Origin of the sequence: Mycobacterium sp. E3305 (assembly GCF_001666785.1) — a bacterium.
Lineage (GTDB): Bacteria > Actinomycetota > Actinomycetes > Mycobacteriales > Mycobacteriaceae > Mycobacterium.
The window spans coordinates 1-43,260 of record NZ_LZJA01000129.1; the positions used below are offsets into that span (position 1 = coordinate 1).

Genomic DNA, 43,260 nt, shown 5'->3' on the forward strand with positions numbered 1-43,260 from the left:
TCGGCAGCAGCGGGCCGGGCAACAGCGCCTTGCCCGCCGCCTCCAGGACGCACGCGGCGTCGATCAGGCGCCCGCCCTGCCCACCGAGGCTTTCAGGCAGATGCACCGCGTGAAATCCGTTGCCGACGAAGGCCTCCCACCACTGGGGCGGGCGCCCCGCGGCGAGGTCGTCAAAGTTGTCGCGGGTGGCGGAGACGGGCGCGTGCCGGCCGGCGAACTGACCGACGGCGTCGCTGAGTTCCTGTTGCTCCGGGCTCAATCCCAGGGTCACGATGGCGGCCGGGAGCTGGCTGACGTTGGCCGCACGGACTGTTACCCTTCAATTCGGATGGCCTTACAAGACGAACCGTCTCGTCTTGTGGCAGACTACCGGGGGTAGTCACGCGATGTAAAGCGGGCAAAGGCGGCAGTGAGGATCACCATATGCCAAGCGATCTCACCCAGGTGAGCACGCCGAGGCGCCGCAGCGAGAAGTCGCGCACGGCGATCGTCACCGCCACCCGCGAATTGCTTTTGGAGCGCGGCTTCGACGGCCTGACCATCGAGGCGGTCGCCGCCCGCGCTGCAGTGGGCAAGCAGACCATCTACCGGTGGTGGCCCAGCCGCCCCGCCCTGGTCGCCGACGTCATGCTCGAGGACGCCGACCAGCTGCTCGCATCGGTCAACCACACCGACGATTTGGCCGCCGACCTGGTGGGGTGGGTGCGCAGGCTCGCCACCACCCTCACGACGGCTCGCGGCTCGGCGATGCTGCGGATCTTGACCGCCGCGGGCATGGAACACGAGGACACCGCGGTCAAACTGCGTGCCGGATTCAGCGAGCCCCTACACGAGAGCGTCCGGGCTCGCATCCTCGCCGCCGGCGTCGACGAAAGCACCGCGGAGTCGGCCGCGGACGCGATCGTCGGTGGCGTGGTCTACCCGATCCTCTCTGACCCGCAAGGATATTCACGACGCCGAGCCGAGCGCACGACCCGCATCATCGTCGGCGCCCTGACCGGTGGTGGCTGACCAGGACCGCAGCGGGCGCAACAACGCGTTCTTCTTGTAGTAGTGGTCGGCCATTCGCCGCATGATGTTGTCGAGCACCGTGACTGCATCGTCGAGGAATGGGCCCTTGTTGAGCATCACGCATTCGGCACGTTCGCTCATCGCGGCATCGCTGATCTCCGCGCGTGAGGGCAGACCGGTCTTGGCGAGTTGCTCGAGGACTTGCGTCGCCCAGATCACCGGCAGGTGTGCGGCTTCGCACAGCCACAGGATTTCCTCCTGCAACTCGGCCATCCGCTCGTAGCCGCACTCGACCGCGAGGTCGCCGCGGGCGATCATCACCCCGACCCGCGGCCGGCGCATCGCGGTGAGCAACAGCTGCGGCAGGTGCTCGAAAGCACGCCGGGTCTCGATCTTGAGCACGATGCCCAATCGGTCGGCTCCGAGTCGGTCAAGCTCAGCCAACAGCCGGTCGACGTCGGCCGGGTTACGGACGAACGACAAGTCCACCAGGTCGGCCAGTTCGATCACGGCGGCGAGATCGCTGACATCACGGTCGGTGATCGCCGAGATCGGCAAGTCGGTGTCGGGCATGTTGATGCCCTTGCCCGCCTTCAGTCGGGCCTCCCCTTGCTCCGGGCGGTCGATGCGCACGGTGAGCACGTCGCGAGCGACGGACACGACGCGGCCGCCGATCTTGCCGTCGTCGAAGTAAACGGCGTCCCCCGCCCGGGCATGGTCGAAAGCCTCGGGCAGCGTGCAAACGATGCGCGCGGCGGGTTGACCACCGCCAACCGGCGCCGGTGAACAGTCGCGGGTCAGTTGCAGAAGGCTTCCGGCGCGCACCACCAAGCTCTGCTCCGCTGCGGCGAGCGGACCCACCCGCGCCGATTCGTCTTCGGTGGTCAGCACCGTCCCCGTCACCAGGTAGGTGGTCTGCTGCGTCGTCACGACGAAGCCACGTCCCGTGGGCTCGGTGCCGTCGTTGAGCACGAGGCGCCGTTGGGACCCTCGCGCGTCCCGGAGCACCAGCATGTCGCCCGGACGGCGGCCGGCGAGCCACCGCACCGGCACCGTGAACACGGTCATGCCCGGTTCCGGCGGGTTGGCGGGTTCTTCGATCGAGGTCATCCACGCCCGCGCCGGTGCGACGACCCGGCCGAGCTGATCTCGTCGTGGTCGAAGCTTGACCACCCGGGGTCCCGGCTCGAGCGGCCCGGTGCGCAGCTTCGGCCCGGCCAGATCCATCGCGACCAGACACGTGGTGCCGGCCTCCGCGGCCGCGTCCCGGACGTGGCCGACCATGGCTCGCCATGCATCTGCATCGTCGTGGGCGCAGTTGATCCGCGCGATGTTCATGCCGCGCCGCACCAATTCGCGTACCAGGTCAGGGTCGGTTGCGGCCTGCGTCGGCAGCGTGACCATGATGCGCGTCATCCGATGCGCCGGCCGGGGCCCCAGCAGCTCGACGCTGTGTTGGCGCAGGATCTTCGGCCCCAGCTCGATGGGGACCGCGGACGGCGCCGGCGGCTGCCAACCCCCGTCCGCCATGGCCACGATGGCCGCGCGGACCGCGGCGAGCGTGGCCTGGACGTGGGCTTCGCTGCGACCCAGCGACGACAGGCCGAACTCCGCGAGGCCGGACTGAAGTTCGCGCAGGTCGAATTGGCGGATCGCCCAGTAGTGCAACAGGTTTCGTGCGCTCGCGCGGTGCTCCGGCGCAATGGCCGGCAGCCACCGCGCCCAGGAGATCTCCGCCTCCCGCAGGCTTGCCAGCAGGCCGTCGATCTGCGCCAGCAGGGCCGCCAGCCGCCGACGGACCTCGGGTTCGCCGGCGTCGGGCGGGGCCGGGTGCGCAGCATCGACCATGCGCTCAGCAGACAAGACAACTCCCAGCTCGGCGGCCCACGGCCACATAGTGTTAACGTTCGCGTAACGCGTAGGGCGCGAATCATCAAGGTACACAGCGAATTTACTCGCCGGCTGCGGGTCAACACAGGGGAATAGGTCCCTTGATGGGGCCGCGGTGGGGGTAAGCGGCCGTGAGGTGTTGGCTATCCGACCGTGATCGCCGCCAGGCCACGTCCCACCCGGTCGGGCAGGGATCCGCCATGGCTGAGCCAATCGTCGAGGGCGATGCGCACGGCCGCCATCGCCAGCGCGCCGATCAGGCGGGGCCTGGGGTCCTGCGGGGCCAATCGCGGCAGTCGCGGCGCGATCAGATCGGCGATCGCCAGCTCGTACCGCACGTAGATGTGCAGCGTCCAGGCGTCCAATGTGTCGGAAGACCTTGTCAGGACGGCCAATTCGCGAATCTGGTCCTCGATGTCGGCGAACCCGCCCGCGAGCTCGGAGAAGGCGCCGACGACCGCATCGGTGGCGCTCAGGCGCGCAGGCTGGGCCGCCAGGGCGTCGGTGATCCGGTTGAGCCAATGGACGGTCATGCCCTCGGCGACGGCGTCTTCCTTGGAGTTGAAATAGCGAAAGAAGGTCGCGCGCCCGATGTCGGCCTCGTCGGCGATCCGGTCCACCGTGGTGCCGGCCAAGCCGCGATCGGCTACCAGCTGAGCCGCGGCGCCGGCGATCCGCTGGCGCATCGCCGTTCGCTTGCGTTCGGCCAACGATGCCGTGGCAGCCATTCCCCCACCTTTTCCGCAAATCACGTCCAAGTCGTAAGACATAGTCTTAGCATGAGACGATGTCTCAAGACACCGATTCGTCCGATCAGCCCGGTTCGAAGGCGCGGGCCGCGTGGCAGTTCGTCCAGCAGATGGTCGCCGACGTCACCAAGATCGTCACCGAGGACGCCGAGTCCGAGCGGGAGCTGCTAGAAGGGCTGCGGATGATCGCCCGCGTCTCGTCGCTGTGTGCACAGATGTCGGTCGAGTCCGATGCCGACCGGCCCACCTTCTTCGATATGTGTTCGGCGAACCGGATGGTCGGCGGCCCCAATCCGGACGGCAACTACTACCTGGCGATGATCCGTGGCGACCGGAGCTACCGGATCACCGGCTCCCGGGGCACCAGCGCCTACCTCGGGTTGCAGATCCTGGCCGGGACGGGGCTCACGCCGCGGCGCATGGCCGGGTATGTCAGCGACGTCGACTTGGCCTTGGCCTCAGGCGAATTCGCGGTCGTGCTGTCCGCGGATCAACCCTCCGAACTCGCCGGCGCCCAGTGGGTGCGCATCCCCGACGACGCCTCATCCGTGGTGGTCCGCGAGTACATCGGCGACCGTGCGCACGAGGAACTCGCCACCCTGCGCATCGAGGCGCTGGACCCCGCCCCGCTGGTCCCGCTGACCGACGCCGAGCTCGCAGATCAGTTCACCGCGATGGCCTGGTCACTGATGAAGTTGACGACGCTGCACCGCACCATCAAGCCGGAACTGCTCGACATGCCCAACACCTTGCTGACCGCCGAGGCCGCCAACCTGGGCGCCGCGGACACCACCCCGGACAACCTGTACATGATCGGGACCTTCCGGCTGGAGCCCGACGAGGCCCTGGTCCTCGACATCGCCCCACCCGACACCCGGTACTGGAACGTCACCCTGGAAAGCATCTGGCACGAGTGCCTCGAGCCGCGGGCCCGGCACAGCTCGGTCACCAACCGTGGCGCGGCCCCCGAAGGCGACGGCCGGGTGCGGATCGCCATCTCCGCGAACGACTTCGGGTTGGGCCACTGGCTCGACACCGGTGGCCGGCATCGGGGGTTCGTCGTCCTGCGCTGGCTGGACAACCCCAGCCCGCCCGACGTGAAGGTGTCGGTGCGCCGATGCGAGGAGGCCGTATGACACTGCAGGATCGATTCGCCCCCGAGCGGCTGATTGCCGCCGCCTGCGAGGAGGTCGGCAGCGACGACTTCGGCGCCGAGGGCTGGCGGCCCGGGCTGCACCGCCTCACCGACGGGCTGATCAACGACGCGCGACTGTCGGACATCGGGGTGGAGATCGCGCACCTCGACATCATGCGGGCCCTGAAGAACCGCCTCGGTGTGATCGCCTGGCGCAAAGAGCATCCCGAGATCGCCGCCAAACCGGTCACGGCGCCGATCTTCATCGTCGGCCAGCCACGCACCGGGACCACGATCCTCTATGACCTGCTCGCCCAGGATCCCGCGCTGCGCGCCCCGCTGACATGGGAGGTCGACGAACCCTGCCCCGTTCCACAACCGGAGACCTATCACGACGATCCGCGGATCGCGCAGGCGCAGGCCAGCATCGAAATGTCCGAGCAGATCATGCCGGGGTTCCTGGCCTTTCATCCGATGGGCGCGCTCGTCGGGCAGGAGTGTGTGCGCATCACGGCCGGCGAGTTCGTCAGCATGATCTTTTCGGTGCAGTACCGCCTGCCGGGTTACTACCGTTGGCTGCTCTACGAGGCGGACCACGCGGGCGCATACCGATATCACCGAATCTTCCTGCAGCACTTGCAATCCGGCGTAGCCGGTCAGTGGTTGCTGAAGTCGCCCGCGCACCTGTGGCAGCTGGACACGCTGCTGGCCGAATACCCCGACGCGCTGATCGTGCAGACGCATCGTGACCCGCTCAACGTCATCTCGTCGATCGCGGCCCTCACCCACCACCTGCGCCGGATGTGCAGCGGCGAATCGAGCATCGCCGAGTGTGCGGCGCAGTCCTACGAGGAGATCGTCGTCGGCCTGGAGCGCGAGATGGCCCTGCGGGACAGCGGCGCCGTGCCGGCCGACCGCGTGATCGACGTGCAATACACCGACTTCATCACCGACCCATGGACCACGATCAAGGACATCTACCAACGGCTCGACCGCGAGCTGCGCCCCGACGCCGAGCAGCAGATGCGCGAGTTTCTCGCCGCCCACCCCGGCGATGGGGGCCGCGGCCGCTACACCTGGTCGGACACCGGCCTGCAGGCGGGCGAGGTGCGCGAGCGGGTGCGCGCCTATCAGGACCGCTACGCGGTGCCGACCGAAAACCTGCGGTGAGCCGGGTCGCAGCGAACACCGTTGCGACGCTTGAGGTCTCCAACCGGGTAGGATCGCCGCAAAGCGACGGGAGCGGCCATGGACGAGGACTGCCTGAAGCTCACCACCTACTTGGCCGAGCGCCGGCGGACCGACGCGGGCTTTGTCTCCGACGTGCTGCTCGACCTGTACGGCCGGCACCGCATCGCCTGTGGCGTGGTGCTGCGCGGCGCCGGTGGTTTCGGTACCGGTCGCTACCTGAGGACCGACGAGTCGCTGACCTTGTCCGAGGATCCGCCCGTCGCGATCGTGGCGGTCGACACCAGGGCGAAGATCGAGGCCCTGCTCGACCCGGTGCTCGCCATCAAGCAGCGCGGCCTGGTCACCCTCGAGCGGGCGCGGCTGCTGCGCGGCGGCGGGTCCTTCCCGGGGCCGCTGGAACTCCCCGAGGAATTGCGCGAAGCCGTCAAGCTGACCGTGTACGTCGGCCGCAAGGAACGCGTCAACGGCACCCCGGCCTACGTCGCCGTCTGCGACCTCCTGCATCGGCGCCGGATCGCCGGCGCCTCGGTGCTGTTGGGGGTCGACGGCGTCAGCCACGGGCAGCGGCATCGCGCCCGCTTCTTCGGTCGCAACGCCAACGTCCCGATGATGATCGTGGCCGTCGGATCCGGTGAGCGCATCGCGGGCGTGCTGCCGGAGCTCGCCGGGCTGCTTCGTGAGCCGATGTTCACGCTGGAGCGGGTCCGCGTGTGCAAACGCGACGGTGAACTGCTGGAGCGGCCGCACGCGCTGCCCGGGGTCGACGAACGCGGTTTGTCGCTCTTCCAGAAACTGACCGTCTACACATCCGAGTCGGCCTTGGTCGACGGGGTGCCCATTCACCGCGCGATCGTGCAGCAGCTGTGTCAGCGCGACGCGCCCGACGGCGCGACGGTGCTGCGTGGCGTCTGGGGATATCACGGAGACCATCGGCCGCACGGCGACAAGTTTCTCTCGCTGCGTCGGCGCGTCCCCGTGGTGACCATCCTCGTTGACACCCCGGCCCACATCGCCGAATCCTTCGACGTGGTCGACGAATTGACCCGCGACGACGGGCTGGTGACGAGCGAGATGGTGCCCGCCGTGGTGTCAGACGAACACGACGCCGGCGACGGGCCGCCGCGCATGGCCCGCCACCGCTACTAGCGATCGCGAGCGCCGCGGACCGAGCGGACGCGGGTCGCACCGCGATTAGGTCAGCCGGCGACCGAGGCCTCGTAGATGGACTGGATCGCCTTGTCCAGCGTGGCGTTGAACTGCTCGTCGGACTGGTCGACCGCGAGCCCCTCGGTGAGGGCGCGGCTGAAGCTGGCGATCAACCCGGTGTTCTTCGCCAGCAGCTCGTTGGCTTCCTCGCGGGAGTAGCCACCGGAAAGGGCGACCACCCGCATCACCTTCGGGTGCTCGATCAGGGGGCGGTAGAAGTTGACCTCGGTGGGCAGACTCAGCTTGAGCATCACGCGCTGACCCTCGGGCACGTTCTCGAGTTGCTTGGTGATCTCGTCGCGCAGGATGCCTTCGGCCTCCGCCTTGTCCGAGATCGAGATGGTGACCTCCGGTTCGATGATGGGCACCAGACCGTGCGAGAGCACCTGGTGGGCCAGTTCGAATTGTTGGGCCACCACGGCGGCGATGCCCCCCGCGTTGGCGCCCCCGATCACCGACCGTTCCTTGGTGCCGAAGACGCCCTTGCCCACGGCGCGCTCGAGCAACTCGTCCAGCCCCGGGATCGGCTTCATCAGCTGCACGTCATCCGACGCCTCGGCCAGGCCCTTGTCGATCTTCAGGATGGGCACCACGCCCTTGGTCTCCCACAGGTAGGTGGTCGACGGCTTGCCCTCGATCTCGCGGTCCATGGTCTGCTCGAACAGGATCGCGGCCAGCACGCGGTCGCCGTTGAATACGGGCGACGTGATGATCCGCGACCGCATCTGGTGGATGAGGTCGAACATCTCCTCCTCGGAGGAGTACGCGTCGTCCTCGATGCCGTAGAGGCGCAGCGCCTTGGGCGTCGAGCCGCCGCTCTGGTCGAGCGCCGCGATGAATCCCTTCCCCGACGCCATCCGGTCCGCTTGCTTCTCGTTTGGCATGGAAGTTCCCCACTCCTTCGTGGTCCCCGTACGGTCACGGCCCCTGCGGTGCTCGCGCCCTGCAAATAATCGTGCCGATCATATTCGGCCGATCAAAGTCCCAGAAGGCAGGCCGTCACAGGTCGGCTTGTTCTGGCTGCGCGGCGGCGGGTCTGACGCGCCACAGCGCCATGCGATCGAGGAGTCGGTCGCGCAGAACGAGCGTGTGGAAGAGGACCGCGCACATGTGGGCGGTAAACGCTGCGAACAGCAGGAACGCGAACGCGCCATGGCATTCGCGGAGCACCGCGAAGACATCGATGCTGTGCGGCGCGATGCCGGGCAGCCGCAGCGGCCCCACCAGGGTGACGGGGAATCGTGCCGCCGACAGCATCGCCCACCCGGTCAGTGGCTGCACCAGCAGCAGGGCGTAGAGCAGGCGCTCCGACCACGTCGCGATGCGCCGTTCCGCGCCGCTCATCGTGGCCAGGAAGGGTGGGGGCCGGTGCCTGAGCCGATTCGCCAGCCGGACCACCGCGAAGATCAGGATCAGCACTCCCAGGGGCCGATGGATGGCCAGCAGCAGCGGGTAGTAGCTCAGCGCCGCGACCATGGTGACGCCGATCAGCAGTTGCGCGATGACCATCGGCGCCATCAGCCAGTGCAACAGGCGGGACGGCAGCGCGAACCGGGCCGCGGCGGTGCCGGCCGTCACCGCAGCACCCGGGAGACGTCGACTTCGCTGGGCGTCTTGGGCTCCTCGGCGCGACGGGTGAAAGAGCGGGCGTAGACGGCCGACCTTGCGGCCAGCAGTGGGTCGTCGGAGGCGGCGATGCCATCCGGCAGGACCAGGGGGTCGAAGTTGATGTCGCGGGCGTTGCCCGGCGCTTCGGTCTGCACGCCCGTGACGGTGATGGTGCCGGCCTCGATGCTGCGGCGGGCCGACGGCCAGGGCTTCGAGGCGTCGTGCGTGGGATCGCCCGGCTCGCCGATCGTGAGCACGAGCCGCCAACTCAGCGGGCGCTGCGCGAGCGCGCGGATGAGGTCGTCGAACAGGTAGTCCTTGCCGGCCGCCGCCGGGACGGCCGCCGTTTCCTGGGGAACGGCGGACCAGCGCACGGAGACGGTCGCACCGGCGCCGTTGGTGAATCGAAACGCGTTCAACCCGTGATACGTGCTGTCGGCGAACCCAGCACTCGGCGGCGCGCCCTTGATGACCTTCATGGCAGCGACGGTCTCCGGATGGCGGTCGAGGAAGGCGGCCATCTTCGCGGGGTCGGGCTTGCCCGTCTCGGGCACAGGCTTGGACGCGAGCAGCCGGTCGTAGAACCCCTGGGGAGTGCTGTCCGGGAAGACGGGGATGTCGATCATCGCGGTGCGCCATTGCTCGCCGTCGGGACCCTGGAAGAGCAGGCCCAACCCCCGGACCGTGGTCGGCATGTCAGGCTGATCCGGCAGACCGCCCGACAGGGAAAACCGGCCGATCACCGGCACACTCCCCGGCCGGAAAATCCCGGCCCGGCAGACCACCGCCCCCGCCCCCGTGCTGGCAAACGTTCCGAACGCGCTGAGCCCCTTCGCGTGGTTGCGCCGAAAACCCTCGTGACGCCCGTAGACATGCTCGAAGCGGTCGGTGAACCGGGGCGGCGTCAGCGCGCCGGGCCGCAGCCAGCCGCCCGCGTAGGCGAACCCACCGACGTCGACCGCGGCGATGCCGGCCACCGCTCCCATGCCCAGCAATGCGCTCCGCCGGGTCAGGGCTTCGGCGAGGGACCGGGTGCGCTCGACATCGCCGGGCGGGTCGTCCTGCGGGCCTTCGTGATCACCGGGCTCCACGGCCACCGCCCTTCCGCGTTTCTGCAGGCCACACGGCCCAGGCTGGACACGAATCCGGTGCAGGCAATTCACGCATGGGCCGAACGCGCGCGCAACTTTTGCGATGACCGTCGCACACACTCACAGGACGGCGCGGGGGTGTCATTCGTTCACTCGTTTTGGGGGTGGTTCGCGAAGTGACATACCATCTACTGAGAACTTGCGGCTGCATCTGTGGCTAGCAGCGCAGATCGATGGAGTGTGTCTCCTCCGACGGGCAAGCGCTTTCCGTGGGGTTGAACCAGCAGCCCCCGGGCTGGCAGTGGCTGTTTTGAGAGCTAACGGGTCCCGCGCGGGACCGAATGTGAGTGAATAGACCATGGGCGAACTAACCGGTGATCCAATAGACCCGACCGCTTTTTCAGTGGGAAAACAACAGGTAGAACAGGCGGTCGTCCTCACCGTCTCGGGCGAGGTGGACATGCTCAGCTCACCGCATCTGGCCGAGGCGATCCAGACCGCGATGGCGACCAAACCCGCCGCGCTGATCGTTGACCTGTCGAAAGTGGACTTCCTGGCGTCCGCCGGGATGACAGTGTTGGTCACGGCGCAGGCCGAGACCGAGCCGCCCACGCAATTCGCGGTCGTCGCCAACGGCTCGGCGACCAGCAGGCCGATCAAATTGATGGGAATCGACAGCGTGCTCTCGCTCTACAGCTCGCTCGACGACGCGCTGAGCGGCATCGCTGGTGGGTGAACCTCGAGATGGGGGCACAACTGGAGACGATGGGGCGCTCTGATCAGTCGCATGACGTGTCACAGACCGACGACCGGTCCCGCTTCGCGCGGAATCGCGTGGCTGCCGACCCGCGCAGCGCGGCTCGGACCCGAGCCGAGTTCGGCCTCTGGCTCGAGACGCATTTCACCCTCAGTTCCGACCGGTTCAGCGACGTCCTGCTGGCGGTGAACGAAGCCATCGCCAACGCCGCAGAATTCGCCTATTGCAGCGCCTCGCAGCCCGGGACGCTCGACGTGAGCGCGGCCTATGACCGCCGGTCCGACACCCTGGCCGTGTCCGTCGGCGATCGCGGGCGATGGCGCCACAAAATTCCGGCTCCCCAGCAGCAGCTCCGGGGACGCGGCATCCCATTGATGGAGGTCCTCGCGGACCAAGTGACCATCGACCGCACACCCCACGGCACCCGCGTCACGATGACGTGGACCGACCTCACGGGACGGCCCGACGCTTCGTAACTACGTCGCTTGCGCCAGGACTTGCTGAATGCGGTCCTCGCGCGGCAGGACCGGACCGTCGTCGAGGGATTCGTCGATACCGAGCTCGGCGAGGCCGGCTCTGGTCAGCAACGAGGTGCCGTACGCGGCGAGAACCAGCTTCTGATCCTCGCTGTGCCCCTCCTCGACGAGCATCGCCCCGATGAGGCAGATGACGGCCATCTTGTAGGCGTTGAAGGCGCGGTACCACTCGCGGTTCTGCAGCTTGATGCCGCTGGTCCGCTCGTAGTGGGCGAGCAGGGCGTCGATCGGGAGCGCGGCGGGATGGCTGTTGATGCCGACGGGCTGCGCCCACAGGATCTCCAGCCAGCCGATGTCGGTCAGCGGATCGCCGACCGTGCTCATCTCCCAGTCGAATACAGCGCTCACCTCGCCGCCGGTGAAGCCGAAGTTGCCCGGTTTGGCATCCCCGTGCACCAGCGTGACCGTCGGGCAGGGCGCCGGCCGGCTCTCCCGCAGCCCCCGGTGAAGCCGTTCGAGGGCGGGCAGGCAACCACGCTTGACCCGGTCCATCTCCGCGGCCCAGTGGTCGAGTTCTCGCTCGAGGTGCGTCCCGCCGTCGTCGAGCGAATCGAGCCCGGTCCGGGCGAGGTCGACGGCATGGATGGCGGCGAGTTGCTCGACCAGGCTCCGGCACATCCGCACCACGGTCTCGTCCGCGACGCCGGCGGGCGCCTGCATCTCGTACACGTCGCCGGCGACGCGTTCCATTACAAAGAAGGGCCGGCCCAACACCTCGCCGGTCTCTTCCAGCCACAGCGCCCGCGGCACGCGGACCCCGGTGTCCTGGAGTGCGGACAGGATGCGGAATTGGCGCGGGAGGTCGTAAGGCTCCAGCAGCGCGGGCGGCCTGGGCCGCAGCCGCAGCACCAGGTCTTGGCGTGCCCGCCGATCGCCGTGGCCGGTGACCACGGTCAGCATCAGCATCTCGGCCGAATGGCCGAAGCTCACCCGGTCCAGGCCCTCGACGCGGACATCGTCGGAGTCGGGCAGTCGGGTGCGGAGCCAGCCCTTCAACCGCGCCCCGAAGTCGGCGGCCATGGTCACTGGCGAGCCCCTTGGGCCGGCAGGCGCTCGACCGGCGTCCTGTCCTGGGTGAACGCCGACATGTCCATCGCCGTCCAATTCGGATACCGCCGGTAACCGGCACCGCCGAGCAGTAATTCGAATACGCCCCAACCGGTGTGGCCGTCCCGCTCGAAGCGCATAAGCTGGTCAAGGGCCATCGACTTACCCTCCGTCTCGACAAGCTGTTCGGAATTGCCACTGTCCCAATGGAAATGGATGAAGTAAGCCCCGGCGCCGAGGTCCTCGTACTGGCAGTGCGCCATCGGCAGCCCGTAGTAGGCGTTGACGTCTTGATGCGGCGCGTCGGCGATGACTCGATGGGTCTCGCCGTCCTCGTCGGTGAAGACCAGCACCGCGCGGGCGGGCCGCTTGCGTGCGCCGTCGAACTCGACGTCGTGTTCGATCTTGACGAACCGCTTTGACAGTGTTCCATCCGCATAGGTGATGCCACCGTCGACGTATTGCACTGTCCCGTCGGCTGTTTCGATGACCCACGCCTCGATCGCGTGGTCGTCGAAGCCCGCGTCGAGCCACAGCCAGAAGTCGATCCTGTCGGACACCCGCACGCCGAAGGTGCGGTCGCGACCGCCGTGAAACCCGTCGACGCTGATCCGTTCGCCGCCGATCCGCACCCAGCCGCTCCACCGGCCCGGTTCCTTCATGTGATACATGTCGGCGAGCACCCGGCCGTCGTCGCCCATCACCTTCATGGGCAGCAACTCCCACATCGGCGCGCTGGGTTCGTAGTAAAGCTCCCACTCGATCCCCGAACCATTGGGTTCCACGTCAAGCCGCCACTTTTTCAGGGGCTCAACGCAAGTCCAGCGCATCGGGCCGGCACTGAGCTCAGTTCGATCGCCGCCCGCGATGGGCTTACCCGCCAACAGATCCCAGTGCCTGCCGTCGGCGAGACTCACCTTGACATAGCCCAGCCCACTGCCGGTGTTCGGATTGTTGCCGTAACCGCTGGCCAACAACATGGTGCCGTCTGGCGACGCCGCGAAGAAGTAACAGCGATCCGACCACGTCGGGTCGCTGTCGTGTACCGCGTCGAACGTCGTCGGAAGCTGGTGCGTGAACGACTCGTCGGCGGCGGAATACACCATGGCTGTCCTCTCGAGCGATTTGGTTGATTCGCAACGGAATTCGTTGTGCTGCGCGGCGCATCCCGTAACATCTGCGCCATGGAGCCGAGCCGCCGGTGGGGCGACGACCGCGCGATCCTCGATGACGAGGAGGCCCGCAGGCGCATCCTGGACGCCGCCGGCCGCTGCATCGTGCAACGCGGCAACACCCAGTTCCGGATGGGTGAGGTGGCCGACGAGGCCGGAGTGTCGCGGTCCACGGTGTACCGGTACTTCCCGGGACGTGACGATGTCCTGCTGGGCCTGATCCTGAAGCGGGTCGACCACGCGCTCGGCGCGTTGGTGCGCTCGCTGGCCGCCCCCGACGATCCCGTGCGGTCGGTGCCGGAGATGGTGCTGGCCCGCGTCGAGTCGGTAGACGGCGATCCCCTGAACGAGGCGCTGTTCGCCGCCGAGAGCACCGCGGTGGCGACGGCCCTCGAGAAGGGGTCGGAGCCCATCGTGGAGACCCTGTTGCGGCATTACCAACCGCTGCTGGATCGGTGGAAGTCCGCCGGCCGCCTGCACGCCGACCTCGATCCGCGGTCGGTGGTGCAGTGGCTGCACGCCACCACGCTGTTTCTGCTGGCGCCCTCGTGGCGGTACCGCACGACCGCCGACAAACGCCGGTTCGTCGAGCAGTTCGTGGTGCGAGCCCTGGTACCACAGATCAGACAATAACTAAGTATTGTCTGATGTCGAGACGTTCAAGTATTTTTGTCTGACCCCGTGCCGCGATGTCCCACGGCTCGCGGCGCGGGTGACACATCCCCCACTGAGGAACGACCGCGATGAACAACCCCGTGACGCAGGCGCTATCGGTTGCCGGCCTGGCCGCGCACCTCGGCCGTGGCATGGGCCGGGTGGCCACCGACGCGGTGGTGGGTGGTCGGGTCGGGCTCCCCCGCCGGGCGCAGGACATCGACGCGGCGGTGCTGTCGAGGATCATGGGCACCGCCGTCAGATCGGTCCGGCTTCTGGGCAGCGACGCGGGCACGTCGGCGCGGGCACGGCTGGTGTTGACGGGGAAGAACGTCCCCGACTCGGTGTTCGTCAAGCTCGCGGCGACGACCGCGGCGACCCGGTTGATGGGCGAGCTGGGCCGACTCGGGCACACGGAGGTGAGGTTCTACCGTCAGCTCGCCCCGCAGGTCGTCGGCGCCCCGTATTCCTACGGGTCCGCGTTCGATTCGTGGACCGGACGCTACCTGGTGGTGCTGGAAGACCTCCCGGTCGAGTCGTGCGAGTTCCCCGACACCTTGCATCCCCTTTCGCCCGACCAGGCCAGCCTGATCGTCGAGCTGCTCGCCGACCTGCACGCCACCTTCTGGGAGCGACTGCCCCGGGACGGGCGCGGTCCATTGGGCTGGCTCTACACGCCGTCCGGCGACGTCACTTCCCTGCTGACCGGCTCGCTGATGCACGCCTCGATCAAGCGCCTCGCCGACCGCACCGAGATCCCCGTCGAGAACGGCCGTTTCATCGCCGACAATTACCGCGCGGTCGCCGCTCTCATCGACACTCCCCCGCACACCGTCATGCACGGCGACGCCCACCCCGGCAACATGTACTTCCACGGCGGCAAGGCCGGGCTGCTGGACTGGCAGGCGGTGCGGCGCGGGCACCCGTCGCGCGAGCTCGCCTACACGCTGATCACCAGCCTCGACCCCGAGGACCGCCGAGCGACCCAGCGCGAGCTGCTCGACGACTACCGCCGTGCCCTCGCGGCGGCCGGTGGCCCGACCCTGGACCGCGATGACCTGTGGCTGCGGTTCCGCCAGGCAGCGCTGTACGCCTACGTGGCCCCCCTGATCACCGCGGGAATGGGCGGCATGCAGGTCGAAGACGTCGCCATGGAAGGGCTGCGGCGCGGTGTCGTGGCCCTCGACGATCTGGAGACGGTCTCGGCGCTGAAGAGTTCGCTCTGACAGAAAGATCGCCCGAACCTATTGCGATGCCCGCCGCAAGAGTTACGCTACTAGCCGTAGCGTAATGCTGCCAGTCTCGTTCGCGCCTGTTGCCCGTTCCGGCAAGGAGAGTCACATGTTCGACCTGAAGATCGTTGGTGGCACCGTCGTCGACGGCACCGGCGCGGAGCGCTATCACGCCGACATCGGCATCAAGGACGGCAAAATCGTCGACGTCGTCCGCCGCGGCGCCGACGACCCGGCGCTGGGCGGGGAAGCCGCCGAAACCATCGACGCCACGGGGCATGTGGTGGCCCCCGGCTTCGTCGACATCCACACCCACTACGACGGCCAGGTGAGCTGGGATGGCCTGCTCGAGCCGTCCAGCGGTCACGGCGTCACCACCATCGTGACCGGCAACTGCGGCGTGGGCTTCGCCCCGGTGCGGCCCGGCACCGAGCAGTGGCTGATCGAGTTGATGGAGGGCGTCGAGGACATCCCCGGCACCGCGCTGACCGAGGGCATCACCTGGGGCTGGGAGACCTATCCCGAATACCTCGACGCGATCGGCAAGCAGAAGTTCTCCATTGACGTGGGCAGCCAAGTCGCGCACGGCGCCATCCGCGCCTACGCGATGGGCGAGCGCGGGGCCCGCAACGAACCAGCGACGCCCGACGACATCGAGGCGATGGGCCGGCTGGTCCGGGAGGCGATCGAGGCCGGCGCTCTGGGGTTTTCGACGTCGCGCACGATGGGGCACCGCGCCATGGACGGTGAACCGGTGCCCGGCACGTTCGCCGCCGAGGATGAGCTGTTCGGGCTCGGGCGGGCCATGGCCGCCGGTGGTCAGGCCGTCTTCGAGCTGGCGCCGCAAGGCTCCGCGGGCGAGGACATCGTCGCGCCCAAGAAAGAACTGGACTGGATGCGCCGGTTGAGCGCTGAGATCGACAGGCCGGTGTCCTTCGCGCTGATCCAGGTCGACGCCGATCCCAACCTGTGGCGCGAGATGCTCGACCTGTCCGCCGACGCGCACGCCGAGGGCGCCCGCCTCTACCCGCAGGTCGCGGCCCGACCGTTCGGGATGATGATCGGGTTCCAGGGTCATCACGGCTTCAGCCACCGGCCCACCTACCGCCGGCTGGCGGCCGAATGCAGCCGCGAAGAACTCGCGCAGCGCCTGGCCGACCCGGCGGTGAAGGCCGCCATCCTGGCCGATGAGGACCTGCCCGCCGACCCGACGCTGTTGTTCGACGGGATGTTCGCCCTGGTGCAGCATTCGCTCAAGCGGCTGTACGCGCTGGGCGATCCGCCCGATTACGAGCCCACCCCCGAACGCACCGTCGCCGCCATCGCTGCGGCCCGCGGCGAGGACCCGTTGTCCACGCTCTACGACCTCATGCTCGAGCGGAACGCGACCGCCATGCTGATGCTGCCACTGTTCAACTACGCCGACGGCAATTGCGACGCGATCCGGGAAATGCTGCTGCACCCGGCCGGTGTGCTCGGGCTTTCCGATGGCGGCGCCCACTGCGGGATGATCTGCGACGCTTCGTATCCCACGTTCCTGCTGACCCATTGGGCCCGCGACCGGCGCCGGGGCGACAAGCTGTCGCTGGAGTACGTGATCCGTAAGCAATCGCGCGACACGGCCCACCTGTTCGGCCTCACCGACCGCGGCACCATCGAGAAGGGCAAGAAGGCCGACATCAACGTCATCGACATGGACGCCCTGACGCTGCACCCCGCGGCGATGGCCTTCGACCTGCCGGCCGGCGGCAACCGGATCCTGCAGGGAGCCAGCGGTTACGCCGCCACGATCGTCAGCGGGACCGTGACGCGGCGCCACGACGTCGACACCGGGGCGCGCCCCGGCCGTTTGGTGCGGGGAGCGCGTTAGGGCCCGCGCATGAACGCGCCCGCCGGCAACCAGACCCGCACCTGCCCCCCTTCTGGAGAGGACGCGATCGGCACCCCGCCGGAGAGCCCCACCCTGGTGCCGGCGCAGCGGTACTACTCGCCGGAGTTCGCCGCGCTCGAGGTCGCGCGAATGTGGCCGAAGGTCTGGCAGCTCGCGTGCATGGTGGACCACGTCGCCGAGCCCGGCGACTACTTCGAGTACCGGTGCGGACCGTACGGGGTGCTGATCATTCGCGACGGCGACGGCGTGCTGCGCGCCTTTCAGAACGCGTGCCGCCACCGCGGCAACTCGGTGTGTGTGGGCTCGGGCTCCGGGCTGCGGGAGCTCAAGTGCGGCTATCACGGGTGGACCTGGGACCTGGCCGGCACGCTCAAGCGGGTGCCCAACCGCAAGGGCTTCGGGTCACTCAAGATGTCGGACTTCCCGCTGGTGCCGGTCCGGGTGGACAGCTGGGCCGGACTGGTCTTCGTCAACCTCGACCTCGGTGCGATGCCGCTCCTCGAGTATCTGGAGGCGGTGCCCGACGACATCGCCTGGTGCCGGCTCAGCGACTTCCGTTGCTACGCGACCCTGACCGTCGAGGTCGACGCCAACTGGAAGACGATCGCCGACGGCTACAGCGAGACCTACCACATTCAGACGCTGCACCCCGAGTTGCTGCGCTGCGTCGACGACATTCATGCGCCCCAACAGATCTGGGGCCACACCGGCAAATCCGACCAACCCTACGGCGTGCAGAGCCCCCGCTTCGAGGGCCGGCTCAGCGACGAAGAGGTCTGGGACGCTTATGTGTACACGCAGGGCGCGCTGATGGGCGCCGCCGAGCTCACGCCCTTTCCCGCCGGCGAACGCCGGCCCGGGCAGACGGTCCAGGACCTGATCGCCGAGCACACCCGGGCGTTTGCCGCCAGCCGCGGGGTAGACCTCGATTGGGCCGACACGGACCGGATCACCCGGCTGCACCAGTACAACGTCTTCCCCAACATGACGCTGCTGACCAACGCAGACCACCTCACCGTAATGTGCTCGCGACCCGGCCCCGATCCGGATCATGGTGAGCTGGTGATGTTCTTGATGACCCGAATGCCGCCCGGCTCACCGCGCGCCAAGCCGACCGACGTCCGGGTGACCGCCGGCGAGGCCGAGCCCGGCGTGGTGCTCACGCAGGACATCCAGGTGCTCGCGGGCCTCCACCGCGGCCTGCACCAACCGGGCTTCACTCACTTGGTGCTGTCCAGCGAGGAGCGGCGGGTCATCAATATGCATCGCAACCTGGAGCGCTATCTGGACCTATCCCAATCCGAGCGGATGAGTGGCGGCACGGCGAATCAATCGCCCACAACATAATCCGTGTAGACACGCCGTAATCGGTCCGATGCGATTTAGAATCCATCTCGTGATGACCCCGTCAAACCCGTGGGGGGACGACAGAGGGCAACTCGCGCATCAGCTGCAGATGCGATATGAACCACTCGCGCGAAGACGCGCGCGCCGAATGTGTCAGAACTTCGAACGCGTCGGTGTCCGAACGGCACCCGACCGTGTCCGGGAAATGCTGGCGGGGGCGCCCCTGGCGGCCCATGAAGTGATGGACGTCAATTTCGCGCTCATCGCTCTGCAGCTCGACCGTGAAACACGGGCCGCGCGGTACAAGCGGCTGAAGCGCCAAGGTGCCCGCTCACTGATTTTCGCCGGGCTGGTCCTGGTGGTGCTGAACCTTCTCATGTGCATGGCGTACGCCATGCTGAACCTGGCGGAGCAGGGCGCGCCTCTGTAGCGCTCAGCGCGGAACGACGATGCCGTTGTCGTAGGCGTACACGATCGCCGCCGCCCGATCCCGCAGATCGAGTTTTCCGAAAATTCGGCCGATATGGCTCTTGACCGTGACGCCGGAAATGCAGAGCTCGTCGGCGATCTCGCCGTTGGACAGACCTTTGCCCATCAACGTGAGCACGTCGAGCTCGCGAGTCGTCAATCCGCCGATCGCCGTGCCGCGCGGACCGGGAGCGGCTTTGCGGTACGTGGTGAGCACGCGCGCGGTGACCGCGGGATCCAGGTAGCTGTCGCCTCTGGCAACCGCGCGCACGGCGCGAATCAGTTCCTCGGCGGACGAGTCCTTGAGCACGAACCCGGCCGCCCCGGCGCGCAACGCCTCGGACAGCAACTCGTCCTCGTTGAACGTGGTCAGGGCCAGGACCGGCGGCGTCCCCCCGAGCCGGCGCGTCGCCTCGATGCCGTCGACCCGGCGCATGCGCAGATCCATCACGATCACATCGGGTCGATGTGCTTCAACCGCGGCCGGCACCTCGTCACCGTCGGCGCATTCCGCGACGATGACGAAGCCGTCCTTGCGGCGCAAGATCCGGCGCAACCCCGACCGCACCAGGTCCTGGTCGTCGACGAGAAGGACGCTGATTTCGGGGATTTCCGCGATGTTCGGGATCACGCCTTGCACCACCACGGGCGCCATCCGGTGTCACCCTCGTGCAGCGGGATGTCGGCGCGCACCGACCATCCATCCTCGGTCGGCCCGGCGTCGATCGCCCCGCCCAGCAGCTCGACGCGCTGGCGCATGCCACGCAGGCCGCGGCCCTCGGCGGATTGCGGGGCCGCGATCGCCACCGGTAACCGGTTGTCGACTGTGATCCTCGCCGACGCGGACGAGACCGCCAGCGTCACCGCCGATTTCGAGTCGGGCGCGTGTTTGGCGATGTTCGCCAGCGATTCCTGCGCGATGCGGTACAGCGCCAGACCGACCGCCGCCGAGACGCGTTCGGTGGCTCCGTCGATGCTCAGCGTCACGTTTAGGCCGGCCCGCTGGAAGTCCGCGACCAGGACCCCCACATCGTCCATCCCGGGTTCGGGCGTCGTTTGGGCCGCCTTGGTCGGCGAGTTGTCCAGCAGTCCGACGGTGCGGCGGATGTCGGCCATCGCCTGCCGGCCCAGGCGCTCGGCCTGTTCGAGCGCCTCGACCGCGTCGTCGACGTCGCGGTCTTGCTGCAGTCCTCGGCGCGCACCGGTCACGTGCAGCAGGGTGATGCTCAGCGAGTGGGCGATCACGTCGTGCACCTCGCGGGCGATGCGACGCCGCTCATCGGCGGCGGCGTGCTCGGCCAACAGCTTCTGCGCCTCGATCTGTTCGGCCAGCAGCAGCCGTTGAGTCCGCATGATGTAGCCGAGCAGCCAGCCCGCACCGACGAAACCCAGGTACAGCACCACCGCGTCCAAGCGGTGCAGCGCGGACGCGGCGAGCAGCGTGGCCGCCGCCGAGGCGGCGGCCAACAGGCCACCCATGACGGAGGTCAGCGTCGTCACCGACAGCACCATCATCACCAGCAGCGCCGGAGCGAAATCGGCGTGGATGGGCGTCGAGGTTCCGAACAGAAGCATGGCCGTGGCCGTCGACCAGGTCGCCCACATCAGCAGCGGACTCAGCTTCATGTTGCGGAAGAAGAACAACAACGTGGGTGAGATCGACAACGCGAACGCGGCCACCGCGACGGGGAGGTCAGCGTTGGGCCGCTGCAGAATCGCGATCACCCCGCCCGCCACCTCGGTGGCGTCGACGGCTACGAACGACGCCCAGGTGATGCCGACCGGAATCAGCTCACTGCGTCGGCGAAACTGTTCGCGCAGGTATCCCGTTGCAGCACGCAACATCGTCCAATCGTAAAAGAGTGCGCCACCTGCGGACATCATGCCGTGGTCGGCAATCGCCTCCGCCCGTGGTAGGAGGCAAAGACTGCACTTCGGCACGACGCGCAAGGGGTCACCGTTTTCCTAGCGTTTCAGTCATGACATGGACACTGCTGCACGACCGAATGGCCTTCATGGCCGAAGTGATCAAAGCCGCCGAGGCAGACGCCGAGCGGGCGCTCGCGGTGGTCGCCGACTCACCCGAGATATCCCGGTTGTTCGGTGACGAGGAGGGCCTGCTGCTTTCGCTGGGACAGCGCTGGATGACCATGCTGGTGGCCAAGCTGGACCAGGCCGCGCACGAGGGCGTGGCTGCCGAACAGGTGCGGGCCGATCTCGAAACCGCCGAACCCGGGCTGCACGCACTGGTGCGGATCGGCTCCCGGCGGTCGCTGCGAGTGCGCTCGCTGACGCGCGGCGAGCATGTGGCGGTGGGTCTCTTCGGCGGACCGAGCGGCGATCGGCAGACCGTTGCATGACATTCCGGGACTGATCTCGCGATTCACCGCTCGGTACGCGGTCCTGATCGTCGGGCTGTGGGTCCTGGCGGCCGGTGCCGCCAACCTGGCCGTTCCCCAACTCGAGCGGGTGGTCGACTCACATGCCCGATCCTTCATGCCCACCAACGCGCCGAGTGCCGTCGCGGCCTCGCGTGCCGCTCAGCTGTTCGACCAGACGCCGAGCAACAACTTCGTTTATGTTGTGCTGGAACGCAATCAACGGCTGACCCCACGCGACCGGCAGTTCTATGAGGCGCTGGCCGCGGCGCTGGGCTCCGACCGGCGGCACGTCTATGCGGTGACGGACCTGTGGTCACAGCCCGCGACGGCCGCCGGTGCGCAGAGCTCCGACGGGCGAGCGGTCAGCGTCATGGTCCGGCTGGCCGGAATGCTGGGCACGGCGCAGGCGCGCGATTCGGTGAACGCTGTCCGCGCCACCATCCAGAAGCTCGCGCCGCCGGCCGGCCTCGAAGCCCATGTCACCGGACCAGGCGCCACCATCGTCGACGAATTCTCCGCGATCGATCGACAGATGCTCGGAATCACCGCCGCCACCATCGGTCTCATCCTGCTCTTGCTGTTGATGGTGTATCGATCCCCGATCGCGGCCGAAATTCCGCTGATCTCCGTCGGGCTCGCCCTGGCCTTGGCCCGCGCCGTCGTCGCCGCCCTGGGCCAGTCCAATGTGGTTGAAGTATCGTTGTTTTCGGTTGCGCTCATGGCGGCCATGACGCTGGGTGCGGGCACCGACTACGCCATCTTTCTGGTTGGCCGCTACCACGAGGCGCGCCGCGGCGGCGTCGCACCGACCGAGGCGTTGACGCAGGCCTACCGTTCCATCGCCCCCGTCGTGATCGGGTCGGCGCTGACCGTGTCGGTGGCGCTGGCGTGCCTGGTGTTCGCCAATGTCGGGTCGTTCCGGAGCGCCGGATTGCCCTGCGCCATCGGCATTGTGGTGACTATGGTCGCGGCGCTGACGCTGACGCCCGCACTCATGAGCCTCGCCATCCGGCGGGGCTACCTCGAACCACGCCCGTCAAGGACGGCGCGACGCTGGCGGCGCGTCGGCACGGCGGTCGCGCGCTGGCCGGGGCCGATCCTGGCCACCGCGGGCGGGTTAAGCCTCTTGATTGCCCTACCGCTGGGCGGATTCCGGGTCGGCTTCAACGAACCCGCCGCCACGCCGTCGTCGACCGACTCCAACCGCGGCTACGTCAGTGCCGACCGGCATTTCGCCGCCAATGCGCTGTTGCCCGATGTCATCGCGATCCAGGCCGACCATGACCTGCGCAACCCGGCCGGCCTGATAGCCATCGAGCGAATCACGCGCCACATCATGGCCGTACCGGGCGTGCGCGCGGTGCAATCCGCCAGCCGGCCCGACGGCAAGGTTCCCGAACAGGCAACGTTGACCTATCAGGCGGGCGTGCTCGGGCGTCAGTTCGGGGACACCGTCGACTCGCTGGCCCAACGCCTGAAGCGGGTCTCCGAACTGGACGGCGCGCTGGCGCGGACGGAGCTTGCCATCGACGGCCTCGGAAATGGACTACGCGGTGGCAGTGCGGGATTGGCCGACATGTCCGGTGCCGCCGAAGACATGCGCGCCGGTATGGACGGGCTGCAGCGCAACGTCACGACCGTGTCCGGCTATCTCGACCCGTTGCGGGACTTCGTCGGGCGGACCCCAGACTGTGCGGGCAATCCCATCTGCTCGACGGTCGATCGAGTGCTTCAGCCGGTCGACAGCCTGGTGCGGACCTCGGCACGCCTGGACGCGGGCACCGCGAAGTTGACCAGCGGCTCCAACACGGCCGCCGCTGCGATGGCCAGCCTGCCCCAGAGCGTCGCGTCGATGAAAGCCGCTTTGGCGCAGGCACGTTCGGCTACCCATGACCTGCTGAGCCTGTCGGACACCCTCGGACCGCAAATGCGACAGTTGACCGACTACCTGGACGAGATCGCGACGCAGTTTCAGGGCAGTGCGGCGGCGGACTTCTACCTGCCGCAACGGGCGTTGACGGATCCGCGCTACACCGCCGCGTTGGGCCACCTGCTCTCCGAAAACGGCCGCGCGGCTTACCTACTCGTCTATGGCGAAGGCTCGGAGTGGGGCGGTGACGGCGCCAAGCGGGCGGACCTGGTCCGCGCCGCCATCAAAGAGGCCACCAAGGAAGGCACCCTGACGCCGGTGGAGGTCGACCTTGCCGGCGTCGGCCCGGTGACTGCCGACCTGCAGCGCTTCGTCGCAGCCGACACCAAGCTGCTCGTCGGCGCCGCGCTGGTCTTCATCTTCTTGATCGTCACGGCGATGCTGCGCAGCCCAGTCGCGGGATTGGTCGTCGTCGGGACGGTCGTCACCTCGTACGCGTCGGCGGTCGGGGCCAGCGTGCTGATCTGGCAACACCTGCTCCACCACGATCTGCACTGGGCCGTCGCCCCGATCGCGTTCATCGCGCTGATCGCCGTCGGCGCGGACTACAACCTCCTCCTGGCGCTGCGCATCAAACACGAAGCGTCTGCGGGCCTCAAGACCGGCATCATCCGCGCATTCGGTGGCACGGGCGGGGTGGTCACCGTGGCCGGCATCGTCTTCGGGCTGACGATGCTGGCATTGCTCAGCAGCAGCGTGCTCAGCATCGCTCAAATCGGCAGCACCATCGCGGTCGGGCTGTTGCTGGACACCCTGGTCGTGCGCGCGTTCGTCGTGCCGGCCATCGTTGCGCTGCTGGGCCGTTGGTTCTGGTGGCCGCGCGGGCTACCTCGCCGGGTCGGCGTTGGGGTGAAAACGCCGTTGCGGCGGCCGGTTACGGCCGCTACTGCTGCAGCGCCGTAGCCGGCATCCCGACCAGCACACCTTCGACGTCGCCGTCGGCGCCCACCATCAGACCGCGCCCCGGCGGCAGCGCTTGGGCCCGGACCATCCGGTTGATCCGGTTCTGCGGGTCGTTGTCCATGTAGAGCTGCGCGACCTTTGCCGAGTTCTGGAACCTCATCCACGGATCCATCTGCAGCGTCGCCCAGTTCGCGCTGTTGCGGGTGGTGAACACGTGCAGCCCGATCTGCCGGGCACGTTCCATCAGCTTCCACAGCGCCGCCCCCACCGGCGGTTTGGGCGGGTAACTCTGATCGGGACGCAGGTCTTGGACATCGTCGATCAGCACGAAATGCCGTGGCCCCTCCCAGGGCTTGAGCGCACGCAGCTCTTCCTGGCTCAGTCCCTTGGGGGGCAGCCGGGGCAGCAGGACCTGTTGTGCGAGCGCCGTGATCACCTCATCGATCTCGTCTTGGTCATAGGCATACGCCCGCACATACCCCGGTCCGCTCAAATCCCGCAGACCGTGCGGTGCCGTCTTCGGATCGATCAGCGTCAGCTGCGCCTCCTCCGGGCTGAACCGGCTCATGACCGCCTCGCCGATGGAAACCAGCGACAGCGTCTTCCCGCAGCCCTGCCGGCCCAGGATCATCAGCCCTGGGCTCTCCCGCAGCTTGAGCGGAACTGGGCCCAGTTCATGGCGCTCGCCGATCGCGAAAGCGATGGACAGGTCGTCACCGCTCGGATGCGCGGCGGCGTACTCGAGAATCGCCCGCAACTCCACCCGCTGCGGAAGCCGCTGCAGCGTCGCGTGTTTCGTCACGCCCGCCACATCGGCGATCCGCGCGCCGACGTCGACGATGCTCACCAGCGCGCCGGTCGCGGGGTCGGAGAGCGCCGGTACCCCGACGCGCAACTCGTGCAGGCTGTCGGTCAGTCCGAAGCCCGGACGATTCAGCGTCCGCCGCGCGGCGTCCCGCGACTCGAGGGACGAATGCCCCATCTGGCTCTCGCTCGGGTCGGCCAGCCGCAATTGGATTCGCGCCGTGGCGTTTTGCAACAGGCTCTGCCGCTGGCCGTGGATCCAGCCGCCGGCGCTGCACATCACGTGCACGCCGTACTCGGGACCGCGGCTGCTCAGCGAGATGATCCGATCGCCCAGGATGGTGTCTTTCGAGTAGACGTCGTCATAGTCATCGACCACCACGAAGACGTCGCCGAACGGGTCGTTGGGGTCGGTGCCGCCCAGGCCGTCGCTCCCCGGCCCGAACCGGCGCTCCCTGAAGCCGTCGAGGTCGATCCTCAGCCGCCGGAACGAGTCCTCGCGCGCGTCGATCAGGGCGTCCATGCTGCTCAAGATCCGCTCGATGCCCTCGGCGTCCTTCGGTGACACGATGTCGGTGACGTGCGGGAGCGAGGCCACCTGCGCCAGGGTCGCACCGCCGATGCAGAAGAACGTGACGCGCGCCGGGGTGTACATCGTTGCCGCCGAGGACATCAGCGTCATCAGGGTGGTCGTCTTACCGCGCTGCTTGGCCCCCACCACGATGACGTTGCTGCGCAGCGCATCGACGGCGTGGACCACCTGCTTGGACTCTTCCGGGATGTCCATCACGCCCACCGGGAACATCAGCCCCGGGTTCTCGCCGTAGTCGACATGCCACGGCTTGCCCCGGTAGGCGGCCACCAGGGTATCGATGGGCTCGGGGTCCTCCAGCGGCTCCAGCCACGGCCGCCGCGGTGACCGGTGTGGGACCTGATGCAGCGACTCCCGCAGCACGTCGACGATCTTCTTTCTCTTGAAACCGTCGTCGTGGTAGAGGAATTCGTCGGGTTCGGCGTCGACGGCGGCGGCCGCTTGGAGCGCCGCTGCGTCCGATTCCTCGAGCGGCTGATACAGCCAGTTGTAGAGCCGGGGCTTGGTCAACGTCATGTCGACCGTGGTCGACACCTCCTTGGCCTTCGGCACCACGAAGGGCGCCGAGAGGTAGAAGCACCGGAACGGTTCCAGGTCGCGCGGCCCCACCTTCAGCAGCGCGAAGCCGTTTTCCTTCGACGGCAGGTGGTAGGCGGCGTCCGACCCGATCACCTCGCGGCTGTCGTCGCCGGACTCCGCGCGCAGCGCGATACGGAACGCGATATTGGACTTGACTTTCTGCAGCGACGACAGGTCCAGGCGCTGCCCGCCCAACATGAAGAACACGTTGGCGCCGCGGCCCTCCTGCCCGATGTGAATGATCAGGTTGATCCACTTCTCATGGTTGGCGAAGAGTTCCAGGTATTCGTCGACGATGACGAGCAGGACGGGCACCGGGGGGAGATCGCGACCGGCGAGCCGGATCTCCTCGTAGTCGTTGGCGTCGCGGGCACCCACCGAGGTGAACAACTCATAGCGCTGCTTGATCTCGCCGTCGATGACGCGGCGCATCCGCTCGGCCAGATGCCGCTCGTCCTTGCCGAGATTCGACAGGGCGGCGACCACATGCGGGATGCCCAGGATGTCCTGGGCCGCCGATTCGAACTTCATGTCGACGAAGATGACGTTGAACGTCTCCGGGGAGTGCGTCAGCGCAATGCCGTACACCAGCGAGAGGAAGAACTCCGACTTGCCCGAGCCACTGGTGCCGATGACCACGGAGTGAAAACCGAAGCCGCCGAAGTCCTTCGCGCGAATGATGATGTTCTGCAGCTCGCCGGTGGGCTTGGCGCCGACCGGGATTTCGCACCACCGCTCGTCGCCGCGGCCGCGCCGCTCGGCCCACAGCCGGTCGACGTCCAGCTCGCGGGGGTCGATGATGCCCAGCCCGCGCAGCAACTCCGCGGCGCCGCCGGCCGAATCGGCGATCTCGCTACGGCTCGTCGGTGACCACCGCGCCATCGCCCGCGCATACCGGTAGGCGCGGTGAATCGACAGCTGGTCGGCGTGGGCGAAGAATTTGTCGCGCACCCGCAGCAGGGGCGCCGGGCGTCCGTCTTCGCCGTCGGCGTCGAATCCGTTGCGGCCGAAGCCGAATCTGACTTCGCCGTTGGCGGTTGGGCCGTGCCGCTCGGTCATCTCGAAGACCTGGTCCTGGGCGAACCCCACCCCGGTGCCCACCCGTGATGCGATGCGCAGCAGGGTGATGCCCGCCTTGCCGACCTGACCGACCACGCTCTCCCACGCGTCGGGGCTGCCGGTGTTGTCGTCGACGATCACCAGGTGCGGACCCAGATCAACTGTGGTGGAGCCGGTTTCGAGGGCCGATCCCATCGCGGTCGGACTGGCCGCCGCCATCGGCGTCCACGCGCCGCGCTTACCTTTCATGTGCAGCTCTGCGCCGAGGGTTTCCTCCAGCTCTTCAGGGGTGGCGAATACCAGCCGCCGAAAGCCGCATGCGTCGAACAGCTCGTCGTGCAGGTTATGCGGCAGCCACACCATCCACGACCACACTTCCGGATTACGGGTGACGACCATCAATTTCAGGTCGCGCGGGTTGTGGAACACGGCCAGCGAGCACAGCACGGACCGCAGCAGCGAGCGCATTCGGTCGAGGTCTTCGCCGACGAAGCTGAAGCCCGGCGCCGACCGCAGGTTGACCACCTTGGCGATGTCGCGAATCTTGCGCTGTTCCAGGATGAAATCGCGCAGCGCCTGTCCGGTGACGGGTTCGAGTTCCTCATCGGAGGCGATGTCGGGCCAGGTGACCGACAGCACCGAGTCGGGTGCGTGCTGCACACCGGTGCCGAGCCGCACCTCCAGGAAGTCCGTGTCACCACGACCGCGTTCCCACATCCGCGGGCCGCCAATGATCGCTCCGAGCCCGCGAGGATCCGAGTGCACCGCGTTTTGCCATTCGCGCTGCGCGCAGACCGCGCTTTGGATCTCGTCGCGGTTGCTGTCGAGGTCGCGCAGGTAGCGGCGGCGGCCCTTTTCCATTTCGCCCCAAGTGATCTTGCGCGCGCGCCCGAACCGCCCGGAGAACGCCAGCATGCTGAACGCGCCGATGCCCATCAACGGGAAGAACCCGGTGGACAGGCTTCGCACCCCGGAGACGTAGAGCATGACGATGGTGCCGATGAGCGCGACGATCAGGGCCGGCACCCCGATCATCACCCAGATGTTGCGCGGCTCGCGCTCCGGCAGGGCGATCGGCGCATTCGGTGCTACCCGAACGGGTTTGGGCGGTTCGATCTTGACCCGGTTGATGGGAAACGCTTTCTTGGACATCCCCTAACCTCCCACCTTCGCCGACGTCGTCACGACAGCGGCCTTGCCGAGCGCCGGCACGGTGTCGCGCGCCACGAGCGCGGCCTCCCGCGACAATTCCGGGCCCGCAGCAAAAGTGCGCAGCAACGGCCACGGCGCCTGCACCGCCGAGGCCGGATCGAGCCCGAGCGCACGCATCGTGTCGTCGTTGGCGGCGATGCCGAACCGCACGCCGTTGTCGGACACCCAGAACATCGATTCCCGGGAATCCGACGTGATCACCCCGCTCGTCGAGGTGACGAAGTTCGCCGCTCCCGGCAGCACCAGGACCTGGTTGGCGACCACGGATGCCGGGTCGCGGTCGTCGCGCACCAGGTGCACGATCCGGTCGTCCAGGTAGGAGTACACCGGAAGCCCCCGCCCGTTGTAGATCACGACGCGGGCCTGCGGATCCGTCGAGCCCTTCTCCCAACCGACGCACGTGGTCGGATTAGCCTCAGTGTCAACGAAATTCAGGCGCTTGGTCGGGTAGTAGTCGACGGGCAGGGAATTCACCTGCGGGATGTTGACCAGCACGTCGGGGGTCACCACCCGGGGTGCCGTGGCCCCGTAGGAGTTGGCGCTGCGGAGCAGATCGGCGACGAAGCTCGTGATCTTCTGCACCCCGTCGGGCAACAGCACATAGAACTGCTTGCCGCCGCCGGCGGTTTGGGCCTGCAACACCGCGCCCACCTGTGATCCCGAAACCCAGGTCGACGGCGTGCCCCCCTGGGGGACGTCGGGGACCCGCAGTGGCTCGGTCGCGGGCAGCCCGTCGTACAGGGCGCGCGAAATCTCCACCGGTGACGTCACTCCGGGGTCCAGCCCCAGGCTTAGGGTGATCGCCCTGCTGGCCGGATCGACCTGTGAGCGTTTTCCGCCCCAGATCACGTACGTATTGCCCTCGAACGTCGCGAGCACACCGGCATCCTCGGCCATCGGCGCCGCGCGGTCGCCCCCGTTGAGCGGGCCCGCGATGGACGTGACGACCGGCTTCTCCCCGCTGCGCGGGCGGCCGGCCGTGTCGCACACGGCCCACGCCGAAATCGCCCCGCGGTTCACCGGCATTGCCGCCGGGGCGCCGGGGATACCGATCAGCGGGCCCGTCGGATACTTCGCGATCTCGCTGCGCTTGACCCACGTCGGTGGGTTCGCCGTGCCGGTGGCCAGCCGTGCGGATGTCAGGTTCAGGGCCGGGTAGAGCCGGCCGTCGATGCGGGCGTAGACGGCGCCGGAGTCGCGGTCGCCGATGATCGCCGATTGACCCACGGCGCCAGTAGGTTTCAGGACGTTCAGGAGGAGCATCCACCCGGAGGCGATGGCCACCAACAGGATCGACAACATCAACGCGGCGGTCTGCTTCCGGTCGTCGTGCTTCATGCGCACCGAGAACCGGGTGGTCGCCGCCCGCAATCGTCGGTTGTAGAACAGATGACCGGAATTCTGGTCGCGGTTCGACAAGCTCAGCGGCATGCTCAGTACCCCTTGGGTGCTCGGCGAGGATCGGCCTGCTGAATCCGATCGGCCAGGTTCGACGCGTCGGCGGAGACGCCGTAGCGGCCCATCGCATAGTTGATGAACGCGCACGCCTGCGCCACGAGATTGTGGATGTCGCGGGACGTTCCCGGCTCGTGATAGGCCGCGAAGGTTGGCCCGATGAACTGCCAGGCGCCCTTGCTCGGCGTGCCCCGCGCGGCGTTGGAGTCCCAGTCGTTGACCGCGCCGGCGTTGTAGTTGGACTCGCGGCGTGCCACCAGATCCATGCCGCGCTCCCAGCGGGCGCGCGCCGCAGGGTCGTGGATGCCCTTGATATCCAAGGCTTTGCGGATCGCCGCGACCACCGCCGGTCGTCCGCCGCCCTGCTCGCCTCGCATTGTTGTCCGCCTTTGTCGGTAGCGCAGCCGCCTTATTCGAAGGGCCAGCAGCCGAGCCCGTCGGCGGGTGTTCAGGATGTGCCGGTGCTGGGTGCGCAGCCTGGCCGCCATGCGGGCCATCGCCTCGCGGCGGGCCAGCGGGGTATCTGCGGGTGACGTCGTGTCGGCCATCGCGTCGTCCAGGACTCGCCGCGTCGCCGTTCGTGCGTCACCGTGGCCGGCACGCGCCGTCGCGAGGATTCGCGCGAGCATGCGGTCGGTGCCGGCGGATCGGCGCAATTCATCCATTGCGCTTGCCGACCGTTTCGCCGCGGCGGTGGGAAGACCGTCGGTCCTGAATTCGACTTGTTCGTGTGCGCCGGCGACCGGAGCGGCGACGAGTTCGCGCGCGAACAAGCCGTGGCCACGAGCCAACGCCGTCACCGCCTGCATCGTCAGCGGATCAGTCAACGACTGCCCCACCCTGGTCCCCTTTGCGTCCATCCGTCCTGGACACCCGAGCTACTCCCACACCCTCTGGCCGCGGAAAACCCGTGTCAATAGCATGCACGAATCCGCGGTTCCGCTGTCAATAACGAGTGACCCGAACTCGCTTGATTACGTAGCGACACTACTGGCGGACGCATGCCCCAACCACTCACCTCCGGGCGGAGTGGGAATGGCGCTGCAGCCGCGGGCTATTCCTTCGGCTCGTCCTCGGCGGGCATGATCACGATTCGCCGATTGGGCCGGTTGGTGACGACGGTGGGTTTTTCCTCGCCCGGCTTGGGACCGGGAGCGCTGGGTGGCATCGTCAGGCGACCCTTGACCGGCTGGCCGTTAGGGACGCCCGGGGCCGAGATGCGCTTCTCGGGCGGCTTGTCTTTGTTGCCGCCTTCGCCGTGCCCGCCCATCGCGCCGGGGGGCATCATCCCCATGCCACCCATGCCGGTCTGCCCGGACATCGTCGGCGCACCGCTGATCGGTGGTGGGGGGACGGCCTTCGCGGCCCCGGCCGGAGTCGTCGGCGGGGAGGAACTCGGCACGGGAGGCGGACCCAGCGAGCTGGCCGGGGTTGTGCCCCCACCGCCACCGAGACCCGCGCCGCCGCCACCCAACCCCGCGCCGCCGCCGGCTCCGGAGCCTGGGCCGACACTGTCGACCAGATGCGACTCGTCGGCGAGGCCGGCGCCGTGAGCGCCGCCCTGAACCGCGCTCATCAGCGGCTGGATCGCACTTTGGCCGGCCTGCATCGCTTGTTGCGGCAGCTGCGTCAACGGGCCCATGATGCCGCCGAGCGCGCCACCGAGTGCTCCCGTGATGCTTTGCAGCATCTGTTGCATCATCTGCGGCGCTTGCTGGCCCACGTTTTGCATCTGCTGTGCCGAATCAGCCTCATTCGCAGGGAATTTCGCGGCGGCGTCGGCGGCGTGGGCGCGGCGGTCGGCGTCGGCCGCGGCGGCGTCGGCGGCGTCTTTCGCAACCCCGCCGTTGGCGGCGGCTATTGCTGCTTGGGTGGCGGGGCCACCCGCCGGCGACGAATCCGGCGGAGGAGGCGGGAACGGCGCGAGCGGTGGCGGGAAGGAAGGACCATTGGCCGCCCACTGATACCAGGGTGAATCCGCTTGAACAGTCACAACTCCACCCCGATTCCGATGCTGACCACGCCGCGCGGTGGCGGCGGGAACCCCAATTTTCTCACAATTCTTTGTGTGCGGTAGTCACTCGACGCTTGGCGGCCGCCGAGGTTGCCAATGAGCAGTACAAATGCATGCTTCATGAATTGCTGTGCTCGTTAATGACTGCAAACCAGGCTAGGTGATAATTAGCCAAGTACTGATGCTCGTCGATCAACGCTTCGATCGCCGCCAGAAGCATCCAATCCCCTACCACCGCTAGGTCGTGATGCGGGTAGGTGGTCAGCACGGAATGTTGAATATCTGCAGTGCATTCGCGCAGCAGCTGGTCCTCATTTTCAAGGACACCTGTCTTCCGTGCCGCCGGCGCCGCAACGGCCTGGGCGATCCGTGGTAGACCATCGCGCCGACGCACAGCCTCTACGAGGGTTGGCCCGAGCTCATCCACGTGAGGGGTGGCGGACCGCGCGAGCCGATCGCCCGTTAAGAGCGGCTCGTCGTTGGTGGGCTCGCCAACATAAGTGTTGGCATGGTGGGCGGCGGCGACAACAACGCTGCCGAGCAGGTCAAGGACGTTGGCATCGCGGCGTCGTGCCGATGGCTCAAGCAAAGTGACGTGGGCGGGCAGCCGGACGTGTGGAGGAATCCAGCCACCCGCTAGGTCGGTGACCAGCAGGGTCGTGGTGCCGTCGTCCCGCAGACCGGCCGCCCAGGACAGCCGCGGCTCTTGACGTGCCACCGAATCGACAATCCGTTGCAGCCGTTGCTGTTCCACCGCTTTGTTTGACGCGGCACCGGCTGCCCCGCCGGCTGCCGCAGAGACTGCCGAGGCGCCAACCATTGTCGGCGAACCGGTTCCCGCCTGCCCAGCCGCGGCTCCCTGCGCCGCGCGCTCGACCGGCGATACCAGTGGGCCTCCCCCCGACGGCGATGACGCCGGCGACGGAGCGACTGGCGCACCTGAGATGGGCCCGGTCGGCGCCGCGGGCATGCTGGGAGGGGCGGCTACCGGCGGCGGGCGCAGGTCCGAGCCGTACGCGGGCAATGGGCCGGCAGGCGCTCCGCCGACGGGAGTCGCTGGGGCCGACCATGAGCCGCCCGTCATTACAGCTGGCGTGACCGAGGCGGTTCCACCACTTACGGGCGCCGGCGCATCGGCGGCAGGCGGCGCTGCGTCAACCGGAGCGTGGGTAGGGATGAACGCCCCACCTGCGGGAACGTTTGGCGTCACCGGAGCTGGCGGCGGCGCCTCGGCTTGTGTGGGTGGAGCGGCCCCGGCCTCAAGAGCGTTCATCGCATTGGTCGACAGCGATTGTGGGCCCGCACCTGCCGGCTGGCCTGATGCCATTCCACCCGCAAATGATTGGGCTATCCCGGGCGACATGCCCTGGCCAGCATTAGTCGTCGGCACTGGCGCATTCACGGACGGGGCGGCGGGTCCTCCGACGCCAACCGCGGAAGGGCCGGCCGGCGTCGGCGGCAAATGACCGCCCGGCAGCTGGCCTCCGGGCCGTTGAATGTTCCCGATCCCCGTCCCTCCTGATGGTCCCGACGCCCCCCCGCCTCCCGGCGGCAGGCCGCGTGGCCCCTGTACGCCACCGGCAGCCGGACCGCCTGGCATTGCCTGTGGCCCGCCCCCCTGCGGCGGTAGACCGCTCGGCGCCTGCGCACCACCAACCCCCGGGGCTGGGGGAGTCGAAGCAGTCGACTTGAGGTTCTGTTCGCTTATTGACTGAGGTCGTGGAACGTGACCGACGTCGAAGCCCTTCTCGTTTGCCCACGTGCGGGCGTCACCGTGAACGCCTTCGTTGAGAAGCATCGGCTGCGTAGCCGCCAACATGTTGCTTACTGCGGTGTCGGAAGCGACTTCGGCCCTTCCGTTGTATGTCGCTTGGGCAGCCTGAACTTCGGCTAATTTCGCAGGCTCGGGTTCCTTCGATGCGAGTATCCGATCAATTTCCTGATTTCCCTCCGCTGCTATTTGTGCCAGCTTGGAGCGCAGAGCATCAATCTGATCCGCGCATGTATTCAAAGCCGAAGCCTTGTCCCGGTATTTTTCGGCCAGGTCTAGATGAAACTGTTCACCCTGGTAGTAGCGAGCACTAAGATCATCAGCCGTGCGGCCGCGATTGTGCGCCCCGAGCGTAGTCCGCTGATTGCGTAAATCCTGTGCGTATTGCTCCTGCTGTCCACGTGCTTGGTTCCAATATTGAGCAGCGTCCCGCAGAGCCGTTGGGGGGCCCGGCCACCACGGTCCGATCAGCGGCAGAGTCCACCTGCCGGACGGAAGGTCAAGACCCACCGCATACCTTTTTCATTGCTGCGTCTTTGGCATTTGTGTCGTCGAGCGCCGACTGCCAGAGCGAGCTGTCGTTTAAGCTCGCCACCGCGGCAAGGTTGTTATATGCGCGAGCCAACGCAACCGCGGCGGCCCGATCGCCGGACGTTATCGCCGGATATGCATCCACTGCATCCTTCAAAGTCATCGCTCCGTTGACCTCCGCAATCCCAGCACGCTCGGGGCTGGTGCCGTTCGTCTCAATTTGGACGGCGCGAGCTACGAGCCGGTATGAATCGCATAACTTCTGGTGCGCGGCGGAGGTTTCTCCGGCCGTGAAAGTTGGCGGCGTCGTCACCGGAGATGCATTCGTTGTCGACGTTCGCAACAGCACAACTATCAGTGCCGCGATGCTCAACAACGTCGCAACCGCAGCCATCACGATCGCAGGCCATGAACGTGAACGTCGCACGACCGGAGGCGGATAGGTTGCCGGCGACGGTCCTGCGCTGGACGACCGAACTGGTGGCCACTCGCCATAGGCCGAAGGTTGATCCCCCATATATGTTCCTCACTCGCAAGATAAAGACAAACCCGCGCATGCGGTTCAGTTCACCACCAATAGTGGACAGCCACTCTTGAGGCAGCAAATCACCACGCGGCGCAAAGACTTGGTTGCGATTAGCCGAACTCATCCCGCGGTTGTGCAAGCGGGGGTAGCTGGGGACCTGAGCAGCTCCTGGAAGTGAGGGCTTGCTTAGCACCAACCACTATCCGTGCCGCACCAATCGAGCGCGATAGTTCCGATCGCGACGATGGTGCTCCGAGAGAGTCCAGGCACGGTGGCGCTCAACACGGTATTTGACCTCTCTTCGAGGGCAAACCGCAACGCAAAGGGTGCAGCGGATGCATCTTGTCGAATCGCGACTCTCATCACCAAGGCGTAGTCTCCCCCGTCGGCACGATCAAACTCGCGGCGCTGACCCGTTGGCGCTCGGCCGCACAGCCTCCATATCACCGGCATTCTGCTGGTCCATGCTGGTGAACCCCTTGGCCGCATGGTGCGCCTTCGAACCGACATCAGTCAGCGTCTGCTTGTGACCCTGGAGGATCTGCACGTGCTGTCCATGCGCAGCCGTGACCGCCTCGTGGAATGCATCGGCGGCGGCGAAGTCGCCGAACATCCCCGACGCCAGCGGCCCTCGCGCGAGCTGGTCGGCTCCCTCTTGCGCATGCCCGCCGGCGCGGTGCGATTCGTTGCCCCCGGAGTGCAAAAGATCGGTGTCGACGAACACTGCCACCCCTTCCGATCCATCGCAGCGCTCCCCGCGCCACTATTGACCAGGGTAAATATGCCGCGCGCGGCGGTCAATTCACGTTGGGTCCCCGAGCCGCTACAACGCGGTCGCGCCGTCAGCCAAGCCGTCCCCATCGCCGTCGGTCAGCCGCACGTTCCACTTGCCGTCGCCGTCGGTGTCGACGTATTCGGTCGCGCCGCCCTCGCCGGCGCACAGCACCCGGTCCGCCAGCCCATCGCCGTCGCTATCGAACAGCCGGTCATCCGCGCCGCCGTGGCCGTCGAAGTCGACCAGCGGGCCGCCGGTGTGCTCGACACCGTCGAGGCCGAACCAGCGCAGTTGCCGGCCCTGTTCGGTGGCGACACCCCACGTCCCCGATCCGTCGTCGGTGAAGTACGCCTCGGGAGAGCCGTCGTTGTCGAGGTCGAGCACCGCGTGATCGGCGATGCCGTCACCATCGAGGTCCGCGAAGGCGTCGTCGCGCAGCCCATCGCCGTCGAAGTCCAGCCCGAAAGCGTCGAACCGGCCGTCGCCATCAAGGTCGAGGTCGAGGTCGTGCTGCCAAATAGAAGCGGTGCCGTCGTCGCCTGCCATGCAGTAATCCATGCACGATCCGACGCGCGATCACCGCTACGGGTTCCCCTGCGAGCGCCACCAGCTCAGCAGTTCCGCGGTCGCCTCCTCGACCGTCAACGGACCGCGCTCCAACCGCAGCTCTTTCAAGAAGCGCCACGCCTCACCGACTTGCGGGCCCGCGGGAATGCCGAGCAACTCCATGATCTGGTTGCCGTCGAGGTCGGGCCGCACGCGCGCCAAATCCTCCTGCGCGGCCAGCTCGACGATCCGCGCCTCCAGCCGGTCATAGCTGGCTTGCAGCCGCGCGGCCCGGCGCTTGTTGCGCGTCGTGCAGTCGGCGCGCACCAGCTTGTGCAGCCGTGGCAATAACGGCCCGGCGTCGGTGACATAGCGGCGCACCGCGGAATCGGTCCACTTGCCCTCGCCGTAGCCGTGAAACCGCAGATGCAGATACACCAGCTGCGAGACGTCGTCGACCATCTGCTTGGAATACTTCAACGCGCGCAACCGTTTTCGGGCCATCTTGGCCCCGACTACCTCGTGGTGATGGAAACTGACGCCGCCGTTGGCCTCGTGCCGCCGGGTGGCGGGCTTGCCGATGTCGTGCAGCAGCGCGGCCCAGCGCAGCACCAGATCTGGTCCGTCGTCCTCCAGCGCGATCGCCTGACGCAGCACCGTCAACGAATGCTGGTAGACGTCCTTGTGCTGATGGTGTTCGTCGATCGCCATCTGCATGCCGCCGACCTCGGGCAGCACCACCTCCCCCATGCCGGTCTGCACCAACAGGTCGATGCCGGACACCGGGTCGTCGCCGAGCAACAGCTTGTCCAGCTCGGCGGCAACCCGCTCGGCGCTGATCCGGCCCAGCTCGGGCGCCATCTCCTCGATCGCCTCGCGCACCCGCGGGGCGACGGCAAAGCCGAGCTGCGAGACGAACCGCGCCGCGCGCAGCATCCGCAGCGGGTCGTCGCCGAAGGACACCGACGGGGCGGCCGGGGTGTCGAGCACCCGGTCGCGCAGGGCGGCCAAACCGCCCAGCGGATCGAGGAATTCACCCGGCCCCTCGGGAGTGATGCGCACGGCCATCGCGTTGACCGTGAAGTCGCGGCGCACCAAATCGTCGTCAAGCCTCGAGCCGAATTGCACCTCGGGCTTGCGCGAGACCCGGTCATAGGCGTCCGCGCGGAATGTGGTGATTTCCAGGCGATGGCCGCCCTTGCCGACGCCGACGGTGCCGAACTCGATGCCGGTGTCCCACACGTTGTCGGCCCATCGCCGCAGGATCTGTTGAACCTGCTCGGGGCGGGCGTCGGTAGTGAAGTCCAAGTCGGGACTCAGCCTGCCCAGCAGCGCATCTCGCACCGAACCGCCGACGAGGTACAACTCGTGACCCGAGCCTTCGAACGCCGAGCCGAGCTCGCGCAGCATGCCCGCATGTTGGTTCAGGGCGACCTGGGCGGCGGCAAGCAGCTGCATATCGGCGTCGGACACGTTCGATCAGCCTAGTAGGCCGGGCCGAAAAGCCCGTGTGAGGAGCCGCGCACGGGTCGTGGCCATCGTCGGCGCGCATCGGCGTCGAATTGACCGGCCGGCGCGCCGCAGTACCGTTGCGCAAGGGGAAGGGTGAAAACGGCGCGGCAATGCGGTTCTGCGATTCATGAGCAATATGTCGAGTTCTCAGCGAGTGGACTTCTTGGACGCCTACGCCTGGCGCGCCGCGACATGGTCGGCGCCGTTTGTCGTCCAACTGATACTGGCGCTGTTGCTTGTCGCCATGTGGCTGCTGGGCAAGTGGCCGTTCGACACGCACAGCGCGTACGCCGGTGAGCGGGCATGGATGCTGACCGCCGCTGTCCTGACGACGTTGGTGTCGCTGCTTTTCGGCGCCGCGCTCCTCAGGTCGTCATCGCAGCGGAAGCGCGGCCTTGGCGTCAGCACCATGAGCTGTTCGGTCGCCGTGCTCGCGGGCGCCGCGATATTCGCTTACCTGGTCCTGCGCTGATGACAGACAACCGGTACGGCCCACTGACATTCGCAGTAGCCATCCTGCACGTCTTCGTCGTGGATTTCGTCACCTGGCTGTTTGTTCTGCCGATGTGGCCCTTGGTGTTTGTCGTTCTGCCGGCAGCGCTGCTCTACATCGGCGTCGGCGCCCTCGTCGCGCGGGGACCGGGAAGAATCGGGCAGATCGGCCGCGGGATGATGCTCGGCAGCCTCTCCGGGCCGCTCTCACTCCTGATCTTCATTCCCGCTTTCGCCATCGCCAACGCGATCGGCCCGATCTGACCGGACGCATTCGGTCCTGAGCCATCGCAGGTCGGCTAGCGGCGAGTATGTCCAGGGAGACTATGCCGTGCCAGCTACTATCGCTTGGGTGTCGGACGGCGAACAGGGCAAGCCACGTCGGCGCCGGGGGCGGCGGCGCGGCCGTGGCGCTGCGAGTTCGACCGAGAACCAGACGAACGGCCAAGCGCCCGCCGACTCGACGGCGACGAAGTCGCACCGATCCCGTTCGCCTCGTCGCGGGCCGGATCGGCTGCGGACCGTGCACGAAACATCTGCTGGCGGACTGGTCGTCGACGGCCTCGACGGGCCGCGCGACTCACTGGTCGCGGCACTGATCGGCCGCATCGATCGGCGTGGTCGGATGCTGTGGTCGCTGCCCAAGGGGCACATCGAAATGGGTGAGACCGCCGAGCAGACCGCGATAAGAGAGGTGGCCGAGGAAACCGGCATCCGGGGCAGCGTGCTGGCCGCCCTGGGCCGGATCGACTATTGGTTCGTCACCGACGGCCGCCGGGTGCACAAAACGGTGCACCACTATTTACTGCGCTTCTCCGGCGGCGAGCTCTCCGACGAGGACCTCGAGGTGGCCGAGGTGGCCTGGGTTCCGGTGCACGAGCTGCCGTCGAAGCTGGCCTACGCCGACGAACGGCGGCTGGCCCGGGTGGCCGACGAGCTGATCGACAAGCTCCAGACCGACGGGCCCGCCGCCCTGCCGCCGCTGCCACCCACTTCTCCGCGGCGCCGCCCGCAAACCCACTCGCGCACCCGGCACGCCGACAAACCGGCCACCGGCCGGAAGAACGGCCACGGGCCCGGGCCGTGACCACATCCCGACTCTGCTTGTTGCGCCTCGCGGCAGTGATCGGCATCGTGGCCGGCTTCGCGGTGCTCACCTGGCCCGCAATGCCGCGCGCGGCCGCCAAAGAACCCGGCGTCACGCCGTTCGTCCGGGTCCGCATCGACCAAGTCACGCCGGACGTGGTCACCACGTCGAGTCAGCCCGTCGTCACCGTCACCGGCATGGTGACGAACATCGGCGACCGCCCCGTCCGGGATGTGATGGTCCGGCTCGAACACGCGGGTGCCGTCACCGCGTCCGCGGGCTTACGGACCACCCTGGACGGCGACACGGACCAGTACCAACCGGCCGCCGACTTCCTCACGGTCGCTCCCGAACTGCAGCGCGGACAACAAGTCGGCTTCACCCTGTCGGCTCCGCTGCGCTCGCTGACCAAGCAATCGCTGGGGATCGATACGCCCGGGATCTATCCCGTCCTGGTCAACGTGAACGGCACGCCGGATTACGGCGCCCCCGCACGGCTGGACAACGCGCGGTTCCTGCTGCCCGTCGTCGGGGTGCCGCCCGACCAGGGCGGCGATTTGGGCTCCGCCGTAGCGCCCGACACCTCCAAACCCGTGTGGTTGACCATGCTGTGGCCGCTGGCCGACCGGCCCCGGCTGGCCCCCGGCGTGCCCGGCGGCACCATCCCGGTCCGCCTCGTCGACGACGACCTGGCTACCTCGTTGGCCAGCGGCGGTCGGCTGGACATTCTGCTTTCGGCGGCCGAGGTGGCCACCAGCCACGATGTCGACCCCGACGGCGCGGTCGGGCGGGCCCTGTGTCTGGCCGTCGACCCCGACCTGCTCGTCACCGTCAACGCGATGACCGCCGGCTACGTGGTGTCCGATTCACCCGACGGGCCCGCGCAGCTCCCCGGCACCCCGACCCACGCCGGCGCCGGACAGGCGGCTGCCGCCGAGTGGCTCAACCGACTCCGCGCCCTGGCGCACCGCACCTGCGTGGCGCCGCTGCCCTATGCGCAAGCCGACCTCGACGCGCTGCAGCGCGTCAACGATCGTGGGCTGAGCGCCACCGCGACCACCGGCGTCAACAGCATTGTCGACCGCATCCTGGACGTGGCCTCCGTCCGCGGGGCGACGCTGCTGCCCGACGGCCCGCTGACCAACCGCGCGGTCAACCTGCTCAGCGGCAACGAAAGCACCGTCGCCATCGCCGCCGCCGAACTGTCCGCCCCGGACGGACAAGGGACCTCGGGCAGCACGGTCGACACCGCGCCTCAGCGGCTGTCCCCGCAAGTCGTGCTCGCCCCGTTCGACCCGGCGGTGGGCGCGGCGCTGGCCGGGACGGGCAGCTCGCCCTCGGTGCCCACCTATCTGGATTCCTCGCTGACCGTCCGGCTCGCGCACGACTCGGTGACCGCGCGCCGCCAGGACGCCCTGGGTTCCATGTTCTGGCACGCCTTGCGGCAGGACGACGCGCCCCGTACGCAGGTCCTGGTCCCGCCGGCGACGTGGAACCTGCAGGCCGACGACGCGCACGTCATCCTGACCGCGCTGACCACCACCATCCGGTCCGGCCTGGCGATCCCCCGGCCGTTGCCTGCGGTCATCGCCGAAGCCGCGGCACGCACCGAGCCGTCCGAACAGGTGGGCGCCTACACCTCCGCGCGCGGCCGCTTCGGCGACGACGTCACCGCACTGGTCACCGGGCAGGTCGGCCGGCTCTGGGGCCTGACGTCCGCCCTGACTACCGACGAACGCACCGGCCTGACGGGCATCCAATACACCGCCCCGTTGCGCGAAGACATGCTGCGCGCGCTGAGCGAATCCCAGCCCCCCGACACCCGCAACGGCATGGCCCAGCAGCGCCTGGCCGTCGTCGGCAAGACCATCAATGACCTGTTCGGCGCGGTCACGATCGTCAACCCGGGCGGCTCCTACACCCTGGCCACCGAGCACAGCCCGCTGCCGCTGGCGCTGCACAACGGCCTGGCCGTCCCGATCCGGGTCCGGCTGCAGGTCGACGCCCCGCCAGGCATGACGGTCACCGACGTCGGACAGATCGAGCTGCCGCCCGGTTACCTGCCGCTGCGGGTGCCGATCGAAGTGAACTTCACCCAGCGGGTCGCCATCGACGTGTCGCTGCGGACCCCGGACGGCCTGCGGCTTGGCGACCCGGTGCGCCTGTCGGTGCACTCCAACGCCTACGGCAAGGTGCTGTTCGCGATCACCCTGACGGCCGCGGCCGTGCTGGTGCTGTTGGCGGGACGCCGCCTGTGGCACCGCTTCCGCGGCCAACCCGACCCCGCCGACCTGGACCGGCCCGACCCGCCCGGTGCCCGATCCGCGGGGTTCGACGACGAGGCCGATGACCGGGTCGAGCAAGAGCACCGCGTATGAAGCCCGCCCACCGGCAGGCCGCAGCACCGCAATCCCACCGCCTGCCAGAGCCGCCGCGGCGTCCGCACAATCCGGGCTCGCCGCCCACGGGTCCCCTGCCGCCGGTCCCCGCGGGGATTGACCGCCGACGGCCCGAACTCTCCGATTCCGCCCTGGTGTCGCGGTCGTGGGCGATGGCCTTCGCCACGCTGGTCAGCCGGCTCACGGGTTTCGCCCGGGTCGTACTTCTGGCGGCGATCCTGGGCGCCGCGCTGTCCAGTGCGTTCTCGGTGGCCAACCAGCTGCCCAACCTGGTCGCCGCGCTCGTCCTCGAGGCGACCTTCACCGCCATCTTCGTGCCGGTGCTGGCCCGCGCCGAGCAGAGCGACCCCGACGGGGGCGCGGCGTTCGTACGCCGCCTGGTCACGCTGACCACTGCGCTGCTGGTGTTGGCGACGGCCTTGTCGGTGCTCGCCGCGCCGCTGCTGGTCCGGTTGATGCTGGGCCGGGCTCCGCAGGTCAACGAGCCGCTGACGACCGCGTTCGCCTACCTGCTGCTCCCCCAGGTGCTCGCCTACGGCCTCACGTCGGTGTTCATGGCGATCCTGAACACCCGCAACGTGTTCGGCCCAACGGCGTGGGCGCCGGTCGTCAACAACGTCGTCGCGCTCGCGACCTTGGCGGGGTATGCGGCCGTCCCCGGTGAGCTGTCGGTCGACCCCGTGCGGATGGGCAACACCAAGCTGCTGGTCCTCGGCATCGGCACCACCCTGGGGGTGTTCGCGCAGACCGCGGTGCTGCTGGTCGCGTTGCGCCGCGAACGCGTGGACCTGCGTCCCCTCTGGGGAATCGACGAGCGGCTCAAGCGCTTCGGCACCATGGCCGCCGCGATGGTGCTCTACGTGCTGATCAGCCAGCTCGGCCTGGTGGTCGGTAACCAGATCGCCAGCACGGCGGCGGCGTCGGGCCCCGCGATCTACAACTACACCTGGCTGGTCCTGATGCTGCCGTTCGGCATGATCGGCGTCACGGTGCTGACGGTGGTGATGCCGCGGCTGAGCCGCAACGCCGCCGCCGACGACACCAAGGCCGTGCTGGCCGACCTGTCGCTGGCCACCCGCCTGACGTTGATCACGCTGATCCCGATCGTCGCGGTCATGACCGTCGGCGGCCCGGCGATCGGCAGCGCCCTGTTCGCCTACGGTCACTTCGGCGGGGTCGACGCCGGATACCTCGGCGCCGCGATCGCGCTGTCGGCATTCACGCTGATCCCCTACGGTCTGGTGCTGCTGCAGCTGCGGGTCTTCTACGCGCGCGAGCAACCCTGGACGCCGATCGTCATCATCCTCGTCATCACGGCCGTCAAGATCGTCGGATCCGTGCTGGCGCCGCGCCTGACCGATGACCCCAAGCTGGTGGCCGGTTACCTGGGGCTGGCCAACGGCATCGGCTTTCTGGCGGGCGCGATCATCGGCTACCTGCTGTTGCGGCACACCCTGCTGCCTGCGGGCGGCCAGTTGATCGGCAAAGGCGAGCAGCGCACCATCCTGGTCACGATCACCGCCTCGATGCTGGCCGGTTTGGTGGCCCATGTGGCCGACCGGCTGTCGGGGCTCGGCGCGCTGACCGCGCAGGGCGGCGGCGCGGGGTCACTGCTGCGGCTGCTGATCCTGGCGGCGATCATGCTGCCGATCATGGCCGCGGTCATGCTTGGCGCCCGTGTCCCGGAGGCGCAGGCGGCGCTGGACG

At 68.0% G+C, this 43,260-nt stretch carries 37 protein-coding genes and 1 pseudogene; 18 read left to right on the forward strand and 20 right to left on the reverse strand.

Annotation, left to right across the window (positions count from 1 at the left end):
• Positions 1-271 (reverse strand): acyl-CoA dehydrogenase family protein (locus tag A5701_RS11985; protein WP_197504969.1); only part of this gene is annotated, 271 nt, incomplete at its 3' end.
• 152 nt (positions 272-423) lie between these two features.
• On the opposite strand from A5701_RS11985, the gene A5701_RS11990 reads away from it, so the two are divergent.
• A complete protein-coding gene (locus tag A5701_RS11990) occupies positions 424-1,011 on the forward strand; it encodes a TetR/AcrR family transcriptional regulator (protein ID WP_067753112.1) in 588 nt (195 codons plus the stop codon).
• Here the strand turns inward: A5701_RS11990 and A5701_RS11995 are convergent.
• The gene (locus A5701_RS11995) at positions 949-2,859 is read right to left on the reverse strand and encodes a pyruvate kinase (protein WP_067753114.1); all 1,911 of its coding nucleotides are present in this window, start codon (positions 2,857-2,859) and stop codon (positions 949-951) included. The genes A5701_RS11990 and A5701_RS11995 overlap by 63 nt on opposite strands.
• Before the next feature lie 185 nt (positions 2,860-3,044).
• A complete protein-coding gene (locus A5701_RS12000; RefSeq protein WP_067753118.1) occupies positions 3,045-3,629 on the reverse strand; it encodes a TetR family transcriptional regulator in 585 nt (194 codons plus the stop codon).
• A gap of 59 nt (positions 3,630-3,688) precedes the next feature.
• On the opposite strand from A5701_RS12000, the gene A5701_RS12005 reads away from it, so the two are divergent.
• The 3 genes from A5701_RS12005 to A5701_RS12015 all read left to right on the forward strand — a co-directional run bounded on the left by A5701_RS12005 (position 3,689) and on the right by A5701_RS12015 (position 7,122).
• Positions 3,689-4,786, forward strand: a complete 1,098-nt coding sequence (locus A5701_RS12005) for a DUF1214 domain-containing protein (protein ID WP_067753121.1) — start codon at positions 3,689-3,691, stop codon at positions 4,784-4,786.
• Entirely contained in the window at positions 4,783-5,955 is a 1,173-nt protein-coding gene (locus tag A5701_RS12010) for a sulfotransferase (protein WP_067753124.1), read from the forward strand. Before A5701_RS12005 ends, A5701_RS12010 begins: the two co-directional genes overlap by 4 nt.
• Before the next feature lie 78 nt (positions 5,956-6,033).
• Entirely contained in the window at positions 6,034-7,122 is a 1,089-nt protein-coding gene (locus A5701_RS12015; RefSeq protein WP_067753127.1) for a DUF190 domain-containing protein, read from the forward strand.
• A gap of 50 nt (positions 7,123-7,172) precedes the next feature.
• Here the strand turns inward: A5701_RS12015 and A5701_RS12020 are convergent, their stop codons facing one another.
• From A5701_RS12020 to A5701_RS12030, 3 genes are all read right to left on the reverse strand, one after another.
• Positions 7,173-8,066, reverse strand: a complete 894-nt coding sequence (locus A5701_RS12020; protein ID WP_067753131.1) for a fructose bisphosphate aldolase — start codon at positions 8,064-8,066, stop codon at positions 7,173-7,175.
• 115 nt (positions 8,067-8,181) lie between these two features.
• On the reverse strand, positions 8,182-8,760 hold the full coding sequence (locus A5701_RS12025; protein WP_067753134.1) for a cytochrome b: 579 nt from the start codon (positions 8,758-8,760) through the stop codon (positions 8,182-8,184).
• Entirely contained in the window at positions 8,757-9,881 is a 1,125-nt protein-coding gene (locus A5701_RS12030) for a catalase family peroxidase (RefSeq protein ID WP_304528224.1), read from the reverse strand. Before A5701_RS12030 ends, A5701_RS12025 begins: the two co-directional genes overlap by 4 nt.
• Before the next feature lie 358 nt (positions 9,882-10,239).
• Here A5701_RS12030 and A5701_RS12035 point away from each other — a divergent pair, with 358 nt between their 5' ends.
• Complete coding sequence (locus A5701_RS12035) at positions 10,240-10,617, forward strand: STAS domain-containing protein (protein WP_067753137.1); 378 nt, start codon at positions 10,240-10,242, stop codon at positions 10,615-10,617.
• 56 nt (positions 10,618-10,673) lie between these two features.
• Positions 10,674-11,114, forward strand: coding sequence for an ATP-binding protein (locus tag A5701_RS12040; RefSeq protein WP_067753224.1), 441 nt, complete (start codon positions 10,674-10,676; stop codon positions 11,112-11,114).
• On the opposite strand, the gene A5701_RS12045 is transcribed toward A5701_RS12040, so the two are convergent.
• Together A5701_RS12045 and A5701_RS12050 are read right to left on the reverse strand one after the other, a co-directional pair.
• Positions 11,115-12,194, reverse strand: coding sequence for a phosphotransferase family protein (locus tag A5701_RS12045; RefSeq protein ID WP_156670060.1), 1,080 nt, complete (start codon positions 12,192-12,194; stop codon positions 11,115-11,117).
• Positions 12,195-12,196: 2 nt separating this feature from the next.
• The gene (locus A5701_RS12050) at positions 12,197-13,327 is read right to left on the reverse strand and encodes a hypothetical protein (protein WP_067753143.1); all 1,131 of its coding nucleotides are present in this window, start codon (positions 13,325-13,327) and stop codon (positions 12,197-12,199) included.
• 78 nt (positions 13,328-13,405) lie between these two features.
• On the opposite strand from A5701_RS12050, the gene A5701_RS12055 reads away from it, so the two are divergent.
• The 5 genes from A5701_RS12055 to A5701_RS12075 all read left to right on the forward strand — a co-directional run bounded on the left by A5701_RS12055 (position 13,406) and on the right by A5701_RS12075 (position 18,947).
• A complete protein-coding gene (locus tag A5701_RS12055; protein ID WP_067753146.1) occupies positions 13,406-14,026 on the forward strand; it encodes a TetR/AcrR family transcriptional regulator in 621 nt (206 codons plus the stop codon).
• A gap of 110 nt (positions 14,027-14,136) precedes the next feature.
• A complete protein-coding gene (locus A5701_RS12060) occupies positions 14,137-15,273 on the forward strand; it encodes a phosphotransferase (protein WP_067753149.1) in 1,137 nt (378 codons plus the stop codon).
• A 115-nt stretch (positions 15,274-15,388) separates the two neighbouring features.
• A complete protein-coding gene (locus A5701_RS12065; RefSeq protein ID WP_067753152.1) occupies positions 15,389-17,149 on the forward strand; it encodes an amidohydrolase family protein in 1,761 nt (586 codons plus the stop codon).
• Between the two features lie 9 nt (positions 17,150-17,158).
• Positions 17,159-18,517 carry an SRPBCC family protein gene (locus A5701_RS12070; protein WP_067753155.1) on the forward strand — a complete coding sequence of 453 codons (1,359 nt, stop codon included), beginning with the start codon at positions 17,159-17,161 and terminating at the stop codon, positions 18,515-18,517.
• 52 nt (positions 18,518-18,569) lie between these two features.
• Positions 18,570-18,947 (forward strand): hypothetical protein, encoded by a 378-nt coding sequence (locus A5701_RS12075; protein ID WP_231972813.1) that lies wholly within the window; start codon positions 18,570-18,572, stop codon positions 18,945-18,947.
• Between the two features lie 3 nt (positions 18,948-18,950).
• Here the strand turns inward: A5701_RS12075 and A5701_RS12080 are convergent, their stop codons facing one another.
• Together A5701_RS12080 and A5701_RS12085 are read right to left on the reverse strand one after the other, a co-directional pair.
• Entirely contained in the window at positions 18,951-19,640 is a 690-nt protein-coding gene (locus tag A5701_RS12080) for a response regulator transcription factor (RefSeq protein WP_067753161.1), read from the reverse strand.
• A complete protein-coding gene (locus A5701_RS12085) occupies positions 19,613-20,830 on the reverse strand; it encodes a sensor histidine kinase (RefSeq protein WP_067753164.1) in 1,218 nt (405 codons plus the stop codon). Before A5701_RS12085 ends, A5701_RS12080 begins: the two co-directional genes overlap by 28 nt.
• 134 nt (positions 20,831-20,964) lie before the next feature.
• On the opposite strand from A5701_RS12085, the gene A5701_RS12090 reads away from it, so the two are divergent.
• A complete protein-coding gene (locus A5701_RS12090) occupies positions 20,965-21,345 on the forward strand; it encodes a hypothetical protein (protein WP_067753167.1) in 381 nt (126 codons plus the stop codon).
• The gene (locus A5701_RS12095) at positions 21,338-24,199 is read left to right on the forward strand and encodes an RND family transporter (RefSeq protein ID WP_067753171.1); all 2,862 of its coding nucleotides are present in this window, start codon (positions 21,338-21,340) and stop codon (positions 24,197-24,199) included. Before A5701_RS12090 ends, A5701_RS12095 begins: the two co-directional genes overlap by 8 nt.
• Here A5701_RS12095 and eccCa read toward each other — a convergent pair.
• The 10 genes and pseudogenes from eccCa to A5701_RS12135 form a co-directional block, all read right to left on the reverse strand.
• The gene (gene eccCa / locus A5701_RS12100) at positions 24,180-28,385 is read right to left on the reverse strand and encodes a type VII secretion protein EccCa (RefSeq protein ID WP_067753174.1); all 4,206 of its coding nucleotides are present in this window, start codon (positions 28,383-28,385) and stop codon (positions 24,180-24,182) included. The genes A5701_RS12095 and eccCa overlap by 20 nt on opposite strands.
• A 3-nt stretch (positions 28,386-28,388) precedes the next feature.
• Positions 28,389-29,876, reverse strand: coding sequence for a type VII secretion protein EccB (eccB, locus tag A5701_RS12105; protein ID WP_067753178.1), 1,488 nt, complete (start codon positions 29,874-29,876; stop codon positions 28,389-28,391).
• Between the two features lie 2 nt (positions 29,877-29,878).
• A complete protein-coding gene (locus A5701_RS12110; RefSeq protein WP_067753181.1) occupies positions 29,879-30,709 on the reverse strand; it encodes a transglycosylase in 831 nt (276 codons plus the stop codon).
• A gap of 245 nt (positions 30,710-30,954) precedes the next feature.
• Complete coding sequence (locus A5701_RS12115) at positions 30,955-31,893, reverse strand: hypothetical protein (RefSeq protein WP_369807411.1); 939 nt, start codon at positions 31,891-31,893, stop codon at positions 30,955-30,957.
• 139 nt (positions 31,894-32,032) lie between these two features.
• The gene (locus tag A5701_RS29315; protein WP_369807412.1) at positions 32,033-32,668 is read right to left on the reverse strand and encodes a DUF5631 domain-containing protein; all 636 of its coding nucleotides are present in this window, start codon (positions 32,666-32,668) and stop codon (positions 32,033-32,035) included.
• Positions 32,669-34,184: 1,516 nt separating this feature from the next.
• A complete protein-coding gene (locus tag A5701_RS29320; protein ID WP_369807413.1) occupies positions 34,185-34,610 on the reverse strand; it encodes a hypothetical protein in 426 nt (141 codons plus the stop codon).
• A gap of 331 nt (positions 34,611-34,941) precedes the next feature.
• Positions 34,942-35,094: pseudogene (locus tag A5701_RS29325) on the reverse strand (4Fe-4S binding protein); the annotation flags it as partial.
• 42 nt (positions 35,095-35,136) lie between these two features.
• Entirely contained in the window at positions 35,137-35,466 is a 330-nt protein-coding gene (locus A5701_RS12125; RefSeq protein WP_067753189.1) for a DUF2563 family protein, read from the reverse strand.
• A gap of 99 nt (positions 35,467-35,565) precedes the next feature.
• Positions 35,566-36,075: a pullulanase gene (locus A5701_RS12130; RefSeq protein WP_067753199.1), complete on the reverse strand. Its 510-nt coding sequence runs from the start codon at positions 36,073-36,075 to the stop codon at positions 35,566-35,568.
• Positions 36,076-36,099: 24 nt separating this feature from the next.
• A complete protein-coding gene (locus tag A5701_RS12135; RefSeq protein WP_156670063.1) occupies positions 36,100-37,521 on the reverse strand; it encodes a CCA tRNA nucleotidyltransferase in 1,422 nt (473 codons plus the stop codon).
• Positions 37,522-37,804: 283 nt separating this feature from the next.
• Between A5701_RS12135 and A5701_RS12140 the strand changes: the two genes are divergently transcribed.
• The 5 genes from A5701_RS12140 to A5701_RS12160 all read left to right on the forward strand — a co-directional run.
• A complete protein-coding gene (locus A5701_RS12140; protein ID WP_067753230.1) occupies positions 37,805-38,047 on the forward strand; it encodes a hypothetical protein in 243 nt (80 codons plus the stop codon).
• A complete protein-coding gene (locus A5701_RS12145) occupies positions 38,047-38,331 on the forward strand; it encodes a hypothetical protein (protein WP_067753205.1) in 285 nt (94 codons plus the stop codon). The genes A5701_RS12140 and A5701_RS12145 overlap by 1 nt, the downstream gene beginning before the upstream one ends.
• An 88-nt stretch (positions 38,332-38,419) precedes the next feature.
• Positions 38,420-39,154, forward strand: a complete 735-nt coding sequence (locus tag A5701_RS12150; protein ID WP_067753215.1) for an NUDIX hydrolase — start codon at positions 38,420-38,422, stop codon at positions 39,152-39,154.
• Positions 39,151-41,532 carry a hypothetical protein gene (locus A5701_RS12155; protein ID WP_067753218.1) on the forward strand — a complete coding sequence of 794 codons (2,382 nt, stop codon included), beginning with the start codon at positions 39,151-39,153 and terminating at the stop codon, positions 41,530-41,532. Before A5701_RS12150 ends, A5701_RS12155 begins: the two co-directional genes overlap by 4 nt.
• The coding region (locus tag A5701_RS12160) for a lipid II flippase MurJ (RefSeq protein ID WP_231968847.1) at positions 41,529-43,260 on the forward strand (1,732 nt) is incomplete at its 3' end. The genes A5701_RS12155 and A5701_RS12160, both read left to right, overlap by 4 nt.

Coding starts and splice junctions, on each gene's coding strand:
- A5701_RS11990 (WP_067753112.1), top strand. CDS start 424: ATGCCAAGCGATCTCACCCAGGTGAGCACGCCGAGGCGCCGCAGCGAG.
- A5701_RS11995 (WP_067753114.1), bottom strand. CDS start 2,859: ATGGTCGATGCTGCGCACCCGGCCCCGCCCGACGCCGGCGAACCCGAG.
- A5701_RS12000 (WP_067753118.1), bottom strand. CDS start 3,629: ATGGCTGCCACGGCATCGTTGGCCGAACGCAAGCGAACGGCGATGCGC.
- A5701_RS12005 (WP_067753121.1), top strand. CDS start 3,689: ATGTCTCAAGACACCGATTCGTCCGATCAGCCCGGTTCGAAGGCGCGG.
- A5701_RS12010 (WP_067753124.1), top strand. CDS start 4,783: ATGACACTGCAGGATCGATTCGCCCCCGAGCGGCTGATTGCCGCCGCC.
- A5701_RS12015 (WP_067753127.1), top strand. CDS start 6,034: ATGGACGAGGACTGCCTGAAGCTCACCACCTACTTGGCCGAGCGCCGG.
- A5701_RS12020 (WP_067753131.1), bottom strand. CDS start 8,066: ATGCCAAACGAGAAGCAAGCGGACCGGATGGCGTCGGGGAAGGGATTC.
- A5701_RS12035 (WP_067753137.1), top strand. CDS start 10,240: ATGGGCGAACTAACCGGTGATCCAATAGACCCGACCGCTTTTTCAGTG.
- A5701_RS12045 (WP_156670060.1), bottom strand. CDS start 12,194: ATGGCCGCCGACTTCGGGGCGCGGTTGAAGGGCTGGCTCCGCACCCGA.
- A5701_RS12050 (WP_067753143.1), bottom strand. CDS start 13,327: ATGGTGTATTCCGCCGCCGACGAGTCGTTCACGCACCAGCTTCCGACG.
- A5701_RS12055 (WP_067753146.1), top strand. CDS start 13,406: ATGGAGCCGAGCCGCCGGTGGGGCGACGACCGCGCGATCCTCGATGAC.
- A5701_RS12060 (WP_067753149.1), top strand. CDS start 14,137: ATGAACAACCCCGTGACGCAGGCGCTATCGGTTGCCGGCCTGGCCGCG.
- A5701_RS12065 (WP_067753152.1), top strand. CDS start 15,389: ATGTTCGACCTGAAGATCGTTGGTGGCACCGTCGTCGACGGCACCGGC.
- A5701_RS12070 (WP_067753155.1), top strand. CDS start 17,159: ATGAACGCGCCCGCCGGCAACCAGACCCGCACCTGCCCCCCTTCTGGA.
- A5701_RS12075 (WP_231972813.1), top strand. CDS start 18,570: ATGACCCCGTCAAACCCGTGGGGGGACGACAGAGGGCAACTCGCGCAT.
- A5701_RS12080 (WP_067753161.1), bottom strand. CDS start 19,640: ATGGCGCCCGTGGTGGTGCAAGGCGTGATCCCGAACATCGCGGAAATC.
- A5701_RS12085 (WP_067753164.1), bottom strand. CDS start 20,830: ATGTTGCGTGCTGCAACGGGATACCTGCGCGAACAGTTTCGCCGACGC.
- A5701_RS12090 (WP_067753167.1), top strand. CDS start 20,965: ATGACATGGACACTGCTGCACGACCGAATGGCCTTCATGGCCGAAGTG.
- eccCa (WP_067753174.1), bottom strand. CDS start 28,385: ATGTCCAAGAAAGCGTTTCCCATCAACCGGGTCAAGATCGAACCGCCC.
- eccB (WP_067753178.1), bottom strand. CDS start 29,876: ATGCCGCTGAGCTTGTCGAACCGCGACCAGAATTCCGGTCATCTGTTC.
- A5701_RS12110 (WP_067753181.1), bottom strand. CDS start 30,709: ATGCAGGCGGTGACGGCGTTGGCTCGTGGCCACGGCTTGTTCGCGCGC.
- A5701_RS29320 (WP_369807413.1), bottom strand. CDS start 34,610: ATGGCTGCGGTTGCGACGTTGTTGAGCATCGCGGCACTGATAGTTGTG.
- A5701_RS12130 (WP_067753199.1), bottom strand. CDS start 36,075: ATGGATTACTGCATGGCAGGCGACGACGGCACCGCTTCTATTTGGCAG.
- A5701_RS12135 (WP_156670063.1), bottom strand. CDS start 37,521: ATGCAGCTGCTTGCCGCCGCCCAGGTCGCCCTGAACCAACATGCGGGC.
- A5701_RS12145 (WP_067753205.1), top strand. CDS start 38,047: ATGACAGACAACCGGTACGGCCCACTGACATTCGCAGTAGCCATCCTG.